Annotated in this window: 43 protein-coding genes and 8 pseudogenes; 32 read left to right on the plus strand and 19 right to left on the minus strand. The window is 69.3% G+C overall.

Features of this window, described 5'->3' with window-relative positions; translation table 11 throughout:
* Window positions 1-146: 146 nt before the first annotated feature.
* The 7 genes and pseudogenes from ABZ478_RS35810 to ABZ478_RS35840 all read left to right on the plus strand — a co-directional run.
* Window positions 147-815, plus strand: a pseudogene (locus ABZ478_RS35810) (IS5 family transposase); the annotation flags it as partial.
* A gap of 169 nt (window positions 816-984) precedes the next feature.
* The gene (locus ABZ478_RS35815; RefSeq protein ID WP_359556468.1) at window positions 985-1,170 is read left to right on the plus strand and encodes a hypothetical protein; all 186 of its coding nucleotides are present in this window, start codon (window positions 985-987) and stop codon (window positions 1,168-1,170) included.
* 462 nt (window positions 1,171-1,632) lie between these two features.
* Window positions 1,633-2,076, plus strand: a complete 444-nt coding sequence (locus ABZ478_RS35820) for a hypothetical protein (RefSeq protein WP_359556376.1) — start codon at window positions 1,633-1,635, stop codon at window positions 2,074-2,076.
* Between the two features lie 278 nt (window positions 2,077-2,354).
* Window positions 2,355-2,558: a hypothetical protein gene (locus ABZ478_RS35825; protein ID WP_359556377.1), complete on the plus strand. Its 204-nt coding sequence runs from the start codon at window positions 2,355-2,357 to the stop codon at window positions 2,556-2,558.
* Between the two features lie 424 nt (window positions 2,559-2,982).
* Complete coding sequence (locus ABZ478_RS35830; RefSeq protein ID WP_359556379.1) at window positions 2,983-3,453, plus strand: SLATT domain-containing protein; 471 nt, start codon at window positions 2,983-2,985, stop codon at window positions 3,451-3,453.
* Window positions 3,454-4,264: 811 nt separating this feature from the next.
* The gene (locus ABZ478_RS35835) at window positions 4,265-6,253 is read left to right on the plus strand and encodes a nitrate- and nitrite sensing domain-containing protein (protein WP_359556381.1); all 1,989 of its coding nucleotides are present in this window, start codon (window positions 4,265-4,267) and stop codon (window positions 6,251-6,253) included.
* A complete protein-coding gene (locus ABZ478_RS35840) occupies window positions 6,250-6,669 on the plus strand; it encodes a roadblock/LC7 domain-containing protein (RefSeq protein WP_359556383.1) in 420 nt (139 codons plus the stop codon). Before ABZ478_RS35835 ends, ABZ478_RS35840 begins: the two co-directional genes overlap by 4 nt.
* 516 nt (window positions 6,670-7,185) lie before the next feature.
* Here ABZ478_RS35840 and ABZ478_RS35845 read toward each other — a convergent pair.
* From ABZ478_RS35845 to ABZ478_RS35860, 4 genes are all read right to left on the minus strand, one after another.
* On the minus strand, window positions 7,186-7,404 hold the full coding sequence (locus ABZ478_RS35845) for a hypothetical protein (RefSeq protein WP_359556386.1): 219 nt from the start codon (window positions 7,402-7,404) through the stop codon (window positions 7,186-7,188).
* Between the two features lie 107 nt (window positions 7,405-7,511).
* Window positions 7,512-7,835, minus strand: coding sequence for a hypothetical protein (locus tag ABZ478_RS35850; protein WP_359556466.1), 324 nt, complete (start codon window positions 7,833-7,835; stop codon window positions 7,512-7,514).
* 134 nt (window positions 7,836-7,969) lie between these two features.
* Window positions 7,970-8,200, minus strand: coding sequence for a hypothetical protein (locus ABZ478_RS35855; RefSeq protein ID WP_359556389.1), 231 nt, complete (start codon window positions 8,198-8,200; stop codon window positions 7,970-7,972).
* Window positions 8,201-9,041: 841 nt separating this feature from the next.
* Window positions 9,042-9,962: an MBL fold metallo-hydrolase gene (locus tag ABZ478_RS35860; protein ID WP_359556391.1), complete on the minus strand. Its 921-nt coding sequence runs from the start codon at window positions 9,960-9,962 to the stop codon at window positions 9,042-9,044.
* Window positions 9,963-10,242: 280 nt separating this feature from the next.
* Here ABZ478_RS35860 and ABZ478_RS35865 point away from each other — a divergent pair.
* A pseudogene (locus ABZ478_RS35865) lies at window positions 10,243-10,981 on the plus strand (chitinase).
* A gap of 76 nt (window positions 10,982-11,057) precedes the next feature.
* A pseudogene (locus ABZ478_RS35870) lies at window positions 11,058-11,168 on the plus strand (aldo/keto reductase); the annotation flags it as partial.
* A gap of 829 nt (window positions 11,169-11,997) precedes the next feature.
* On the opposite strand, the gene ABZ478_RS35875 reads toward ABZ478_RS35870, so the two are convergent.
* Together ABZ478_RS35875 and ABZ478_RS35880 are read right to left on the minus strand one after the other, a co-directional pair.
* The gene (locus ABZ478_RS35875; protein ID WP_359556393.1) at window positions 11,998-13,368 is read right to left on the minus strand and encodes an FAD-linked oxidase C-terminal domain-containing protein; all 1,371 of its coding nucleotides are present in this window, start codon (window positions 13,366-13,368) and stop codon (window positions 11,998-12,000) included.
* Entirely contained in the window at window positions 13,365-14,066 is a 702-nt protein-coding gene (locus ABZ478_RS35880) for a GntR family transcriptional regulator (protein ID WP_359556395.1), read from the minus strand. The genes ABZ478_RS35875 and ABZ478_RS35880 overlap by 4 nt, the downstream gene beginning before the upstream one ends.
* Window positions 14,067-14,177: 111 nt before the next feature.
* Between ABZ478_RS35880 and ABZ478_RS35885 the strand changes: the two genes are divergently transcribed.
* From ABZ478_RS35885 to ABZ478_RS35905, 5 genes are all read left to right on the plus strand, one after another.
* Window positions 14,178-14,792, plus strand: coding sequence for a cysteine hydrolase (locus ABZ478_RS35885; protein WP_359556397.1), 615 nt, complete (start codon window positions 14,178-14,180; stop codon window positions 14,790-14,792).
* 608 nt (window positions 14,793-15,400) lie between these two features.
* Window positions 15,401-15,931 (plus strand): NAD(P)/FAD-dependent oxidoreductase, encoded by a 531-nt coding sequence (locus ABZ478_RS35890; RefSeq protein ID WP_359556399.1) that lies wholly within the window; start codon window positions 15,401-15,403, stop codon window positions 15,929-15,931.
* Window positions 15,928-16,092, plus strand: a complete 165-nt coding sequence (locus ABZ478_RS35895) for a hypothetical protein (protein WP_359556402.1) — start codon at window positions 15,928-15,930, stop codon at window positions 16,090-16,092. The genes ABZ478_RS35890 and ABZ478_RS35895 overlap by 4 nt, the downstream gene beginning before the upstream one ends.
* Window positions 16,093-16,136: 44 nt before the next feature.
* Window positions 16,137-16,418, plus strand: coding sequence for a hypothetical protein (locus ABZ478_RS35900; protein WP_359556405.1), 282 nt, complete (start codon window positions 16,137-16,139; stop codon window positions 16,416-16,418).
* Window positions 16,419-17,603: 1,185 nt separating this feature from the next.
* On the plus strand, window positions 17,604-17,912 hold the full coding sequence (locus ABZ478_RS35905; RefSeq protein ID WP_359556408.1) for a peptidoglycan-binding domain-containing protein: 309 nt from the start codon (window positions 17,604-17,606) through the stop codon (window positions 17,910-17,912).
* Window positions 17,913-18,168: 256 nt separating this feature from the next.
* On the opposite strand, the gene ABZ478_RS35910 is transcribed toward ABZ478_RS35905, so the two are convergent.
* Window positions 18,169-19,953, minus strand: coding sequence for a GAF domain-containing protein (locus ABZ478_RS35910; RefSeq protein ID WP_359556409.1), 1,785 nt, complete (start codon window positions 19,951-19,953; stop codon window positions 18,169-18,171).
* Window positions 19,954-20,135: 182 nt separating this feature from the next.
* Here ABZ478_RS35910 and ABZ478_RS35915 point away from each other — a divergent pair, with 182 nt between their 5' ends.
* The 7 genes from ABZ478_RS35915 to ABZ478_RS35945 all read left to right on the plus strand — a co-directional run bounded on the left by ABZ478_RS35915 (window position 20,136) and on the right by ABZ478_RS35945 (window position 27,300).
* The gene (locus ABZ478_RS35915) at window positions 20,136-21,161 is read left to right on the plus strand and encodes an NAD(P)-dependent alcohol dehydrogenase (RefSeq protein ID WP_359556412.1); all 1,026 of its coding nucleotides are present in this window, start codon (window positions 20,136-20,138) and stop codon (window positions 21,159-21,161) included.
* Between the two features lie 18 nt (window positions 21,162-21,179).
* Entirely contained in the window at window positions 21,180-22,781 is a 1,602-nt protein-coding gene (locus tag ABZ478_RS35920; RefSeq protein ID WP_359556414.1) for an extracellular solute-binding protein, read from the plus strand.
* A gap of 80 nt (window positions 22,782-22,861) precedes the next feature.
* Window positions 22,862-23,740, plus strand: a complete 879-nt coding sequence (locus ABZ478_RS35925; RefSeq protein WP_359556416.1) for a sugar ABC transporter permease — start codon at window positions 22,862-22,864, stop codon at window positions 23,738-23,740.
* A complete protein-coding gene (locus tag ABZ478_RS35930; RefSeq protein ID WP_359556418.1) occupies window positions 23,737-24,582 on the plus strand; it encodes a carbohydrate ABC transporter permease in 846 nt (281 codons plus the stop codon). The genes ABZ478_RS35925 and ABZ478_RS35930 overlap by 4 nt, the downstream gene beginning before the upstream one ends.
* A complete protein-coding gene (locus tag ABZ478_RS35935) occupies window positions 24,579-25,667 on the plus strand; it encodes an ABC transporter ATP-binding protein (RefSeq protein ID WP_359556421.1) in 1,089 nt (362 codons plus the stop codon). Before ABZ478_RS35930 ends, ABZ478_RS35935 begins: the two co-directional genes overlap by 4 nt.
* 1 nt (window position 25,668) lies before the next feature.
* Window positions 25,669-26,748: an ABC transporter ATP-binding protein gene (locus ABZ478_RS35940; protein ID WP_359556423.1), complete on the plus strand. Its 1,080-nt coding sequence runs from the start codon at window positions 25,669-25,671 to the stop codon at window positions 26,746-26,748.
* 219 nt (window positions 26,749-26,967) lie between these two features.
* Window positions 26,968-27,300 carry a putative quinol monooxygenase gene (locus tag ABZ478_RS35945; RefSeq protein WP_359556424.1) on the plus strand — a complete coding sequence of 111 codons (333 nt, stop codon included), beginning with the start codon at window positions 26,968-26,970 and terminating at the stop codon, window positions 27,298-27,300.
* Between the two features lie 255 nt (window positions 27,301-27,555).
* Here the strand turns inward: ABZ478_RS35945 and ABZ478_RS35950 are convergent, their stop codons facing one another.
* Window positions 27,556-27,885, minus strand: a complete 330-nt coding sequence (locus ABZ478_RS35950; RefSeq protein ID WP_359556427.1) for a helix-turn-helix domain-containing protein — start codon at window positions 27,883-27,885, stop codon at window positions 27,556-27,558.
* 927 nt (window positions 27,886-28,812) lie between these two features.
* Window positions 28,813-29,184 (minus strand): annotated as a pseudogene (locus tag ABZ478_RS35955) (FAD-dependent oxidoreductase); the annotation flags it as partial.
* Here ABZ478_RS35955 and ABZ478_RS35960 point away from each other — a divergent pair.
* Window positions 29,177-29,816: pseudogene (locus ABZ478_RS35960) on the plus strand (transposase); the annotation flags it as partial. The pseudogenes ABZ478_RS35955 and ABZ478_RS35960 sit on opposite strands and share 8 nt — an antisense overlap.
* A complete protein-coding gene (locus tag ABZ478_RS35965) occupies window positions 29,813-30,235 on the plus strand; it encodes a hypothetical protein (protein ID WP_359556428.1) in 423 nt (140 codons plus the stop codon). The pseudogene ABZ478_RS35960 and the gene ABZ478_RS35965, both read left to right, overlap by 4 nt.
* Before the next feature lie 191 nt (window positions 30,236-30,426).
* Here the strand turns inward: ABZ478_RS35965 and ABZ478_RS35970 are convergent, their stop codons facing one another.
* From ABZ478_RS35970 to ABZ478_RS35980, 3 genes are all read right to left on the minus strand, one after another.
* Window positions 30,427-34,746 carry a serine protease gene (locus tag ABZ478_RS35970; protein WP_359556430.1) on the minus strand — a complete coding sequence of 1,440 codons (4,320 nt, stop codon included), beginning with the start codon at window positions 34,744-34,746 and terminating at the stop codon, window positions 30,427-30,429.
* Between the two features lie 301 nt (window positions 34,747-35,047).
* Entirely contained in the window at window positions 35,048-39,391 is a 4,344-nt protein-coding gene (locus ABZ478_RS35975) for a trypsin-like peptidase domain-containing protein (protein ID WP_359556433.1), read from the minus strand.
* 29 nt (window positions 39,392-39,420) lie between these two features.
* Window positions 39,421-39,825 (minus strand): CU044_2847 family protein, encoded by a 405-nt coding sequence (locus tag ABZ478_RS35980; RefSeq protein ID WP_359556435.1) that lies wholly within the window; start codon window positions 39,823-39,825, stop codon window positions 39,421-39,423.
* A gap of 905 nt (window positions 39,826-40,730) precedes the next feature.
* Between ABZ478_RS35980 and ABZ478_RS35985 the strand changes: the two are divergent.
* From ABZ478_RS35985 to ABZ478_RS35995, 3 genes and pseudogenes are all read left to right on the plus strand, one after another.
* Window positions 40,731-41,244: pseudogene (locus tag ABZ478_RS35985) on the plus strand (helicase associated domain-containing protein); the annotation flags it as partial.
* A gap of 278 nt (window positions 41,245-41,522) precedes the next feature.
* Window positions 41,523-41,732: a hypothetical protein gene (locus tag ABZ478_RS35990; protein WP_359556436.1), complete on the plus strand. Its 210-nt coding sequence runs from the start codon at window positions 41,523-41,525 to the stop codon at window positions 41,730-41,732.
* A 252-nt stretch (window positions 41,733-41,984) separates the two neighbouring features.
* A complete protein-coding gene (locus ABZ478_RS35995) occupies window positions 41,985-43,175 on the plus strand; it encodes an ROK family transcriptional regulator (protein ID WP_359556438.1) in 1,191 nt (396 codons plus the stop codon).
* Between the two features lie 9 nt (window positions 43,176-43,184).
* Here the strand turns inward: ABZ478_RS35995 and ABZ478_RS36000 are convergent, their stop codons facing one another.
* The 5 genes from ABZ478_RS36000 to ABZ478_RS36020 form a co-directional block, all read right to left on the minus strand.
* Window positions 43,185-43,619, minus strand: coding sequence for a septal ring lytic transglycosylase RlpA family protein (locus ABZ478_RS36000; protein ID WP_359556440.1), 435 nt, complete (start codon window positions 43,617-43,619; stop codon window positions 43,185-43,187).
* Window positions 43,616-44,581 carry a glycoside hydrolase family protein gene (locus ABZ478_RS36005; RefSeq protein ID WP_359556443.1) on the minus strand — a complete coding sequence of 322 codons (966 nt, stop codon included), beginning with the start codon at window positions 44,579-44,581 and terminating at the stop codon, window positions 43,616-43,618. The genes ABZ478_RS36000 and ABZ478_RS36005 overlap by 4 nt, the downstream gene beginning before the upstream one ends.
* 14 nt (window positions 44,582-44,595) lie before the next feature.
* Window positions 44,596-45,315 (minus strand): chitinase, encoded by a 720-nt coding sequence (locus ABZ478_RS36010; protein WP_359556445.1) that lies wholly within the window; start codon window positions 45,313-45,315, stop codon window positions 44,596-44,598.
* Between the two features lie 28 nt (window positions 45,316-45,343).
* Entirely contained in the window at window positions 45,344-46,579 is a 1,236-nt protein-coding gene (locus tag ABZ478_RS36015) for a beta-1,3-glucanase family protein (RefSeq protein WP_359556448.1), read from the minus strand.
* 61 nt (window positions 46,580-46,640) lie between these two features.
* Entirely contained in the window at window positions 46,641-48,056 is a 1,416-nt protein-coding gene (locus tag ABZ478_RS36020) for a sulfatase (RefSeq protein ID WP_359556451.1), read from the minus strand.
* Window positions 48,057-48,376: 320 nt separating this feature from the next.
* On the opposite strand from ABZ478_RS36020, the gene ABZ478_RS36025 reads away from it, so the two are divergent.
* Window positions 48,377-49,096, plus strand: a complete 720-nt coding sequence (locus ABZ478_RS36025; RefSeq protein WP_359556454.1) for a response regulator transcription factor — start codon at window positions 48,377-48,379, stop codon at window positions 49,094-49,096.
* Window positions 49,093-50,604 carry a HAMP domain-containing sensor histidine kinase gene (locus tag ABZ478_RS36030; RefSeq protein ID WP_359556457.1) on the plus strand — a complete coding sequence of 504 codons (1,512 nt, stop codon included), beginning with the start codon at window positions 49,093-49,095 and terminating at the stop codon, window positions 50,602-50,604. The genes ABZ478_RS36025 and ABZ478_RS36030 overlap by 4 nt, the downstream gene beginning before the upstream one ends.
* 153 nt (window positions 50,605-50,757) lie before the next feature.
* Here ABZ478_RS36030 and ABZ478_RS36035 read toward each other — a convergent pair whose 3' ends face one another.
* A complete protein-coding gene (locus ABZ478_RS36035) occupies window positions 50,758-51,474 on the minus strand; it encodes a cytochrome P450 (RefSeq protein ID WP_359556458.1) in 717 nt (238 codons plus the stop codon).
* On the opposite strand from ABZ478_RS36035, the pseudogene ABZ478_RS36040 reads away from it, so the two are divergent.
* Window positions 51,473-51,526, plus strand: a pseudogene (locus ABZ478_RS36040) (hypothetical protein); the annotation flags it as partial. The gene ABZ478_RS36035 and the pseudogene ABZ478_RS36040 sit on opposite strands and share 2 nt — an antisense overlap.
* A gap of 125 nt (window positions 51,527-51,651) precedes the next feature.
* Window positions 51,652-52,043: pseudogene (locus tag ABZ478_RS36045) on the plus strand (hypothetical protein); the annotation flags it as partial.
* A 56-nt stretch (window positions 52,044-52,099) separates the two neighbouring features.
* Here ABZ478_RS36045 and ABZ478_RS36050 read toward each other — a convergent pair.
* The gene (locus ABZ478_RS36050) at window positions 52,100-52,711 is read right to left on the minus strand and encodes a TetR family transcriptional regulator (protein ID WP_359556460.1); all 612 of its coding nucleotides are present in this window, start codon (window positions 52,709-52,711) and stop codon (window positions 52,100-52,102) included.
* A 91-nt stretch (window positions 52,712-52,802) separates the two neighbouring features.
* On the opposite strand from ABZ478_RS36050, the gene ABZ478_RS36055 reads away from it, so the two are divergent.
* Both ABZ478_RS36055 and ABZ478_RS36060 read left to right on the plus strand, forming a co-directional pair.
* Complete coding sequence (locus ABZ478_RS36055) at window positions 52,803-53,471, plus strand: hemerythrin domain-containing protein (RefSeq protein ID WP_359556462.1); 669 nt, start codon at window positions 52,803-52,805, stop codon at window positions 53,469-53,471.
* The gene (locus tag ABZ478_RS36060; protein WP_359556464.1) at window positions 53,468-54,154 is read left to right on the plus strand and encodes an SDR family oxidoreductase; all 687 of its coding nucleotides are present in this window, start codon (window positions 53,468-53,470) and stop codon (window positions 54,152-54,154) included. The genes ABZ478_RS36055 and ABZ478_RS36060 overlap by 4 nt, the downstream gene beginning before the upstream one ends.
* Window positions 54,155-54,375: the final 221 nt, after the last annotated feature.

Below are 54,375 nucleotides of genomic sequence, written 5' to 3' on the forward strand. Positions count from 1 at the left end.
GATCCGAGAACCGACCAACCTCCGACGACTTCACCTGACCCGGCCTTGGCACAACCCATCCAACGACCAGGCCCCAACAAAGTCACCGGTATTGGTACTAGGCCGTGTATCGAAAGTGGATCTTGGGCTGTGAATGATCACGGTTCATGGGGCGGGGAGATCTCACGGACGAGCAGTGGGCGGTGCTGGAGCCGTTGTTGCCGAGGGGTGCCAGGACGGGGCGGCCGCCGGTCTGGCCTCGGCGGCAGCTGATCGACGGCATACGGTTCCGAGTTCGTACCGGTATTCCGTGGCGGGACGTGCCCGTCGAGTACGGACCGTGGGGCCGGGTCTATGACCTGTTCCGCCGGTGGCAGCGGGACGGCACCTGGCACCGCATCCTCACCCGGCTCCAGGCCCTGTCCGACGCGAAAGGCGCGATCACGTGGGACCTGAGCGTCGACTCCACGGTGTGCCGCGCCCATCAGCACGCGGCCGGGGCCCGCAAACAGGGCGACCTGCAGAAGGAGCCACCGGGCGGCGTGTTCACCGAGCCCGGAGATCACGGACTGGGACGCTCGCGCGGCGGGTTCACGACCAAGCTGCACCTGCCTGTCGAGCAAGGTCAGAAGCCCATGTCAGTCGTGGTCACGGCCGAGCAGCGCGGCGACTCGCCGCAGTTCGAGCCCGTCCTGGACAAAGTCCGTGTGCCGCGCATCGGGTTGGGCCGGCCGCGCGTCCGCCCCAACCGGGTCCGCGCGGACAAGGCGTATGCCTCCCGCAAGAACCGCGCCTACCTGCGCCGCCGCGGGATCCGTTGCACCATCCCCGACAAGGCTGACCAAGCGCAGCTGACCTCGCTCACTGCCCACCGATCCGCCTCGCGCACGAAACTGATCTCGCCGGCACTCAAGACCATGGGAACCGGGCCGGACCGAGTCCCCGTTTCCGGGGCTGGACGCGGACCTGCAGGACGGCGCCGCCGGTCTGCAGACGGTGCTGTGGATGGGCTCGCGGTGCGAGCGCGGGCAGGGCACGGCGCACTACACGCTCGGGCTTCCCGGCTCGTACAGCAAGGCACCGGTCCCCGACACCCACTGGGCTCAGATGCTGCGGACCTTCGCGCAGAGGTCCGCGACCCGGCACGGCTGCTCCCTGCCCGCCGAATTGTCGACGGTGGGCGAACCGTGACTCAGCCCGCTCCCGCCGAGGTGCGGAACGGAGGCGAACATCACGATCCACCCCAACAACTTCACCACTCGTTCGGCAGCGCGACGCGCATGCTCAGGTTCACGACGCATCCGGCCCGGGAAGACCAGATTCCCCGCAGACAGATAGGCCATGACCGCCGCGGCCTGGTCCCAGCTCCTTAAAGCGGTGGTCACACGACTCTGCGGCCGACGGAAGTGACGGCAGCGCTGACGGCAACGACGGCGGACGGCAGCGGCGTTCGACAGCCGGGCACGGTGCTGGCAGGGCGCCATCGACCTAGCCCACCAGGGCGTGCCCGCATCTTCCAAGCCCCTGGCTGTTCGCTGCTCAGGCCGCCCCTCACTGTCCTCGGCATCACGCCCCTGTAGGAGCCGAGCGTGAACCTGTGTTATTACCTCGGCTGACCCCGTTCCACCCTCGTAGCGCCACCGAAGGAGCACGATGGCTGACACCGGCATTGACGACCTGTCCAAGTACGAGTCCGGGACCGACTTATTCACCGCGGCCGAGCTGGAGGCGATTGCCCGCTTCCGCGAAAACCTGTCCGGCATCCCCGACATCGCCTTCAAGGGCTTCGATGCCGACGAGATCCGCGGCCTCGCGTCCGAACACGGAGTGGACGAAGCCCGCAAGACGCTGCACACGTTCGCCACCGACCTCCTCAACGGCTGGTGGCTTGCGATCCTCTCGTTGAAGAACGACCTACCGACCGGCACCGACGAGTCCGCCCGGCACAGCGCGGCCGCCGCCCGGTACGTCGCCCACCTCACCGCCCAGCACCTCAACGCCTGCGCGAAGTTCGAGCACGTCGTCACCATGTGGTTCCTGGACCTGGACACGAACCTCTCCTCCCCGCTGTATCTGAACAGAGACGGGGACGAGTGAGCCACACGGGGGCGATGAGGAAGTCATCGACGCGAGCTCCTGTTGGCAGACCGGCTTGACCGTCATCGACCGACCCGCATAGAGCTACGGATGAGATATTCCCCGTGGCACAACCGTGCCAGAACGAGCGGGGAGCCACGGGGAAGGAGGCGCCAGCAGGGCATGTACCTCACGCTGGCCGGAGTGCTCCTTCCGCAGGTCAGTTGCCAACTCGCCCCACCTGGCCCCCAATGCGGGTGTATGCGAGCCAGCCCTTGAAGGCGCCGTGTCATCATCGGATGGTGCTAACCGAGGAGAACGCGCGCCGGCTGGTGCTTGCCGAGATCGACGACGTGCGGCACCACGTCACGTACGACCTTCAGATCCTGCGCGTGGAAGCCTTGCCGTTCGGGTGGATCTTCTACTGGAGGGCAGTCTGGGACGGTCAGAACGGACAGCGCCCTCGGTTGGGGGGGCAACGGTCCTTTCCTGGTGGATCGTGAAAACGAGCGGTTGATCCGATCTGCCACCAGCATCCCCATAGCTCGACAGATCGAGGACTGCGAACGCGACTGCGACGCGAAGCTCACGCCCGGAACACGGCGGCGAAGCAAGCTGCGCAACAGCCATGAGTGTCCAACTGCGTGACAGCGCCCACGAACAACGGCGGACGGACGCGGACGTCTGCGGACCATCAGCGCAGGTGAATGCCACACCAGTCCAGGGCAGAGCCCGGAGCCAAGTTGCTTCGGGACGAAGAGGTCGCGGGTCAAGTCCCGCCACCCTGACTCAGAAGTACAAGGTCAGAGCCACTTAGACCGCCAGATCACCTTCCGTTGTAGCAGCCTCGAGCGGCTACGCTAGGCGCGCGATTGCCAAGGCAGCGTGCTGCAAGGCGGCGACAGAGCTTGGGGGCGTAGCCGGACAGTGGCCTGGGCGTTGGTCTCAGCCCGAGGGAGGCAGCCGCCCTCCTGTTGGACAAGATTCGTCAGGGCAACGGCTACGCCCGCGGCAAGAAGAAGCGCTTCAGTTCGAAGTGCCGCCGTCACCAAGGTAGCGACGCTTGTACTGTCCGCTGCGTCCACGGTCATCCTGGGCCTGCAGAACCTCAACGCGTGGGCTGGTCTGGCCTTGGCGTGTGTGGCGCTGGTGACGTTGCCGGGAGCCGTCGAACCGTTCTTCAACTGGCGCTCCCGGTGGGTTCTGATGGAGGAAGCGCAGTACCGGTTCCAGCGACTTGCCGATGACCTCGAATACCTCGTGGCATCGACGGCCGCCGACGAGCTCACGTTCGATCAGCTGAACGAGATCTTTGGCCAGTATCAGGCGATCTGGGGCGACCTAAGCCGCACATGGCTGGAGCATCGTCGGGAACTCGCGCCGTCGACCAATGCCTAGAGGTGCGCGTATCCACCGGCTGCGGCGCGGTCAAACACACCTGGTGCCCGATCAAGATCACCTACTGCGGCCGGGCGTCCAGAGCTCCTGACGCACCACAAGCGCACCAGATATGGCGGGGAACTACGGTGACAGCGACGGCGCTGACCGAGGCCACGAAGCGGCCGTCCGCCCAGCTCAGGGACCGAATCGACGATGTATCCCCTCAGCTTCCCAAGCTGGGAGCGCGAGTTCGATTCTCGTCACCCGCTCCAGAGCGAAGCCCCAGGTCAGCGGCCTGGGGCTTTTCCCACTCGTTGACCGCGCTGAAGGAGACAGGCGCGATAGCGATCGCTCCCACGGGCGGCAACGGCCGGGCGCGCGCCGGGCGGTTCGGACCGGCAACCGATCTGTGCCTCGCCCCCGGTGTCGGGGAAGCCGAAGCTGCGTCCGCCACGCCACTCCGCCGGGAACGGTCATCGTGGCTTTCGTGTCTGACAGGCACCCGCCTCCGACGCGGATCACCGGCCCTGTCGTCCACCGTCACAGTTTCCTCGCCCGCGGTGTGAGAGTGGCGCAACGGAACTTCCCACGCGGTCTAACGGGTCGGAAACCGGCGGGCACGGCGGTCGGAGTAGCTTCGTGACGCATGAGGGTATGGAAGCCGGTACGGCCACTGCTCGGCAGGCTGGGCGCGATCGGCAAGCTGGGCTCGAACGCGGGAAGCCCAGACACGGGGAGCCCGGATCGGGGCGGTTCGTTACGGCGCCGCGGTGGCCGAACCGCATCCGGCGGTCGCCCGGTGCCTGGCTGGCGCAGCATCAGGGGCCGGGTGGCAGTGGTCATCACGGTCCCGGTCTGCATGCTGCTGGCGGTGACCGGCCTCGCCGTGGACGGCCGCACCGAGGCCCTCGGCGACGCCCGGACGACACGTGCCGAAGTCGACCTCAGTCTCCGGGTCCAGGCCCTGGTGCACCAGATGCAACGCGAACGCGGCCTGACCAACGGCCTGTTGGGCGGCAGGAAGGCGTTTCTGCCGGAGCTGGCCGCTACCCGCGAGCGCGTGGATGCGGCGCTGGCCGGAATGAGGGATGACAACGCCATCGAGGGTGTCATCCGCAGGCAGCTGGGACGCCTGTCCGGTATCCGTGCCTCCGCCGACAGGGGAGACGCCGGCAGAGCCACAACCCTCACCTTCTACACCACCGCCATCAACGCCCTCGACACCGTCGACCCGGTGGCGGAGACTGCAACGCGCGCCGACCACCAACTGAGCAATGGGCTCGCGGGGTTGAGGGAGCTGGCTGCCGCCAAGGAATCCCTCGCCCTCGAACGCGGCTTGCTCAACGGCGTGTTCGCCGAAGGCGCCTTCCAGGGCCGCGAGTACCTCACCTTCACCGACGTGCGAGCCAGGCGCATCACCGCCCTGGACCGCTTCCGGCAGGTCGCCACCTCATCCCAACGCACCACCCTAGAGCACGCCTTCGCGACAGAGTACGCCAGACGCGCCACCGCCTACGAGAATCAGGCGGAGGACGCCGCCGACGGCTCGGCACTCCACGCCGACGCCGGCGCCTGGTGGAACGCGATGACCGTACTCGTCGACGATCTGTACGCAGTCCAGGAGTCGGTCGGTGACGATGTGCGGGACCGGGCCGACCGGCTCAGCCACGACGCCGAGACGGGCCTCGCCGCCTACCTCGTCGCGGGAGCGCTCGTAGCCACCCTCGTCGCGGGTCTCGCCGCCTTCGCCTCCCGCTCTCTCACCCGCCCGCTCGGTGCGCTCGCCGAGGCCGCCCACGACGTGGCACGGCACCGGCTGCCCGCAACCGTCGCCCGCATCCAACAGTCTCCACCCGACCACGGGGAACTACTGCCGGCGGCGGACCCCCCGGACCACCCCGATGCACGGCTGCTGGGCGGCACAGCCGAGATCGCCGAGGTCGCGGCCTCCCTGTACCAGGTGGAACAGACCGCCCTCCACCTGGCCGCCCAGCAGGCCGCCCTGCGCCGCACCACCACCGAATCACTCGCCAACCTCGGCCGCCGCAACCAGAACCTCGTACGTCGTCAGCTCGGTCTCATCACCCGCCTGGAACGGCAGGAACTCGACCCGAATGCCCTCGCCGAGCTCTTCGAGCTCGACCACCTCGCCACCCGCATGCGGCGCAACGCCGAGAACCTGCTGGTCCTGGCCGGGCAGAACCCGCCGCGGCCCACAGCAGCGCCGGCCGGCGGCCTGGAGGTCGTCCAGTCCGCCATCGCCGAGGTGGAGCAGTACCGGAGGGTGCTGATCGCGGCCGTGGAGCCGGTACAGGTGCGGGGGCACGCCGTCGCCGATGTCGCCCACCTTCTCGCCGAACTCATCGAGAACGGGCTGATCTCCTCGCCGCCGACCGAACCCGTCGAGGTGCACGGCTGGTACGACACCGAGGACGGCACGTACTGCTTCGCCGTCGTCGACCACGGCGTGGGCATGTCCGAAGCCGACAAGGAACGCGCCCACGCCCGCTTCTCCGGCTCCGGGGACGAGGCCCTCCTCACCTCTCCCACCCGGTTCCTCGGCCACCTCGTCGTCGGCCGGCTCGCCCACCGCCTTGGTGAAGGCGCCCAGGTCCACCTTTTCGACACTCCCGGCGGCGGCCTGTCCGCCCTCCTCGCCCTCCCCGGGCGCCTGCTCGCCCCCGCACAGGAACCCGCCGCCCCGCTCCCGCCGGCCCCGCCCGCTGTCTCCTGCCTGCTAAACGGTTTCCGAGCAGGTGTCGCCCGCGCCGAAGCCCGTGCCATTGAAGCCCGCACCACTCAGGGAGCGTCATCGTGACCACCGCCGTCCAGAGTTTCGGCTGGCTCATCTCGGAGTTCGTACGCACTACGGACGGCGTCACCGACGCCGTCGCCGTCTCATCCGACGGCCTGCTCATGGCCGCCTCGGACAGTCTCGGCCGGGATCGCGCTGACCACCTCGCCGCCGTCGTCTCCGGCATCACCAGCCTCGCCCAGAACGCGGCGACCGCCCACGGCTTCAAAAGCATGAAACTCGTCATGATCGAAATGCTCGGAGGCTTCCTCATGATCGGCCGCATCCGCGACGGAAGCTGCCTCGGCGTCCTGGCCGCCGAAGGATGCGACGTCGGCCTCGTCGGTTACGAAATGGCCGTCCTCGCCGACCGCACGGGTGAGCTGCTCACCCCGCAGCTGGTCCACGAACTCCACTCCGCGCCTGTCGCCGCACGATAGGCGCAACGCGGCCGTCATCTCTGGGTCTTCAGGGGTCTCGCACTACGCCTGAGGACCGCTCTGCCGTCCGGTGCGACCGTGCTCGGGTTCCCGCCTGAAGCTGACGATCACCCCGCGCGTCGCTGTGCGGCTCACACCGGTCACCCGTCGTCGCCTTGCCGGCCAGGCGGCTCCCGTCGGACGGCGTGCCCATAGCGTGCCCGTAAGACCGGTGAACCACGGTCAACAGCGGTGCGCCCAGCGCCCGCAGGCGCCACGCCGGAGCGTATATGCCCAGTTCAGAGGCTGTCTGTCCCTGCAAGCGCCGTTGCTTCCCAAGCTGATGTCACCCGTCGGCCTGCCGCTTCGTCCGGGCTGCGGCGCTGGGGCGCCGGTCCCGACCGAGCCGCAGGCCAGGTACAACGGGACAGCAAGTAGCCCCGTACGACAGCGCTGGGCGACGATGTCGTACGGGGCCAGACCAGCTGATCGCGGGAGCACGCTCGGACCGCGGCCAACCGGCGTTCGAGGAGCGGTTCAGGCCGCAGGTGCTTCCCGTCGAGCGGTCGCAGGCGTTTCAGCCGTCGTGCCGTGCAGCTCCGCCCGCAGTCCTGCCGCGATCAGCGCCGCCAGCAGTTCGGCCGCTTCAGGACGTACGGTCCCGAGCTGCACCAGTCCGTCACCGACGAGGTTCACGTCCGCCACCATGCCGGGGAAGTCGGAGTCAGGTCCCAGCAGGACGAGCTGATCGGCCAAGGCGCCGGCGCTTTGTCGTGCACGGTTCCAGCCGCGGGACGTAGGGCACACCGGGTACCAAGTCTTCTGCCCGTTTGGCCACCACTCCTCGCCGGTCGGTCATGGTTTCAGATCCTTCCCTTGTGTTCTTCGGCGGTGGTCTGTGCGTGCTCGACACCCTCACTGTCTCGGCGGAGTCCGCTCGCCAGGGCCAGGCGAAGGAGTTCCGCCAGGCGCTCGGCCGTGTCGGGGGACACCCGGCCCAGCTCGACAAGCCCGTGCCCGAAGGCGTTCAAGTCCGCGCGCAGGTACGGGAAGTCCTTCTCCAGGCCGGCGCGCACGAGGGCGTCCCGCACTGCCGTGGTCGCGTTTCGGGCCGCGTACCAGCCCTCGCTGTCGAGAGGCGACCACGCGGCGGCGTCGCGTCCGTCGGTCGGCTCATTCGGCGTCAGTGGTCTGTCTCCTCGGGAAGGGCAGCGACCGCCGCGTACGGGGTCGGGTATCTCTCGTCGAAGCGGTCGATCCTGTCCAGGAGCTCCGCGAACAGGAACGTCTCACGGGCCACCGAGCCGAGGAAGAACCCGACTCACTGCGCCTTGCGGTCGGCGATCGCAGGTCCGACCGGCATTCCGCTGCGCTGGAGGCGGTCGAACATCTCCATCCCGAGGCGCTGTTCCACGCTCAGCACGTCGAAGAAGCGGCCGGTCGGCAGCAGACTCGGCCTCCGCGGGTCGTCCGCCCAGACCTGTCGGCACTCAGCCGGGTTGTGCGCCGCCGCGGACAGCCATTCGATGCCCCGCCTCGTCATCCTCTGCACGTCGTCTCACCCTCGGTCCGAGATACCGTGCGGCCCCGGTGCCGCCGTGAATCCAGACTCACGGTCCAGCCCCTGCCCAGGGCAGATGACGAGAGCTGCAGCATGGACTTCCGTCTCTTTGTGGGAAGGCGCCGGATCGTTGGTGTCCGGGTGCGTCGCACCGTTGGTGATGACCGGGCAAGCCCCGCAAGTCCTGCTGAGGCGCTACGGCGCCCGGCCGAGGTGACCACGGGCTGCGGTCCTGCAAAGCGGCACGAGACCGGGCCCGCTCCCGGCACCGGTGAGGCGTCATGAGTGGGCCGTGGTGGGTGGAGCCGGTTCGCTGCGGGCAGCGAGCCGGCAGTAGGCCAGCCACCGGTGACCGCGCGGACAGGAGCAGAGCGTCCTCTTGGCGAGCCGGTCCCCCACCGCGCCTTCGCGCTCGCCCGGGCCCCGGCCACTGGCGGGGCGGGAGCTGCACGGGAGGTCTCGACCGTGCCGGCGCGGAACGCGGTTGATCCCGGCCTCTCGACACCCCACGCCTCCCCCGGTGAGCCGGCCTGCCTCTGGCCACCTACTACGCCACCAGCGACCCGGCGATCTTCGAGAGCCTCTCCGGAGGCCGCGCCATCATTCGCCCACAGGAGCTCCTGTGCCGGGTCACCAGCAGGCGGCGTCGGAGGGACTTCGGGAGATGCCCTTCTTCTGCTCCCAGCAGGAGGCTGGGCTGTCGATCACCGGCCGCAGCCGGCCTCCGGCAGCCGGCTCGCCGACCCGCGACGCCCCGGCTGGGCCGACGCAGTGGCGCCTCGGTACAGGCAGGTCGTACCTGCCGGCGTCACGCTGCACATGCGGGAACGGTTCACGAGAGGTCGGCGAGAGGAGCGCTCGGTTGCCAGGCAACGGGCAGGACGATGTCGACACCGTCGCGTCGGGCCAGGGGCAGCAGCCGGCTCATCGTGGCGTCGATGTCGTCCAGGAAGTAGCGCATCGGCCTCAGGGGCCGGTGCAGACCGAGGAAGAAGTCGTCCCAGTGCACCAGGACGACCCGGCGGGCCCCGGTCGAGACAACGACCTCGTCCCAGTAGGTGCGCAGGAACTCGGTCGGCTGCTTACCCAGGTTGCCGATGCCCAGATAGATGACGTCGGCGGGCCGACCTCGCAGGGCGCCGGGGCGGAAGTTGGCACTGGCGTGCAGCAGGATGCGGCCCGCAGGATGGGTGACGAGGACACTGAAGGCGGTTCCGGTCTTCCATGCCGCGGCCCGGGCCGGTGGTACAAGGGGCTTGTCGACAGTGCCGGGATAGTGGTCACCGGGGCTGTGCACGGAGTCCAGGAAGGTCAGGTCGAAACGGCCGTAGGAGACGGTCTCCCCGTCCGCGACCACCCGCAAGGACGACTCCGGCACTCTCAGGCCGCGGCCGATGTTCGCGGTGGAGGGCGATCCGACCAACTCCGCGCCGGTCTCCAGGGCCCACACCGGCGCATCGAGGGCGTGATCGTAATGGGAGTGGGCGCAGATCACCGCGGCCAGATTCTTCACCCGCAGTCGATCGATGGCCGCGCGCACGACAGAGCGGTCGGGCGCGATCCTGCCCAGGGCGACGCGCAGCAACCCCGGCCGGGTGACGAACCCGTCGCTGAGCACGGACGTCTCCCCGTCCGACAGGAGAACGGAACTGGTGCCCAGAAAATGCGCGACCAGCCCGTCATCGCTCGTCATGGGGGGCTGCTCGTACGGCAGATACGGACGCAGGCTCGCATGACCGACAGACATTCTCATACCGGCATCCTGACGTGTCGCGGACGGCTGGGCGACGTGGGGCTGCCGCGGTCGCCCGCCGACCACCGCGAGGCCCGCACAGCAGGATGGCGCGTCCAAGGCAGGGCATGACTGGCCTGCGCCCTTGACTGGTACAGACCAAAGCGGTTGAGTGTGCCTCCACACCCCCCACCGCGGCCGCGCCCACGCCGTGGCCGGTCCGACCGGCACGTGCGCACAAGGCCCGGATTCGCGCTGCCCTTGTCCGGGTGCGGCCGTGCTCCGCACAGGAGTTGATCCTGTGTCGAAGCGCCGCATCTCCGCCGTGGTCGCCGCACTCGTCCTCGGAAGCACCGTGCCTGTCCTGCTGCCGGCGGCGGACGCATCCGCCGCCGCGTGTTCGAGCTACCCGAGCCGGGTCGCCGGAAGGCCGTACACGACAGGCGACATCGCGCGTTACACCGACGGCAAGGCCTACATCGCCGAACACGACAACCCGGGCTACGACCCGACCATCAGCACCTGGTACTGGGAGCCCTACGCCTGCGACAGCGGCTCCGGAACCCCTGTCGGCACCTTCGTGGTGAGCGAGGCCCAGTTCAACCAGATGTTCCCGAACCGGAATTCCATCTACACGTACAGCGGCCTCACCGCCGCTCTCGGGGCCTACCCCGCCTTCGCCAACAACCGGCAGCGACACCGTGAAGAAGCAGGAGGCCGCGGCCTTCCTCGCCAACGTCAGCCACGAGACCGGCGGTCTGGTGTACGTCGTCGAGCAGAACACCGCCAACTACCCGCACTACTGCGACTGGAACCAGCCGTACGGCTGCCCGGCCGGCCAGGCGGCCTACTACGGGCGCACCATGACGCCCCACAACGCCATGATCAACGGCGTCGGCTTCGGCCAGACGATCCGCAGCATCAACGGCTCCCTCGAGTGCGATGGCAAGAACCCGGCGCAGGTGAAGAGCCGCGTGGACGCCTACCAGCGGTTCGCGCATATCCTCGGCACGTCACCCGGCGGCAATCTCTACTGCTGACGCCGTACGCGAGTTCGTCAAGTGAGTGCGGCGGCTCACCGGACGTGTGCCGGACTCCGCCGATGACCTCGGCGCGCTCGGCGTGAACCACATCGAGACGGCCGGCTTGGGCTGCTCCTCCCCGCGCTCCGCCAACGAACTCGTCAACAGCTCACTGACCCCGTACGCGGACGACCTGGTGGTCGCTCCCCCGGCGGGGGACCTGGGCGCGACGGCGGCGGTCAGGGCGCGAGCCGCCCAGGCTTCCGCCGGCCGAGGTGGTGCCGGCGGGGCGATGTTTTCTTCGAGGCCGGGTGAGTCGGCGGCCGGCGTAAGGCAATCGGGCGGTGCCGAGCAACCAGTCGTCACGATGGGCGAGTTGGCGCCAGCCCCCTTCTCGACCCCGTGGGCGCCCGGCACGACATCCTCCAGACCGTGGAGCGTTCGCCTCCGGGTCATACCGCCCCCTCGTGCGGCTTCGTGGGGGCTCGGGCTCAATGACGAGCGGGCTCAGCACGCTGCTGGACGCTGCCCGCCCGAAAGTGGGTCAGGCCCGTTCCTTTTCGACAGACCCGATCCTGGGCCTGCTGATCGTCTGCGCGTTGGTCGTCATCGTGTCCGGGCACATGGGACGCCGCCGCGCCAAGAAGCATGGCGTGGAGGGCCGTTGGCTGTCGCCGGCGGCCATCGGGGCTGGCTGTGCATGGTGTGCGCGGTTCTGGTCAACGTCGTGGTCATGGGCCTGGCCACAGGGCTGGCGGTGCTGTTCGACTCGGCGGGCTGACAGGGCACCTCTTCCGCGAGCGCCGCAGCTGCCGACACTGATCGGACCAGGTCCAGTGGTGACCACAGGGCGCGGCCACCGATCATAGGGACCGAACCAGACGAACTGTAACCGGGGTCTATGGCCAGCGGGGAAAGACCCGAAAGCACCGTCTGTACGAGCTCGTTGACATCCTTCAGGCGAGAGTCAACGACCCTCACGACTCTCCGTCACCGCCGAATGTGAGACCGGGCCGTTCGTTTGACAAGGCTCCTCAATACGCGCGTCCCGGGTTGAGGCGGCCCTCGGGGTCGAAGACGGCCTTGATGCCGGCCATCAACGCCCGCTCGGTGGGGCCGAGTTGTGCGTCGAGGTAGCGTGTCTTGAGCGAGCCCACGCCGTGCTCGCCGGTGATCGTGCCGCCGAGCGCGAGCGCCGCTGCCACGATGTCGTCGAAAGCGGCACGGGCACGGTCGGCGGCGTCACGGTCGGCGGCGTCGTAGACCACGGTCGGATGCAGGTTGCCGTCGGCGGCGTGGCCGAAGGTGCCGACCAGCACGTCGTGGTCGGCGGCAGTTCGCTCGATCGCAGCAAGCAAGTGGGGAAGGTCCTGGACCGCGACGCCGACGTCGTCGAGCAGCGTGGTGCCCAGCCTCTCCAGAGCCGGGTACACCATTCGTCTGGCCTGCATGAACATCTCGCCTTCCGCCGGGTCGGCGGTGTGCAGCGTCTCGGTGGCACCACCGGCTTCGGCCAGCCTGGCACAGGTGGCGGCCTCCTGATCGGCGGACGGCCCGTCGCACTGGACGAGTACGAGTGCCCCGGCCGACTCGTCCAACCCCATACGTGTCAGGCGATTGACGGCACGAATGCAGGTGCGGTCCATGAGCTCCACCGCCGCCGGGTCGGCGACCGTCGCGATCCGCAGCACGGTGTCGACTGCCTGCTGGGGTGTCGGGAACGCGGCCACTACGGTCGCGGTGGCCGCCGGGAACGGTCGCAGTCGCACGGTGGCGTTCACGATCACCGCCAGGGTGCCTTCGGAGCCGACGAGCAGCCGGGTGAGGTCGAGCCCGGTGACATTCTTGCGGGTCGGCGGACCGGTACGGATCACGCGACCATCGGCGAGTACGGCCGTCAGCGAGGCGACATGGTCGGCGGTGACCCCGTACTTGGCGCAGCACATGCCGCCTGCGTTGGTCGCCAGGTTGCCGCCCATGGTGGAGATCGCCTTGCTTCCCGGGTCCGGCGGATACCACAGGCCGTGCTCGCGGGCGCGGGCGTCGAGATCGCCGGTGAGCACGCCCGGCTCGACCGTTGCCGTGCGGCCGGGCACGTCCAGGGCGAGGATCCGGTCCATCGCGGCGAGCGAGAGTACGACGCAGCCGTCGATCGCATTGGCCGCGCCGGCCAACCCGGTGCCGGCCCCCCGGGTCACCACCGGCGCGTGATGGTCGCCGGCTGTGCGCAGCGTGGTGATCACGTCATCGGTCGAGCGGGCGTGCACCACCGCCGCCGGGCGCCCCGCGGGAGCCAGCAGGCACTGGTCACGGCGGTAGGCCTCCATCGCGTCCCGGTCGGTGACCACCCGGCCCGGCAGCGCGGCGGCGAGGACGGTGGCGACGTCCGCGAGCATCTCGGTCATGGTGTCTCCGGCTCGTAGAAGCCGCGGACGTGAGCCACGACCAGCTCGGCGGCACGGTCGGTCTCGCCCGCGTCCAGCGCGTCGACGATCGCCTGGTGTTCGGCCAGCAGACGCCCGAGCATCGTGGCCGGATCGGCCACCGCGGCGAGCGCGTCGAGCAGGTAGCCGGCGATGCAGTCGCGCAGCACGCCGATGACGAAACCCAGCGCCTGATTACCGCCGGCGTAGGCGAGTTGCACATGGAAGTCCACGTCAGCGGCGTGGAAGGTGTGAATGTCGGCGTTCTCCACCGCTGCCGCCATGGTCACCAGGCAGGTCCGAGCCGCATCCGGCACGGACGTGGTCTGCCGTATCGCCTCCGCCTCCAGCAGCGTGCGCAGCGCCACCAGGTCTGCCAGCGGGATCGCGCCGACTTGCAAAGCGGTGCTCAGCGCCAGGCCCGCCGCGCCGGCCGTGCGCTCGTGGGTGACGCGCGGACGCGCGGTGGAAACGGTGTCCGCGCCGCTGATCAGACCGTGCGCCTGCAACACCCGCAGCGCCTCGCGGATGGTGGACCGCCCGACGCCGAAGGACTGGGCGAGTTCGGTTTCCGTGGGCAGCTCGGTGTCGGCGGGGAATGTGCCGTCGAGGATGGCCGCCCGTAGGCGCTGAGCCACGTCGAGGCTCAAGGGCACGCGCGATACCGGCGAGATCGTCATGCCGCACACGATAGCTCCTTGTCTGTTTGTCGGACAAGGAGCTATCTTGCTTCTCGCTGTGCTGCAGGACACAAGGCCTATACCTCAAAGACGCGGGAATCAGGTGTCGCCATGACCGAGAAGCTCGAGCTCGACCCGGCCAAGACCGCAATCGTGCTCATCGAGTACCAGAACGAGTTCACCAGCGACGGCGGTGTGCTGAACGGGGCGGTCGCCGACGTGATGAAGCGCACCGGCATGCTTGCCAACACCGTCGCCCTGGTCGACGCCGCCCGGCAGGCCGGAGTGTCGATCATGCACGCGCCGATCACGTTCGCGGAGGGCTACGGTGAACTGACCCGTCACCCGTACGGCATCCTCAAAGGCGTCGTGGACGGGAAGGCGTTCGTCAAGGGCACGTGGGGCGCCGCCATCGTCGACGAGCTGACTCCGGTGAACGGGGACATCGTCATCGAGGGCAAGCGCGGGCTCGACACCTTCGCCAGCACGAACCTCGATTTCATCCTGCGCAGCAAAGGCATCGACACGATCATTCTCGGCGGCTTCCTCACCAACTGCTGCGTGGAGTCGACCATGCGCACCGGTTACGAGCACGGCTTCCGGGTGATCACCCTGACCGACTGCGTCGCCGCCACCTCCCAGGAGGAGCACGACAACGCCATCTCCTACGACTTCCCGATGTTCTCGCTGCCGATGACCTCTGCCGACGTCATCGCCGCCCTGTAGTCCCGCCGTCGCCCCGCCCCGGGGGCTTGGCCGGCCAGAGTGCTCTCCCTCGGCTTCGGTCGCCCCGCCGTCGGTGGTCCTGACGCGAAGGCAGTTGACATCGCCTGGAGCGAACGGTGCGAGACCTACCGGCGCTCGTGCTCCAGGCGATGTCCGACCGTCTTTCCGGGCATGTGGGGCGAGGCGGGCGGTGGAAAGGTCACGGCAGGTGATCAACAGCATTCTGGTACGTCGGCGGTCCGGGTCCCGCGGCGGGATCCGCCCCCAGCGTTCGGGGAGTGGAACACCGTCCGCCGGCAGCACTGCGCAGCCTCGCCGGCCGCTGTGAGGCGGCCGGCGCAGGCCGGCCGACAGCCGATCCGCACAGCCGCCCGCCCCTTGTGCACCTCACTCACGGAGCGCGACATGCCATCTGACCGGACACGGGAGCTGATCAGGCGGGGCGCCGCGGTGGCTGCGCGCTCTCCGGAGGAGTGGCTGCGCGAGATCGAGGACGCCACTTTGTCGGCGTAGTACCTGCAAGCGCTGACCGATGACCCGGAACTCACCTCTCAGATCCGCCGCACCAGCCGAGCCAACGTCCTGCACCGGGCGAGGTGGGCCTGATCGTGCACCCGCAGCACTGGCCCGAGGACCTCGACTACCGCGCCAGGCGGGTCGTGGTGATCGGCAGCGGCGCCGCGGCGGTCACCCTCGTGCCGGCCATGGCGGGCGCGGCCGCCCATGTGACGATGCTGCAGCGCACCCCCACCTACGTCTTGCCCGTCCCTTCCACGGACAAGATCGCCCACCTCCTGCGCAAGGTCCTGGGCCAACGCCGCGGGTATGCGTGGACACGGCGCAAGAACGTCGCCCAGCAAGCCGCGATCCGGCGGTTCTGCCAGCGCTTCCCGCGCAGCGCCCGGCGGCTGATCCGCTGGGTCAACACCCGCCAACTGCCCAAGGACTATCCGGTCGAGGAGCACTTCAACCCACCCTACGACCCGTGGGACCAGCGTATGTGCGTGGTGCCGGACGGCGACCTCTTCGAGGCGCTGCGCAACAGCAGTGCCTCGATCGTCACCGACCGGATCGACACCTTCACCGAACGCGGCACCGCCTGTCCTCCGGGCGCAGGCTGGAAGCCGACATCATCGTGACCGCGACCGGGCTGAACGTGCAGGCACTCGGTGGTGTCCAGCTCACCGTCGACGGAACGAAGGTGCACCTGCCGGACAAGGTCGCGTTCAAGGGCATGATGCTGTCCGGGGTACCCAACTTCTCGTTCGCGGTCGGCTACACCACTCCTCCTGGACACTGAAGGTCGGCCTGCTGTGCGAGCACTTCTGCCGCCTGCTCGATTGCATGCACGCCCACGGCCACACCATCTGCTGCCCGGAGCTGAGCGACCCCGACAGGCCCACCCGCCCGCTACTCGACTTCGAAGCCGGCTACATCAAACGGGCCATCGACCACCTGCCGCGCCAAGGCGCCAAGGAACCGTGGCTGATGTCGATGGAATACCAAGCCGACGTCAAACTACTGCGGGAAGACTCCGTAGAGGACGAAAACCTCCGCTTCTCCTCCCCTGCCACGGCCGCCCGCACGGCGCGCGGCCTGCAGGCGACGGCACACCTGGGACGATGACCGGGTCGACGTCCGCGGCTTGGAGATGCTGTGGGCCGACTCGGCCACCGCTGCTGCCTCACCGGGCCAGGTACGCACCGCAATGGCCATGGCGAGGGCTGTCCGGGCGGCTGGACCACCGCCCAGGCTTTGAATGAGGCGTGGGTTACACACCGCCCGCGGGATGAAGACAAAGCCGCGCGGCCTACGTATGTGCCTCCGACAGAAGAAGAAGGGGAACCCCCCACCGGCGCGCCCTGCGCAGAGGCCCTCGTCACCATCCGGCCCCTGGTACGTGGCCGCCGCTGACGAAAGAAATGGCCGTCAGAAGCAAGACAAGCTGAGGAGGACCCGGTGGGTCGCAACGACGCCAACCCTGAGCGGACCCCCGGCTCGGATCCTGACGTCGCGCAAGAGATCAGGGACTCCTTCCAAGCCGTGCTGGACGCTTTGGATGCCGCACGCGCCGACCTCCTGCGCGACGAGCAGCAGGAACACCAGGAACACGTTGAGGGCGCGTCTCCGCCCCGGAGCCGGCACGGTCACCCGACCTCGGATGCCCGCTTTCCCCAGCCGACCGCGTCCGCGTCCTCGGCCCCGGCTTCCTCCCCCGTCGGCCGGGCACTGCCGGTCAGACGTGTGTCGTCAGGCACGCAATCAGAGCGTCCTGGGCCGCACCGGCCAACTGCCGCTGAATCGCCGCCGACTGGCGGCCTGCGCCACGTCGACGCCCCGCGGGCTGTCGTTGCCGAGTCACCGGGGTTGCCCAGAGGGCTGGAGGCCGTCCCGCCCCCGTCGGTGGGAAGCCCGCCGACGGCCAGTGGACCGGGACCGGAGGCTGTCGCACCAGGTGTGGCAATCCCGACTCCGGCTGCCAGGCAGGAAGACTGGCGGAGCAGGAGACCCGGGCCGGGCACCGCTTGGTCGGACGTCCCCCACCGTCCGGCCGTCCCGTTCGACCAACTCGCCACCGCGGCCTCGCAGGGATCTGCCCCATCCGTCCGCGCACACAGGAGGAAGACCAGTGGCAGACGGCGGCGATCCACCAACCGCAGCAGCTTGCGAGTCGCCGGCATCTCCGGGCTGGGCGCGGCGAGCGGATTGATCCTCGCCTCTTGGCTGCTGACTTATCACAACGCCGCGCCCACGACCCCCTCTTCGCCTCCCGGGCACCTGGAAACCCCACTGCCGGCGAGTCCCGCGCCGATGGACCCCTCTCACCCGGCTCCAGGGCAGACGAACCGCCCGCAGCCCGGCACCCCAGACCCGCCGCTCCCCGAAATCCCGGGCACGGGCCTCTTGCGCCAAGGCGACAGCGGCCATGGGGTATACGAATTGCAGGTACGTCTCCTGCAGATATCGCACATCTACGACGGCGGCGCGATCGACGGCCGCTACGACGCGGACGTGCGAGCGGCCGTGGTCCTGTTTCAGGAGCGGTACGGGGTCCGCGGCGATGAGAGCGGGGTCTACGGCGACAACACGCGTTTTGCCCTCATGCTGCGAACCAAATAGTGCGCCGGGTTCTTCGCACGCGGCCGCCAATCGGCGTGAGCCAGGCTGATGCCGACCGTGTCGGCGACCATCGCCGAGAAGGTCACCGGGTGCGGTGCCACGGCGTGACGGCCGGCACCCGCAGGGCCCCACGATGGATCCGCCCTGCCACCACGCGATCGCGGCCGGCCACCGTCCCTGTCCACGCTGTGGGGTCGGCAGACCGGCGACGTCGAGCAGGCGCCGCACGCCACGGCCTGCGTGCCGGAACGGCCCGTCACGTCAGGCTCGACGGGACGATCCCGTATCGGCGCATCTTGCGGTACATCGTGGCTCGGGAGATCCCGAGGTCCTGCGCGGTCCGCTGGACGTTGGAGTCGCGGTCCATCAACCCACGCAAAATGGCGTCGCGCTCCAACGCCTCGATGGCCGTGAGGACCTTGTTCGACGACACCCGGCATTCCGGCGGCAGGTCCTCCACGTGGATCATCCGGCCCGAAGGCCGCCGCGCCAGGCCCCGGATCACCGACTCCAGCTGCCGGACGTTCTCCGGCCAGGGGCACCGTTGCAGCATGGTCAGCGCATCCGGGGAGAACCTGCTCTCACCGCTCGGCCGGTACTTGCGCAGGAAGAACCGCGCCAGGCGCTCGGTGTCCCCGTAACGATGGCGCAGGGCAGGCACCTCCACCGAGGCTCCGCAGAGCTGGTCGAGATCGTCGTCGGCGCCGACCATCGACGGCTGGCTGGTCATGACCAGTTGCCCGGTCGCGCTGCCGTCCAGCCGCACCAGCAGGTCTGTCAGCCGCTGCCGCAGCTGGTCGCCCAACAGGTGGACGTCGCTCAGGAGGAGCACGTTGGACGGCACGACAAGCAGCTCTCCGATGTCGTGCAGCCAGCGCTCGGTGACGGCCGGTGAGTCCGACAGCGGCGCTTGTGGCATCTCCAGCCGTCGTCCGGCGCCGTGGGCCCGATGCAGGGCCTCGACCAGCGTCCTCTTGCCGACGCCGACTTCACCCAGGAGATGGAGCCATGTCCCGGTTACGAACGCTGTCTCGCTGTCGGCGACCGCACGCAGCCAATGCGGGGTCGAGCCCACCAATCCCAGGGTGGAGCGGACGGGCGCGGCGGAGACAGCGGGTGCGGCCCGGGACCGTCCGATCAGCCGGACCCGGAAGACGGCGCCCGCGTCGCTGTCCTCGCGCCGACAGCGACTGACCCTGAGTTCGGCGACCCGTCCTGAGGGCAGGGCGATGCTGCGGGTCCCCTCCAGCCGGGGATGATCGGCGATCTCACGGGCGTGGTCGAGCAGCGCGTAGTGATCGGGTCCGGTCACGGCGGCACTGAGCTGCTCGTTCATCATGACGACGTCGCGGTTGAGAGCCAGCACGGGTCCCGGGCGCGCCGAGGAGCACGCCTCCATGTAGTCCTGGAAGAGAGCCCGCTCGCGCCGCGAGGTGATCGCCGCGATCTCGCCTTCGATCTGGGCCGCGACCGAGCGGGAGAAGGCCATCAGCATTCCGTCGGAGCCCTGACGGATGGTGGTCAGGTTGAAGGCCCCGAGCAGAGTGCGCCGGGTGGGATGCAGGATCGGCACGGCCGCGCAGTGGAACTCCCGCAGCTCTTCGGCGTAGTGCTCCCTTCCGGCGATGATGACCGGGCGGCCGCTGGCCAGCGCGGTCCCGATGCCGTTGGTGCCCACGTAGCGTTCGGCGAACACATGGCCCGGAGCCAGGCGCACGCGGTTGAGGTGCGTCGTCAGACCCTCGTTGGACACCTTCCGGGACAGCACCACTCCGTTCCGGTCTGTGATCATCGTGGACACCGGGTCGTCGGCGAGCTGCTCGTGCAACCTGTCCAGGATGGGCAGTGCCGCCCTGGCCAGGGGGCTGTCCAGGTTGGGGTTGTCCAGGTAGGGGGCGTCGAGGCTGCCCGACTTCACCTGGTACCCGATCGAGCGTTGCCATGACGCGACCACGAGCGGCCGGGCGCTCGGATCGTTGGTGGCTTCCAGATAGAGCTCTCTGGCTGCTCTCAGCGAGTTCCCGGGCTGGTGTCGGGGCATTTAACACTCCCGTGCGGCGCGCGTCACATTCCTCAGTGCAGTGATTGGAACAGCTCGGCGGCGTCGCGCCTACGGCGTGTATCACATTGAGACATTCGTGGACGGATTCTGAGACACCGACCTGCGATCGGCGGCCTGTGTAATCGGCGCACCACCCACCCGCCGACTCGCAGGGAGCCGCTATGAAAGCCGTGCAGGTCATCGAGTACGACGAGCCGCCCGTGCTCGTGGACGTGCCGGACCCGCAGATCACCGGTCCGCTGGATGTGATCGTGAGAATCGGGGGCGCCGGAGTCTGCCGGACCGATCTGCACATCCTCGAAGGACAGTGGAAAGAGAAGAGCGGGGTCGCCCTTCCGTACACGATCGGTCACGAGAACGCCGGCTGGGTCGCGGAGGTCGGGCAGGCCGTCACCAACGTCAAGATCGGTGACCCGGTCATCCTGCACCCGCTGGTGACCTGCGGTCTGTGCCGCGCCTGCCGGGCCGGTGACGACGTGCACTGCATGAACTCGGCCTTCCCCGGCATCGACGCCGACGGAGGGTACGCGGAGTATCTGAAGACCAGCGCCCGCTCGGTCGTGCCCCTCGCCCCGTCCCTGGAGCCGGCCTCGGTGGCGGCCTTGGCCGACGCCGGGCTCACGGCGTACCACGCCGTCGCCAAGGCGGCCCGGGTGCTGCGGCCCGGCGACAAGGCCGTGGTCATCGGCGCCGGCGGACTCGGACATATCGGAATTCAGGTGCTGCGGGCCCTGTCGCCGGTGGAGATGATCGTCATCGATCGCAGCCCGGAGGCCCTGGCCCTGGCCAAGGAACTGGGCGCCGACCACACCCTCGTCGCGGACGGAAGCGAAGCCGACAACGTACGGGACCTCACCGGTGGTCACGGGGCGGAGGCCGTCCTGGACTTCGTCGGCGAGGGGGGCGCCGTCGAGACGGGCGTGGCCTGCCTGCGCCGCAACGGCAACTACTACGTCATCGGCTACGGCGGCCACCTTCATGTGCCGACGATCGACGTCATCTCCACGGAGATCAACTTCATCGGCAACCTCGTGGGGTCCTACAACGACCTCTCCGAGCTGATGGTCCTGGCGGCCCAGGACAAGGTCACTCTGCACACCCAGCGGTACCCCCTCGCCTCCTTCCGGCAGGCCCTCGACGACCTCGACGCCGGGGCCGTACGCGGCCGAGCGATCTTGATCCCCTGACACTGCAGGAGAAGCCCCATGCGCAGCAGAAAGCTCACGGCCCTGGTCGCCGTCGCCGCCGCCGCGGCCCTGACCGCCACCGCGTGCACCGCCCAGAACCAGGCACAGCAAAAGCCCAAGGACAAGGCCGCGCTCTTCAAGCCCGGCTCGGAGATCAGCTACAAGAAGTACGGCAAGGACTACCCGGCGACGAAGGTCAAGGACGTCCCCGGACCCTGCAGCTACGAGTCGATCAGCCGCAAGGACTACTCCGGGCAGACACTGAAGATCATCAGCCACGCCGTTCCCGTCATCGGCGAGCCGACCCAGCTGCACGCCAAGCAGTTCGAGGAGATCACCGGCGGGAAGGTCGAGGTGGTCAACGTCCCCTTCGGCGAGCTGCACCAGAAGATCCTCACGCCCCTCCAGGCAGGCCAGCCGGCGTACGACGTCATGTTCTACCCGTCCCTGTGGATCGGCGACATGGCCCCATATCTGGCCCCGGTGCCGAAGACGTACCTGAACAGCCCCGGCATGAAGGACGTCACCAAGGCCTACATGGACGTGGCGACGTGGGACGGGAAGGTCGTGCAGTACCCGGTGGACGGTGACCGGCACTACCTGAAGGTCCGCACCGATGTCCTGAAGGACCCCAAGCGGCAGGCGGAGTACAAGAAGGCCACGGGCAAGGTCCTTCAGGTCCCCAGGACGTGGGCCGAGTACCAGGAGACAGCCAAGTTCTTCAGCGGCAAGGACCTCGACGGCGACGGCAAGGCCAACTACGGCAGCGCCGAGGTGACCAAGCGCGACGACCTGACCTTCTCCGCGTTCATCAGCCGTGCGGCGCCATACGTGAAGAACCCGGACGTCAAGGGCGGTGTCTTCTTCGACGTCAAGACCATGAAGCCGCTGATCAACACGCCGGGCTTCGTCCGTGCCCTGGACGACATGGTGAAGGCCAAGTCGACCTGGGCACCCGGCGGCGCCAACTTCGGCCTGGGAGACGAGATCTTCTCCTTCGGAGGCGGCCAGACGCTGATGTCCTACTCCTGGGACGACGCCTTCATCCAGGCCCAGCAGCCGGACAGCAGGATCCGCAACAAGGTCCAGGCTGCGCCGCTGCCGGGCTCGACCGAGGTCTACAACCGCACCACGAAGTCGTGGGACAAGAAGGCGAACCAGGCGCCCTACTTCACATGGGGATGGACCTCAGCGGTGGCCAAGGCCTCGCGCCACCAGCGGATGGCCTTCGACTACCTCTGCTTCTTCAGCAACGAGGCCAACACCGCCCTCGACCTGACCATCGGCCGATTCGGTGTCAACCCCTACCGCAACGCCCACTTCGACCCGGCGTTCTGGGAGAAGCAGGGCTGGGACAAGGACGTCGCCGAGTCGTACGTGCACACGCTCGCCGGCATGGAGAAGAGCACCAACCGCGTCTTCGACCTGCGCGTTCCCGGTGTCAACCAGTACATGTCCGCGCTGGCCAACGGTGTCGCCGCTGCTCTGGCCGGACAGAGCTCCCCCCAACAGGCGCTGGACGGCGTGGCCAGGGAATGGGTCAAGATCACCGATCAGATCGGCAAGGACAAGGTCCAAAGCGCCTATCGCAACGTGGTCGCGCTCGAGGACAACTCCTGATCCGACCGCAGGACGCCCCGGGTGGCCGGACCGGACCGGCCGGCCACCCGGGGGCTCCCGCCCCTTCCGCAAGGAGAACCATGGACGGCCTGCGCCGGCACAAGAGCATGTTCCTGCTGCCAGGACTGCTCACGCTCTTTCTGATCATCATCTTCCCGCTTCTGTTCACCATCCGCGTCAGCTTGTCCGGCTGGAACGTCAGCAACCCTCGGATGGACTTCATCGGAGGCGCCAACTACGCCGCGATGCTGCACGACAGCCGCTTCTGGGCCTCCATCACCCGGCTGATCCTGCTGGCGGGCGGCACGGTCCTGATCCAGTACGTCATCGGGTTCGGTATGGCCCTGCTGGTCTGGCGCGAGGCACGCGGCCGCAGATTCTGGCGGGTGCTCTTTCTCGTCCCCATGATGACCACGCCCGTGGTGATGGCCGCCATCTGGCAGACGATCTTCCATGAGTCACTGGGTCCGGCGAACGATCTGCTGGGGATGCTGGGCCTGACGAAAATTCCCTGGCTCACCGAGTCCGGTCCGGCGCTGCTCGCGCTGATGACCGTCGAGGTCTGGCAGTGGACCCCCTTCATGTTCCTGTTGTTGCTGGCCGGCCTGCTCAGCCTTCCCAAGGAACCGTTCATGGCCGCCGCGATCGACGGCGCCAGCACCTGGCGGACCTTCTGGAAGGTGACCTTCCCGCTGATGGCACCGGTCTCGGTCGCGGCGATCATCATCCGGCTGATCGAGGCGTCCAAGCTCTCCGACAGCGTCTACGTACTGACGTCCGGCGGGCCGGGGTCCTCCACGGAGACCCCCGGTTACTACCTCTACATCCAGGGGCTGCGCGATCAGCAGACCGGCTACGGCGGGGCGATGTCCCTGACCTACCTCGTCCTGATGATCGTCACGCTCACGGTCGTCGCCGCCCTGCTCACCAGGGCCTTCAAGCTGAAGGGGGACTCATGAGGTCGCGCCTTTACCCCGTATTCAAGTACACCGTGATCGCCCTGTGGGCCTGCTTCGTCGCGGGACCGTTCTTCTGGGCGATGACGACCAGCTTCAAGAACGCCAACGCCGTCCAGGGCGGTCCCACCTACATCCCCTGGGTGCAGTACAAGCCCACCCTCACCGGCTGGCGCAACATCTTCGGCGGAGCCGGCGGTATCGATGTGATCGATCCCTTCATCAACAGCGCGATCGTCACCATCGCCGCGTCCGCCATCAGCCTGGCCCTGGGGTCCCTGGCCGCCTACGCGCTGTCCCGGTACCGGTTCAAGCTGGGCTTCATCAAGAACAGCGACATCGTCTTCTTCTTCGTCTCCCAACGGATCATGCCGCCCGTCGTCCTGGTGATCCCCTTCTTCTACCTCCTGCAGTGGGGTGGCCTCCTGGACAGCATCCCGGGCCTGGTCATCGTGACGGTCGCGCTGCTGCTGCCGATCGCGGTGTGGGTGATGGTGGACTTCTTCAACGGCATCCCCCGGGAGATCGACGAGATGGCGATGCTGGACGGCTGCCCCCCGTTCCAGACCTTCGTACGGGCGATCCTGCCGAACTCCCTGCCCGGGCTGACCGTGGCAGCGATGTTCTGCGCCGTGTTCGGCTGGAACGACTTCTTCTTCGCCTTCCGGCTGACTTTCACAGAGGTCCAGACCTTGCCCCAGGCGGTCGTCGCCCTCAACTCCTCCATTCCACCGTGGTGGACACTGTCCGCCGCCGCGCTCTTCGGCGTGGCACCGCTGATCCTGCTCGCCCTCTGGGTGGAGCGCCTGCTGTCCAAGGGCAACCTGTCGGGAGCCGTCCGATGAACCTGAGTGTCACTGATCTGTGCCTGACCGTCGACGGCGTCGACCACCTCAAGAACGTGACCGCCACCTTCCGGCCCGGACGGCTCCACACCGTCATCGGCCGGACGATGGCCGGGAAGACGACGCTGCTACGCGCCCTGGCCGGCCTGCAGAAAGTGGACTCCGGCTCGCTGACCCGGGCGGGAGCCGACTTCCTGAAGACGCCGGTGTGGCGGCGCAACACCGCCATGGTCTACCAGCAGTTCATCAACTACCCGCATCTCAATGTGTTCGGCAACGTGGCCTTCCCGCTGAAGCGGGCCGGGCTCTCACGGGACGAGATCCAGCGGCGGGTCCGGCAGAGCCTGGCGAGCGTGGGGCTCGCGGACTTCGAGAAGCGCAAGCCCTCGCAGCTCTCCGGCGGCCAGCAACAGCGCGTCGCGATGGCTCGCGCCCTGGCCCGCGGTACCGGCATCCTCCTGCTCGACGAGCCACTGGCCAACCTGGACTACAAGTTGCGCGAACAACTGCGCGACGAGTTCAAGGCCCTCTTCTCGGACCAGGGCGACACGATCGTCATCTACACGACCACCGAACCCGCCGAGGCGATGATGCTCGGGGACGTGGTCCTGGTCATGCACGAGGGGCGGATCCTGCAGACCGGCACCCCGCAGGAGGTCTTCGAACGCCCGGCGACCACCACGGTGGCGTCCATCATCAACGACCCGCCCATGAACATCTTCGCGGGCCGGCTCGAGGGCGGCCAGGTCACGGTGGCCGGCTTCCAGGCCACACACGTCTCCGCGCACCTGGCCGACCAGCCCGACGGTGCCTACCAGTTCGGCCTGCGCGCCACCGACCTCAGCCTGGCTTCCAGCGGGGTCGAGGGCGAGGTCACCTTCGTCGAGATCTCAGGCTCCGAGACCTTCGTCCATGTGGTCGTCGGCGAGACCCCCTTCGTCGTACAGATCGAGGGCATCCACGACGTCGCCCTCGGCGACCTGGTCAAGCTTCGGCTCCGTCCCGACCGGCTGTTCGCCTTCGACGAGCAGGGGACGCTCGTGCGAACACCTTCATACGATCTCGCTTCAGTGGAAGGGCGTTGATATGGCGCAGTTGGACATCGTCGACGTCGGGCACGCGTACGCGCCGGGTGCCGAAGAGGAGCGGTGGGCTCTCAAGCCGCTGAACCTGACCTTCGAGTCCGGCAAGACCTATGCGCTGGTCGGACCCTCGGGCTGCGGCAAGACAACGCTGCTGAACATCCTGTCCGGCCTGGTCAGACCATCCCAGGGACGGGTGCTGTTCGACGGCGCCGACGTCACCGCCCTGCCCACGAAGGCGCGCAACATCGCCCAGGTCTTCCAGTTCCCCGTCATCTACAAGTCGATGACGGTCTACGAGAACCTCGCCTTCCCACTGCAGTGCCGGCGCTGGGACAAGGCGAGGATCGACGCCAAGGTCCGGCAGGTCGCCGAGGCCCTGGACCTGCACGACCGGCTGAGGCAGCCCGCTCGAGGGCTCACCGCCGACGACAAGCAGCTGATCTCACTCGGCCGCGGCCTGGTTCGTGACGACGTGGCGGCCGTCCTGATGGACGAGCCGCTCACCGTGATCGACCCGCAGCTGAAGCACTCGCTACGGCGCAAGATCCGCGAGATCACCGAGCAGTTCCGGCCCACGGTGATCTACGTGACGCACGACCAGTACGAGGCAATGAGCTTCGCGCAGGAACTGCTCGTCATGAAGGACGGCCGCGCCGTGCAGCAAGGCACCCCTGAGCAGCTGTTCGAGGCACCCGCCTCCACCTACGTCGGCTACTTCATCGGCTCACCGGCGATGAACTTCCTGACCGTGGACCGGAACGCCGGGCCCTTCGCGCTGGGCGGCCAGCCGCTGTCCGTCGCCTGGGACATCCCCCAGAGCACGACCGAGGTCCAGGTCGGCGTCCGGCCCGAATACGTCAAGATCGTCACGGACCCCGGCCCCAACACCTTCCCCGGCCGGCTGCGGGGCGTCAGCGACCACGGCGCGCAGCGCGTGCTCGAGGTGGAGGTCGCCGGGCAACCCGTCAGGGCCAAGACGCCGCGGGAGGAGGGAGTTCCGGTCAGCGAGGGGGTTCTCGTGCACCTGCCGCGCGCCAAGGCCCTTCCGTACGCGGACGGAAAGCTGGTCCTCCGGTCGTAACGATCCGTCCGCCATTGCCGCGACGCGTTCGGTGTCGTGGAGCTTGCCGGCCGGCACCGGCAAGCCCAGCTCGTACGATCGTGTCGCTATGAGTCCTGATGGCGCGGCCGGAGCGCAAGCGAAGCGCGCCTGCCCTTGGATCGGCTCGTCGTCCTGCCGGTGCCGTATACACAACTCTGTTTCGATGCAGGGCGCGCAGGCGTCAGCGAAAGGAATCCCATGATCTTCATCACCGCCAAGTTCCGAGTCCGTCCCGAGCACGCCGACCGTTGGCCCGAGATCACCGCTGACTTCACCCGGGAAACGCGCGCCGAGCCCGGCTGTCTGTGGTTCGACTGGTCGCGCAGCGTGGACGAGCCGACGGAGTACGTCCTGGTCGAGGCCTTCCGCGACGACGAGGCCGGGGCCACGCATGTGCAGTCCGCGCACTTCAGGGCTGCGCAGCAGACGCTGCCGCCGCATCTGGTCGAGACGCCGCGCATCGTGAACGCGAGCGTTCCGCAGGATGACTGGTCGTTCCTCGGGGAGATGGCGGTCCCCGGACAGCAGTAGCTCCCTGTCCAAGCGTCAGCGAGCGGTGCGCTCACGTACGACCGCCGTGGCTCCACCGCTTCCGTCCGCCGCAGTCACGGGGGGGCACGGCAGTGCGAGTGCGGACATCACGAAGGTGAGGCCGAGCAGATTGCCGAGGTGGCGGTCGGGTGGTCACCGGAGGAGACACAACTGCTCGTATCGGAGCGCTGAAGAGGCACGTGGCCGTCGGCCAGGTGTCCGGGGGGATAGCCGTGTTCGCGGCCCCCATCATCTTCACTCGCGGCACAGGACCTTCGACCCGTGCCGGCGGCAGATCGTGAGAGCGAAGTGGAGGTCGAAGGCGTTGGCGTCGAGGTCAAGGTGGCAGTGGTCGACGGCGCGCTGGACGCGGTAGTGGACGGTGTTGCGGTGCACCATCGACTGGTCTGCGGTGGCGGCGTAACCGCGATTGGTGGCGAGGAAGACGCGGAGCGTCTCGCGGAGGAGTTCGCGGCGGCGGTCGTCCACGGCGAACTCGCCAAGGGTGTCGAAGACGAAGTCGGCCAGCTCGCGGGGCTCCTCGACCAGGAGAGCGACGGGGGCGACGCGGGTGAAGGCCGCCACTGCGGGGGTGCCGGCCGCCGCCGAGAGGGCGAGGACCTAGGCGCGGGCAGCGGCGCGGGTGCTGCGGCGGAAACCGTCGAGGCCCGGGCGGACGATGCCGAGGGCGACACGCATTGGCAGCGCGGCGTCGGCCAGTTCGGCGGCGATTGTCGGGGTCCACCGGGCAGTCGGGCCTGACGGCAAGCCAGATTCGGGCGTCGGCCTCGTCGGTGTGGACCAGCAGGGGGCGGCCCTGGGCATGCAGGACGGTGGACAACAGCGAAGCCAGCCGGTCGAAGACGGCGGTGGTGCCGGTGGTCCCCGTGGTGCCGTGGAGCCAGCCTTCGACGGCCATGTGGTTGCCGGACAACCGGTAGTCGAGGGCGGCCTCGGCCTGCAACAGATCGACGCGGGGGTTGTCGAGGAGCTGGTTGACCCAGTACTGGCGCAGCATGCCGCGGGTGCCCACCCAGCGTTCACGCTCCTCCTCGTAGACACAGACGATCTGGTCGCAGACCCGGTCCACATAGGCGGAGCTGGGGCCGACCAGGGTGATGACGGTGCCGGCCGGGTTCGGCAGCCCCAGTCGGACTGTCTCGGCGAGGACCAAGTCCAGGCTCTGCGCATGGCCGAGCCGGTAGGCGCGCAGCAAGGCCGAGAGCGGAACATCGCGCTGGGCGAGCCTGCGGGCGTAGGAGACGGCTGAGGCCGGCGCGTCCACGGTCCGCGGGTCGATGCGGTTGATGATGACGTGCAGGGCGGTGACGATGTTCTCGGTGATGCCGGCTTCCAGGAGCCCGTGCAGCGGCTCGTCGTGTTCCAGTTGGGCGATCTCCGCCTCGGTGGTGGCGACCAGCCTGGCGATGACGTCGTCCCGGTTGGCCTGTATCACCTGGGCCGCGAGAACGACCGGATCCGGTGCCCCCTCCGGCCGCTGCACGGGACCGCTCACCGGTCCAGGTACCGCAGTGCGGAGCGGGCGGCGTTCGCCCCGCACATGCCGTGCACACCGGCGCCGGGTGGGGTGGCCGCCGAGCACAGGTAGACGCTGGGGATGCCGGTGCTGTAAGGGTCGAGGGCCGCCCGGGGGCGCAGCGCGACCTGCCGTGCGGTGTTGGCACCGGCGACGATGTCGCCACCGACGAAGTTCGCGTTGTAGCCGGTCAGTTCGGTGGCCGAGCGCGCCGAGAGTCCCACGATCCGCTCCCGGGCCCCCGGCGCGAACCGCTCGATCTGGCGCAGCACCGCCTCGGTGGCGTCGCCCGGGTGGCCGTGCGGGACGTGGGCGTACGCCCAGATGGGGTGGATGTCGCCGCGGGAGGTGCCGCCGCGCGGTGCGGTGATGTACTACTTCACCAAGTGGCGCGATGACGGCACCGAGCAGACCATTCACGACCCGCTGCGCTGGCAGGTGCGGGAGAAGGCGCGGCGGAAGGCGGCCCCGAATCTGGTGGTGCTCGACACCCAGAGCGTGCACGCGGCGGCCGGGGTGCCCAGTCGACGGGGCGTGATGCGGCAAAAAAGTACCGGGCCGCAAGCGCGGCCTGGCCGTTGACGTCCTGGGGCTGGTGATCGCGGTGGTCGTGGTGGCCGCGTCGGTGCACGAGAACGCCGTCGGCATCGCGCTCCTGGACAAGGTCGCCGCCGACACCGACACCGTCGAGAAGGCCCTGGTCGACCAAGGCTTCAAGAATGCCGTCGTCGCGCACGGCAAACAGGTGGGCATCGAGGTGGAGATCGTGGAGCGCAATCCGGCGCAGACCGGGTTCGTTCCCCAGGCCAAGCGGTGGATCGTGGAGCGCGCCTACGGGATCTTGATGCTGCACCGCAGGCTGGTGCGCGACTACGAGCACCAGCCCCGCACCTCCGAGTCGCGGGTGTACTGGGCGATGACCGCGGTGATACTGCGCCGGCTGACCGGTGCCACCGCTGCGGCCTGGCGCACCGCATGACCGGCGGGGAGCTGACGCTCGGGGCGGTACTGGCCAGGCTGGAGGAGCGCGAGCGGGAACTCGCCGCGCAGGCCGAGGCGGCCAAGGAGCGGATCGCGGAACTCTCCGCGCAACTGGAGGAGCTTCACCAAACCGCCGAGGAGGTCCGGATCACCCGCAAAACGCTGCTGGAGCTGCCCGAGCCGATCCCGCCTGCGCCGCCACCGCCGAAGCTGCCGGACCATCCGGCCTACCAGCAGATCATGGCGGTGTTCACCGCAGCCGACGGCCCGCTGCAGGCCCGGCAGGTGTGCGAGACGATGGACCTGCCGATCGCACCCAACACCGTCAACGACGCCCGCCTGAAGCTCAAGCGGCTCGCCGAGCCCGGGATAGTGGTCGAGACCGAGCAGGGCTTGTTCACCCAGCCACGGCCGTAACCGCCAGGCGACGTCACGGCCGGCACTGGATTCCGTCTGGCTTAGCAATGGGGCGGAAGATTGCCATCAGTGCGGACCCTCCAGGCATCCCAGGTTGCGCGCTGGCGGCAAATACGGCAAAGCGGGTCGAAACGCCCATCGCGAACCAACATTAAACGCCCACTCAGAGGTCAGAGTGAGTCTGACGTCGCTCAGCCATCCCGGGTACAGGGTTTCCGGGACTTCGGATCTGCAGGGAGCAGATCCACCTCGCCGCGGGTGAGTTCCCGGTCGCCGATGATGTCGCACAGCTCGCGGTACCACCGACCTGGCGCCAGTTGGAGAGGTCCGCCGGTGCCGTCGGGGCCGACGTGGAGCACGGTGCTGCCGTCCGCCGAGGCGGCCAGGAACGAGTGCTGCCCGTCGAGTGCGCTGTCGCGCGGGCCGGTGAACGAGTAGAACGACTCGTAGCCGGGCTCGCCGATCCGGTAGACGCGTACGGTGTTGTTCGCGGCGACGAGGTAGCGGCCCTCGCCCTCCAGGAATTCGACGGCGAACGGCGTGCCCGCCGACTCGGCGAGGCTGCGCAGGGGGCCGATCTCCTTGTGCGGCGGATCGCCACGCCGCCACAGTTCCAACACCGAGCCCCTGCGCAGGATCGCGAAGTACTCGCCCTTGGCGTCGAACTGGGCGGCGAGGATGTCGTCGCCGGTCTTCATCGTCTCGGTGATGCGCCCGGTGGTGATGTCGACGACATGGATGCCGGGCCGGTCCAGGACGATGACGGCGACCCGGTTCGCCACCGGGTAGGGGCCGATCATCACCTCCGCGTCCTTGGCTCCTCCGGCTCGGGAGCGGACCGTCGCGGCGTCGAAGCGCGCGAGTCGCCGGCCGGTGCGCGGATCCCATTGCTCGACGATGTTTCCCGAAGCCGTGATCAGTTTCCCGCCGCGGTCGAAGAAGTAGCCGAAATCGTAGTTCGGGTGCTTGCTGCTGCCCTTGTCGTCGTCGATCTCGATGTCCCCGATCGACGGGGTGGAGTCATCGAGTCGGGGAGGTTCGGCGGTGGTGACGGTGGTGGTGCGGCGCAGCGTGGCGGTGTCGCGAACGGTGACGATGTTCGCGCCCTCGCGGTCGGCGACGAGCCGTCCGGTGCGGTCGAGGGCGAGGGGCTCGGAGGCTTCGGGTACCCAGTAGGGCTTGCGGCGCGGTACGTCGGCGAGCACGCGGGCGCTGTCCTCGCGTGCGTGGTGCCGTTGCATGCGCGAGCCGTCCGCCAGGACGGTGATCGAGTACTTGCCGTCGTGCGTGAGGAGTTCCTGGGCGACCTCGACGAACCAGTTTCCGGGGCGCAGTTGGACGAAACCGATCATCGACTCGTTGTGGCGGACGTAGTAGAGCCTGCCGCCGGACTCCGCGAGCCATGGGCTGCTCTTGGCGAGCGAGGAGGTCGAGTCGGGCAGGCTGTTGCGGGAGAGGACCTTGCCGTCGCGCATGTCGACGACGGTGAGGCCCTTGGGGGAGCTGAGAGCGACACGAAGGCCGGAGCTGTCGAGGGACTGCACGGAGCAGATGGTGGATGCGAAGTCCTTGTTCTTCTCCCTGTAGGCGTAGCCCTCTCGCGAGCCGTCGCGGACCCGGTGGACGGTGACCTCGGTGGTCTTGCCCCGCACGTGGCACAGGACGACTCGGGTCCGGTCGCCGGAGATGCGGATCTGGTCGGCGTCGGCGCGTACCACGAGCCGGCTCCTGCCGGTCTTGAGGTCGAGGGCGAGCAGGCTGCCCTTCTCGCCCTGCCCGAAGTCGCGGAACCGCTTGTAGACGGGGACCAGCAACGTCCGGTCGTCAGGGGCCGGCCACATCTTGAACTCGAGGCCCTTGGGCGCCGGAAGGTTCCCGGCGAGGATGCCGTGCGGGCCGTTGTCCAGGTTCCACCAGATGATGCGTTTGCGCACGTGGGCGACCATGATCGTGCCGTCGAGGGACATCGCGGGGGTTACGGTGTCGCTCCAGTTCGTGCCGATGCCGGGGGCGTCGGGGAGCCGGTGCAGCGGCCCGACGGGCTGCTTCGCGTCGGGGTGCACCTCGAACCACACGGCCTTGCCGTCGTACTGAACGTAGGCGGCGCGTCTCCCGTCGGCGGACACCATGACGTACTGGACCTTGTCGGTGGATGGCACCCGCACGGTGCGCAGCGGTCCGGTCAGGGCGTGCACGAACAGGGTGGCGCCGGAGCGCTTGGCCGCCCCGAGGACCACGTCGCCGTCACGGCTCTTGTCGAAGACGGTGTCGCCGAGCTCGCCGGAGAGTACCCGGTCGTAGTCCTTGTACTGAAGGTACTGGCGCAGCAGTTCGTTCTTGGCCTCCTGTGTGGGGGACATGTCGTAGGCGGCGAGGGAGAGCAACGCGGCGCGGGCCGGGTCGGTGACAGTCGACTCCGGCGCGGCCTGGGCGAGGGCACGGGAGGCACCGAGGGCGGCGCGTTCCTGGCTGCTGCGGCGTTCGACGACATAGAGCATGCCGAGCACCAGAGCGAACGCCAGGGCCGTGGCCAGACCGGAGAACAGGGCTCGCCGCCGGCGGGCGCGGGCACGGCGGTGGGTCCGGCCGGCCCTCAGGTAGTCCCGCTCCGCCTCGCTCAGGACCGCGGCACGCTCCGGGAGCCACTGTTCGGCGCCGGCTACCGCCGCGGAGGTCGGCAGGTGTTCGGGGGCACGGTCCGCCTCCTGCCAGCGCTCCATTTCGTGCTGCACGGTCTCCCGCCAGCCGAGGAAGGACCTGTCCTCGGCCACCCACGCGGCGAGCTTGTCCCACTCGCCGATCAGCGCCTCGTGCGTGAGCTCCACGGTCTCGGTGCCTTCGGCGCTGCGGTCGGTGACGAGCAGCCGGGTGTGGGCGGCGATGCGCTGGGCGATGCGCCACTGGTCCTCGCCGAGGTCGCCGCGCCGAGCGAGGCGCCGGGTGGCCGCAGCGGCACCGAGCGGCAACCGGACGAGCTGGGTGAACAGCCGGCGGGCGGTTGCCTCGTCGTCCGGCCGCACGTGTTCGGCCCAGACCCGGTCGGCGTGGTTGCCGAGCGCGCCGGTGACACCGCCGAGTTCATCGTACGCGCGGTGGGTGAGTACGCCGTCCTCCTGCCCCTGCCAGAGCAGTTCGAGGGTGAGGGCGAGGAGCGGCAGCGCGCCTGGTTCGGTGCCAGTGTCGGCGAGGATGCGCTCGGCGAGATGGGGCTCGTAGGAGACGCCGGGGAGGCGTTCGACGGGGGTGGTGACAATGTCGCGCAGTCCGTCCTCGCCGATCGGCCCGAGGGCGTGCAGGTGCCGACCGGTGACGGGTCCGAGGTGTGTGTGACCGAGGACGGGTTCGAGGAAGTCGGCGCGCAGGGTGGCGAGTACGCGGACGGCGGCCGGCAGGGCTTCTTCGGCGAACAGCACGTCGGCCAGTTCGCGCACGGCGTCCGGGGGCTGCGACAGCAGCTCTTCCAACTGGTCGACGATCACGAGCAGTCGACTGCCACCCTGGACTTCGAGCAGGCGGTCGATCGTGTCCGCGAGCCCGTGGTGGCGCAGTTGGCCGGACAGTTCGGGCAGGCGTGCCAGTCGTCGGGTCTCGGGCAGGTCGGGTTCCAGCAGCGGCAGCAGTGCGGAGGCGAGGGCCGCGAGGGGGCTGCTCCCGGACGCGGGCCGCAGGACGACGACGCAGGCGTCACGCGCTCGCAGCCGTGGCGCCACACCGGCGAGCGCCAGCGACGACTTGCCGGAACCCGACGGGCCCACGACGGTGACCCATTGCCGGTCGTCGAGCGCCCGGGCGATCCCGTCGCTCTCGTGCCGCCTGCCGTGGAAGACCGCCGCGTCGGCCTCCTCGAAGGCGGCGAGTCCGCGGAACGGCCCGGGCGGCCGCACGAGTGGGCCCAGTTCGGGCCAGGCGGCCACCAGACCCCTGGTGGGAATCAGGTAACTGACGGGCGGCTGACCGGACTCCGCCACCGCGACCATGCCGACCACACCCGACAGACCGTCGTCCCACACCGGCCCACCGCTGAAGCCCTGCGACACCGGGTAACCGTCACCGGCGAGATCGGCCTGCATCCAGCCGTCGGCCTGCCGCCCCCTCAGCACACCCGCGTGCCACACCCCGCCGGGGCGCCCGGCCGGCAGTCCGAAGGCCCGCACCCTGTGCCCCCAAAGCCCGTCCACGGCATCGTCGGAGGAGGCGTCGGCCGACTCGTCCGCGTCGACCAACCGCACGGGTCCCGCACCGGGCAACGGAGCCGCGAACCGCAGCACGGCGACATCGGCGGTACCGGAAGCCGCACCGCCCGGCCCCCTCGGCGGCACCCACAGTACGACGGTCGCGTCCCCATGCGGCACGGTGGGCACGAGAGGCAGGTCGACCGACAGGCGCGCGCCGGGTTCCGGTGGTGCGTCGGCCGACGTGCCGAGGGCGGCGGAGACCACGTGCGCGCAGGTCAGGGCGACCGTGTCGGACACCAGGAAGCCCACGCCGACGGGTTGCCGCCGTGCGTTCAAGATGCGTAGCAGCGCTCTGTCCAGGACCTTCGGGCCCATGGCCGCCGACTGCCGTTCCGGTCCCCGCGCCGACTTCATCGCGCCGCCCGGTCCGACGGACGACTCCAGGTCAGGGGCAGAGTGAAGCCGGCCTGCGCGGTGGTCCGGGAGATCCCCAGGTCCGCGCCGGCGGCGAGGGCCGGGCCGCGCGGTGCGACATCCCCGGCGCCACCGGGCGCGCACACGGGTGGTTCGACCGGATACGCCATGCGTCCCCCTCGCTCGGACCTCGTCGTCCATGCTCGCCGGGCAACATCCGGCGCTACGGGCACAGTTGCCATGTCTTCGCCTCCGCCGGGAGGTTGTCGCGTTCGTCCGCCGTGAACGCGCGGTCTCCGACGATGCGGCACAACTCCCGCTTCCACAGCTCCGGGTCGAGGACGAGGGCGCTGGCGGTCTTGTCAAAGGCGGCGTGGAGCACGGTCCTGCCGTCCTCGGACACGTCCGGGAACGAGTAGTCCCCCGTCCTGAGGGTCGAATCGGCGAACAGGTACGCGTCGCCGTAGCTCCGCTCGCCGATCCGGTAGGTGCGTACGGCGTTGTCCGCGGCGATCAGGAAGCGGCCGTCGTCGAGGAAGACGGCGCGGTACGCGTCGGCGCTGCTCTCGCCGACGGTGCTCAGCGGGCCGATCACCTTGCGTCCGGGGTCGCCGCGCTGCCACACCTCGAGTCCCGTCTCACGGCGCATGACCGCGAAGTACCGTCCGTCGGGACTGAATTCGGCGGAGAGGACATCCCCCTCGGTGGGCACGCGGGCTGTGACGCGTCCGTCCGTGATGTCGACGACGCGGATGCCGCGCTGCCCCCGCACGATCACGGAGACCTGGTTCCGGTCCGGATACGGGGCGATCGTCACGAGCGCGTCCGGGTCATCGCCGGGGCGCAGCGCGCCGGCGTCGAAGCGGGCGGTCTGCCGGCCCGTTCGCGGATCCCACTGCTGGACGACGGTGCCGGAGACCGTCAGCAGGCGGCCGGTGTGGTCGAAGAAGTAGCGGAACTCGTACTGCTGGAAGTGCCAGCTGAGCGCCCCACTGACGTCCAGGTCCCGGACCCAATGGGTGCCGGGCCGGGTCTTCGGCGGCCGGACGGCGGTAACGGTGGCCACCTTCCGCAGCGTCGACGCGTCCCGGACGACCACCGTGTCGGCGGACTCGCGGTCGGCGACGAGCCTGCCGCTGCCGTCGAAGACGGGCAGGTCGGGCTGGTCGGGCACCCAGTACGGCTTCGCCCGGGACGCCTCCGCGAGGACCTGTCCTCTCCGCCCCGGGTCGGCCGGGCGCAGTTCCATGCGGGAGCCGTCCTCCAGGACGGTGATCGTCCGCTTCCCGTCGGCGGTGAGCCGCTGCTGAGCGACCTCGGGCAGTCGTCTGCCCGGTGTCAGTCCCAGGAAGGTGATCATCGACTCCTGTTGGCTCACGTAGTAGAGCCTGCCGTGCGACTCCGCAAGGAGGTCCGCGGGCATGGACTGTGCGCCGGATCGCGGCAGCGGCGACCAGGAGATCGTCTCGCTCCTGTTCAGGTCCACGACGCGCAGTCCTTCACCCCAGGGGAGCGAGACGCGCCGCCCGGTCGCGTCGACGGCGTCCACCGTACATATGTCAGTGGCATACGCCTTGTCCTGCTCTCGGTAGGGGCGGCCGATCCCGGCGCCGTCGGAGGTCCGGTGACGGCTGACGACGGTGTGCTTGCCCTCCGCTCGGCACACGACCGCGGTGCGGCGGTCACCGGACACGAGGATCTCCACGGCCTCGGAGAGGAGTTGCGTGACGCGGCCGGTGCCCATGTCCACGGACTTCAGCGCCTGCGCGCCCGACGCCGTGTAGACCTTCGTCAGCATCGTCCGCCCGTCCGGGCCGAGCCACAGGGCGGTGTTCATGTCGTGGGGTGCGGGCACCTCACCGGCGAGGGTGCCACGGTCCAGGTTCCACCACACCAGGCGGCCCCGGACGCGCGCAGCGAGGACACGGCCGTCCGCCGACATCGCGGGGCGCACCGAGGATTCCCAGCTGACGTCGCTGCCGCCCGGCGCGTCGGGCAGCCGGTGCATCGGGCCGAGCAGGCCTGCGGCGCCGGTGTCCACCTCGAACCATACGGCCCTGCCGTCCGCCTGGACGTAGGCGCCGCGCCTGCCGTCCGCGGACACCGCGACTCCCTGGACCTGCCCGGTTGAGGGCACCTGGGCGCTGAGCACCGGACCGGAGGTGGCGCCGACGTACAGGACGGCCCGGCCCAGCTTCGAGGTGGCCAGCACGACGTCGCCGGTCGCACTGGTGGTGACCTCCCGGACCGTGCCCAGCACACCGGAAAGTACCCGGTCGTAGTCCTTGAAGCGCAGGTACTGCCGCAGGAGCGCGTTGCGGGCCTCCGGCGTCGGCGCCGTGCGGTAGGCGGCAAGTGCCTTCAGCACGCTGAGGGCGGGTTCCGTGCGTACGTCGTCCTCCGCAGCCACCGCGAGAGCGCGGGAGGCGGCTTCCGCCGCGCGTCCCCGGCTCTCCTCCCGCGTGGCGTAGAGCGACGACAGTGCCACCAGGACCAGTGCCACGACGAGACCGACGGCCGAGAGCACCGTCCGCCGCCGACGGGCCCTCGCGCGGCGGTGGGCGCGGCCGGCGTCCAGGTAGCGTCGTTCGGTATCCGTCAGTTCTTCGCCGCGTTCGCTCAGCCACTGTTCGGACCGGGCGAGCTGCAGGGGCGTCGGAAGCAACTGCGAGGGACGCTCGGCGTGCTCCCAGCGGTCCATGTCCTGCTGCAGAGCGGCCCGCCACTCCAGGAAGGCACGGTCCCCGGTGGTCCAGTCGGCCAGTTTGCCCCAGTCGCTGATCAGCGCCTCGTGCGCGAGTTCCACGGTCTCGGTGCCCTCGACGTCGCGGCCGGTCACCAACAGCCTCGTCCCCGCGAGCCGTTGCGCGACCCTCCACTCCTCGGCGCGCAGTTCGGTGCGCAACGCCATCCGCCGGATGGGCGCGGGCGTGCCGACCGGGACCCGGACGAGCCGGGTGAACAGCCGCCTGGCCGCTTCTTCGTCCCCGGGCGGCACGCACGCTTCCCAGACCCGGTCGGCGTGTTCGCCCAACGCGCCGGTCACACCGCCAAGCTCCTCGTACGCCCGGTGCGTCAGCAGGCCGCCCTGCTGCCGCTGCCACAGCAGGTCGAGAGTGAGGCCGAGGAGCGGCAGCCGACCCGGCCCCGGGTCGGTGTCGGCGAGGATGCGCTCGGCGAGATGGGGTTCGTAGAACACACCTGGGACGGCCTCCACGGGCACGGTCACGATCTCGCGCAGGCATTCCGGGGCCGGCGGGGCGAGCGCGTGCAGGTGTCCGCCGATCTCCGGGCCGAACCGCGGATGGGCCAGCACCTGCTCCAGGAAGTCGGCGCGCAACGTGATCAGTACGCGGACAGTGCCGGGCAGCGTGTCGCCCGTGAGCAGGTCGGCCAGCTCGTCGACAGCGTCCGGTTCCAGGCCGAGGACCTCCTCGAATTGGTCGACCACGAGGAGCAGTCGGCTGCCGCGCCTCAGCTGGAGCAGCCGGGCCACGAGGTCCGCCGGGCCGTGGCGGCGCAGCACTTCGACGAGTTCCGTGATCCGCTGGGGGCGCTCGGCCTCGGGCAAGCCGGGCTCCAGCAGCGGCAGCACGGCCGCCGCGAAGGCAGTGAGCGGGCTACTGCCGGGAGTCGGCCTCACCACCGCCACCTGGGCGCCTTCCGCGCGCAGCCGGGGCACCACGCCGGCCAGGGCCAGCGACGATTTGCCGGATCCCGACGGCCCCACGACGGTGACCAGGCGCTCGGCGGCCAGTGCCCGCGCCACGTCGTCGCTTTCGGCCCGCCTGCCGTGGAAGATCGCCGCGTCCGTTTCCTGGAATGCCGAGAGAGCCCGGAACGGCGACGGCGGCAGCGTGACCTCGCGCAGCTCGGGCCGGGCGGCCAACAGTCCGCCGGTGGGTATCAGGTAACTGACGGGCGGTTGTCCGGACTCGGCCACCGCGACCATGCCGACGACACCTGACAGCCGGTCGTCCCATACGGGGCCGCCGCTGAAGCCCCGGGACACCGGATACCCGTTGCCGGCGAGATCGGCCTGCACCCAGCCGTCGGCCTGCCGACCCCGCAACACCCCCGCGTGCCAGACCCCGCCGGGACGGCCGACGGGCAGCCCGAACGCCCGCATCGGGTGCCCCCACAACTCGTCCGCGTGCACCAAACGCACCGGTGCCGCTCCCGGAAGCGGCGTCTGCAGCCGAAGCACGGCCACGTCGGCGGGCTCGACGACATCGTCGCGCGTGGCGGGCATAGAGGGTTCGGCGCGCGCGGAGGGCACCGAGGATCCCCCGTTGGGTGTCCGCGGCGGCACCCAGTGCTCGACACCGGCCGTCGTCGCAGGCGTGCCGCCGTCGGGCTGCGGGGCGGGCACGAGGGGAAGGTCGACCTGGATCCGGGCGGAAGCGGGAGGCGCCGCGTCCCCCGTCGTGCCCAGGGCCGCATGAACCACGTGCGCGCAGGTCAGGGCGAGCGTGTCGGAGACCAGGAAGGCGACGCCGACGGGCTGCCCACGGCCGTCGAGGACACGCAGTACGGCCGCGTCCAGGGACTGCGGGCCCGTACCCACCGTACGTTCGGGCGGTAACGCGGGCACTGTCATCCCGCGGCGTCCGCTGCCGGTTCGCCGGACGACTCATTGCGCCAGGTCAGGGTGACCTTGAAGTTGGCCTGTCCGGTCGTCCGGGAGATCACCACGTCCGCCTCGGCCGACAGGGACAGGCCGAACTCGACGCCGATCTCGTCGGGTTGCCGTGCCATATCGCGGAATCCGTCGACGAAGTTCTCCGCGACCGGCCGGATCCCGGCGAGCATGTCGTTCAGCGACCGGGTCGCCCGCGCCACGACCTGCCCGGGACGGGCGACCTGCACCAGCCCGTCCGCGACCTCGTCGATCTGGACCTTGATGATGCCGGTCGCATCCGACGGAGCGGATCCCGCCCCCTCGCCACCCGCTCCCGCGCCGCCCGCCCCGGAAACGGGCAACTCGACCAGGTACGCCATGCTTCCCCCTTCGCGACACCTGCCACGCCGGCTCCGTACACTACCGATTCGACGGCCTGCCGGGACCGGATCGTCTCCAGGCGCTGCGAATTTGACGGCACGTCAGTAGGAACTGAAATCTCACTCCCGGCAATCCGGATGAGCGCAGAACCTCACCCCGCAGGACCAGAGACCAGCTCGTCGGACAGGTCGGTCTTGCAGGACTTGCGCTCGCTCACAGCAACCAGCCCAGCACGCCCGAGTCCGCCGACCGGCCGGGATACCGCACTGCCACACATTCAGCTGACGCCAAATCACCTATGCACTTACATACCGCCCTCTAAGTTTGATCGGTGTGATCGACTTCCGCCAGTTCGTGCTCACCAATTGCATGGAGCCGTACGCTGGCCCCTGTTCGAAGCGTGGCTGATGGCGTCCCTCGGAGGCTGGTTCGCGTCATACAGCCGCTGGGCGGGTGTGCTTCCTGGGGCACCGACTACCACGCTGTCGTTGGGATCCCCGGGAGCCTGGAATCCGTCAACCGTTTCGAACGCAGGTGGCCCTGTCCCCTCTGTTCGTGCAGGACGGAGAAGATTGCTCCGGGACCGTTCTCGATACGCCTACCAGCGGTCATAGCCTGTGCGGTCCTCCTCCCGCACCGGCAGCTGCACGGGGGCGTCGCGTACGGGGAGAGTGACCGTCTCCCCCGGAGCGGGCCCTTGTCGTAGTGGAACGGCGGTCCCTTCGAAGATCCCGAACAGTTCGGGATCTTCGTAGCGGCCCGCCAAGGCGACGCGCCCGGGGCGTCGCGCCGCAGTCACCCGCACGGGCTACCGCGTAGAGCGCGCCGACGCCGGTCACCAGGGTGGCGAGCAGGAGACGCAGAACGGTTTCGGGTAGATGGGGCTGGAGGTGTGCGCCGATACTGGCAACGCGCCTTCCATCTCACCCGACAACACCTCGAAGCCGGCGGGACCCTGCCCACGGCGCCGGGCGACGTCTTGCACCAGAGCGAGGACCTCGGACGTCGGACGGTGGGTACGCTCGGTCCGGCTCGGCTGGGACAAGCTCACCACCGCCCAGTAGTGGCTGTGCGAGCAGATCCTCGGGATCGCCTCCGCCGACGACGAGAAGCCGAAGCCGCGGCACAGCCAGGCGGACACGTGAGCGCTGAACTACGCGGCCGCCCGCCAGTACTACCTGCGCGAAGGACACCTACGGGTACCGAGGAAACACATCGAGACGATCACCGTCGGCGAGGGCGAGGGCGAGGAGATGCTGGAACTCAGGCTCGGAGCATGCATCAGCAACCAACGCAGCCGTGCCGCCACGCTGTCGCCGAAGAGGGTAGAGCAGCTCCTGCACTGCCCTGCAGGACGATGTGGAATCCGCTGGCGGTCAGAGGCGGACACCGCCACTCCCACGGCCCCCGCTCCTTGATCGAGCATGCCTCGATACGTCCGATCCGGACACTGCCGATCACCTCGCTGAGCACATCCACCCGGCGGAGCCCAGCGCCGGGCGACGCGGGCCCTCGTACGCACGCGTAGGCATCGGGCCTCTGGAGCGCGGGCCGACGCGGCGGAGGCCGAGGGGATCGATACCGGTGGCTCCGATCGTGTCGCCACCATGGTGAGCTGGGCCGTTGCCGTGGGCGCTCCGTTCTTCGCCCCCGTGGCACGGGCCATCGACCGCATGGACGAGCCTGAGGTGGGCTTGTGGCTACGCTGGCCGAATACCTGGAGCGGGCGGAACTCGTCAAGCGCGCGCTGAGCGATGCCGGACGCGTGGAGGTGCACTCGGAGAGCGTAGAGGTCGAGTTCGCCGTCCCCCGCGCCGAGACTTTCCTGGACGAGTTCGATCCGGTCCTCCGCATCTCTACCCCAGTACCGCACCGCGATCTCCCAGAACGGCAATCGCCTCCGTGAGCTCCTGGCCGAGGAAGTGCGACTGACCACGGAGACGGGAGTACCTCCGGTGCGGGGCAACACCGCCCACGCCCGAATACGTTCCCTCTGAGTGGTGGGCGGTCGCATCACCCATGTCGTACCCGACCCGCCGCCGCATCGCAGGCCCACAGAATTCCCACAAAGACACCCCCTAACTTCTCGCGGCACAGGTGGCGGGTCAACTCCGCCCTGTCACGTGACAGCTGCACTGAAAGAGGGGGAGCCTTCGCCATGCCGACCGAGCCGACACCGGCCTCCACCGCGCACAAGGCCCTGATACTGCGCCTGCTGCGCGAGCACGGCCCGCTGACCCGAGGAGAATTAGGGCCCCTGAGCGGCCTGTCCCGCACCACGCTCTACGACGCCGTCGGAGCGCTCATGGACAACGGCACCGTCCTCGCCTCGGTACCGGAGGTGGCCCGGCGCAGGCGCGGCAGGCCGGCGGAGGTGCTGACCCTGAACCCCGGGGCAGGCCGGCTGCTCGGTATCGAGTTCGCGCGCCGGGCGGTGCGGGTGGCCGCGATGGACGCGACGCACGCGACGCACGCGATAGTCGGCACGACCGGCGAACCGCACGGTCCCGACACCCCGTGGCAGACCCGCATCGACCTCGCGTGGCGGCTGGCGGACCGGCTGACGGGCGGAACGCTGCGGCCGGGCGCCCTGAACGGCATCGGCATCGGCGTGACCGGGTCGGTCGGACCGTCTGGGCACGGGCCGCTGTGGTCTCCTCGGCATGACGTCGTGGCGGCGCGCGTGCGCGAACGCTTCGGCGCACCGGCGCTGATCGACGACAACACCCGGCTGGCCACCCTGGCCGAGACGATCTGGGGAGCCGCCGCGGGCGAACGGAACGTGCTGTATCTGCGGTTGTCGCACGGCGTCGGCGGCGGACTGGTGATGGCCGGCGCCCTGCACCGCGGCGCCGACGGCCGCTCCGGAATGTTCGGCCACATCAGCGTGGACCCCGACGGCGCGCCCTGCGAGTGCGGCGCGGTCGGATGCCTGGAGACCGTGGCATCGGTCGGGGCGGTACTCGACGCCTGCCGAACCGCGGGATGTGCGGTGGCGGACGTGCCGGAGCTGGTGACCGCGCTGGAGTCCGGCGACGAGATCGCGCATGCGGTGTTGTCGCAGGTGGGCGCGCAGGTCGGGAGGGTGTTGGCCGATGTGAGCCATGCCGTCGGACCGGACGTGATCGTCATCGGCGGTGAGTTGGTCGACGCCGGTCGGGCCCTGATGGCGCCGATCGAGCGCGTGCTCGACACCCGTATCGCCCGCGGCTCGTACGGGGTGCCTCGCGTGATTCCGGCCGGACTCGGCGACCCCGGCACCGCCCTCGGCGCCATCGCCCTGCTCCGGCGGCACACGGATCGTGAAACGCCCGGGCTGCGGGGGACAGCCCGGGCGCTCATGCCGTGAACCGGGTGGCTAGTGCAGGACCTTCTGCCGGACGACGATGTGACCGGCGTCGGGGTCGAGGCTCCCGCCGAGCCTGCGGAAGGCGCCGTCGGTCAGGTCCAGGCACTTGGGTTCCTGCTTCGTGTGCTTGAACGTGCCACGGTCGTTGATGCGTACGACCAGGGACTTGCCGTTCGCCACGTTGGTGACCTTCACCCTGGTGCCGAAGGGCACTTGGTGCTTGCGGGTCAGCGAAGTCGCCGCGGTGTTCTTGCTGTTGTCGAAGATGTCGCCGTTCGACGTGGTGCTGCCGGGAGGTACCGGGCCGTAGTGCGTCGCCCAGCACTTCGGCCTGTGGGCCTGTGCGGAGTCGGTCGCGGCGGAACTCGCCGGAGCGAGGGCGACGACCACGGTCAGTGCGGCTGTTCCGGCCGCGAGGCAGGCGTGCAGGATCCGCTTGCTCATGTCGTGAGCCTCGTTTCTCTTCTCTTGTCGTTGGATCGAACGTCGGTGGGTCGAAAGGGCGGCAGAGGGTCCTTCAAGCCCGCCGCCCGATAGGCGGCGCCCACCCGGTTGGCCTTCGCACCGTGGTACAGGCCGGTGCCGTCGCCGCGGTTCGTGGAGAGGGTGAACCACGCGTAGCGCCGGACGTAGGACAGGTGCTGGAGCATGGCCGTCGACTTCTTCACGAAGGCGGCCTGTTGCGCCTTGGTCGGATAGCGCGGGATGCCGGACGAGAAGTCGGTCAGGGCGTATTCGGTGAGCCAGATCGGCTTCTTGTAGCGCTTGTGCACTGCCTCGACGTAGCCGCGCAACTGCGCCGTCGCGCGTTGGGAGTTGAAGTCGGCGCCGTACCAGTGCAGGGGAATGAAGTCGACCCGGTAGTGGCGGGCGGCGGCGCCCTTCATGAACCGGTCCAGCCAGCCGCCGGCGACATCGCCGCCGGTGGCCACGGCGGGAGCGCCGAGGCGCAGACCGGTCGACTGGAGCCGGGGCCACAGGTCGAGTGCCTGGTCGACAGTCATGTCCGCCTGGTCCGGCCTGTCGGGTTCGTTGAAGCCGAGCAGCGTGCTGCCCTGCTTCTTCGCCTGGCCGAGCTCCTGCTTGGTCACTGAGCCCTTGTCATGGATCATGGGAACGAACTCGACGCCCCGCGGCGGCTTGATGCCGCGCTTTCCCGAGGACCAGGTGTAGAACCACCCGACGTTCGCGTTCGCGAGCGTCTTGGTGACGCCGTCGAACTTCCAGGCGCTGATGCCCTTCTTCTTCGCCGCGGAGGCGGCGGAGGCCGCGGAGGCCGCGGAGGCCGCGGGGAGGGTGGCGGAATGGCCGCCCGCCACGAACGCGGTGGGCGTTGTGCCCTGGCTGCCGGCCACGAGTACGGCCGAGAGCAGTAACGGCAGGGCGAGGACGCGTATGTGCGGCATGACGTCCCCCGCCGTCAGCAGCTGAGGTGCCGGCCGGTGCCGGCGTGGAGCATCTTGGTGAACTTCTTGTACTTCGCGATCCGTTCCCGCATCTCGGCCGTGTTGGTGCCGTTGCATTCGAGGCTGCCGTTGATGCTGCGGATGGTCTCGCCGAAGCCGCCGCTCCCTACCATCGCGTGGTGGGGCGTCATGGTGCCGGGGCCGGACTGGGTCATCCAGTACCAGAGCGCGAGCTTCCAGGTCACGACGGAGTTCTTCGCCGCGAGGTTCGGGTGGTGCAGCAGGTCGACGTGGAACTTGTCGCCGGCGGCCTTGTAGTTGTAGTTCCAGCTGATCTGGAGGGGGCCGCGGCCGTGGTAGGCGGACTGGCCGGCGGGACAGCCGTACGGCTCCGGCCGGCAGTACGTCGGCCAGTTGGCCTTGTTCTGCTCGTTGATGTAGATCAGCCCGCTGGTCTCGTGGCTGACGTTCGCGAGGAACGCGGCGGCCTCACGCTTCCTGGTCCCGGCGTCGCCCGTGTGCGCGAAGGCCGGGAACGCCTTCATCGCCTTGACCAGGCCCTTGTAGGTGTAGAGCTTCTTGTGGTGCGGGAACATCTTGTTGTACTGCGCCTTGCTGACGACGAATCCACCCCGCTGTTCTGCGGCGGACGCCGTGTTGACGCTGAGACCGATCGCGGAGCTCGTGATCAGTACGGCCGTGAGAACGGCCTGGACGGTGCGTGGCTTGCGCATGCGGCAACTCCTTGCGGTGGCGGTCGGTTCAGAACTGGGTCAGCGTCAGGTGCATGTGCTGGGGCCTCGGGTCCTCGATGTAGGAGGCCCAGTCGGCCACGTCGTCGAAGGCGAAGCCGTAGGCCTTGCCGTTGGTGGTCGCGGCGTGGATGGCCTTGGCGTAGTGGTTGGTGACGGCGGTGCCGTAGAAGGCCGAGGCGTGGGTGGTGGGCTGCTTGTGGTGGCTCAGCAGCGTCGAGCGGTTGAATCCGGCGCCGAGGGCGGCGGCGACGGGGCCGGTGGTCCCGTCGTTGGGGGCGGCGAGCGCCCCGTCGCAGAAGAGCACGTCACGGGTGGAGGGCTTGGCGAAGGACACCTGCGCCGGGCCGGAGAAGGTGAGCCGGTGGTCGCTGACCCGGCCGGTGAAGGTGCCCGCGTTCGTCCTGACGACGAGGTTCTTGTCGCGGTAGGTCTGCCAGACCTTGTCGATGTAGTGGTCGAAGTAGTGCTGGGGGAACAGACCGGCGTCGAGGCCGTGGCTCGGGGCGATGATGCGCCGGTTCCCGATGACGAGCCGCGAGAAGTCCGGGTGGTTCCGCAGGGCGTGGAAGACCTGTGCGCGGCCGCCGGCGCGCAGCCGGCCGGTGCTGTGGTTCTTCGCTCCGTTCAGACCGATCATCATCGGAACGCTGAACATGTCCACCATCGTGGTGTTGCAGTGCATGCCGGCCGCGTCGTGGGTGAACTCCACGAAGTCGTGCAGCACCGGGTAGTTGGGGTCGGACTCCACCCAGCCGGCCGGCTGCTGCAGGCCGATCCTGCCGTCGGCGCCCCGGACGGCCTTGAACTTCAGCTTGTGGCCCAGCGCCACGTAGATGCGTCCGGACATGCGCGGCAGCCGCAGCCTGGTCGCGCCGCGGGCGGCCAGCGGGATGGCGTAGTCGGTGAAACCGCCCGCGTGGTTGTCGGAAAGTTTGACGGGGGCCAGGGTGCCGCGCCGGGTGACCCGCACCTGCCGGTCTCCCTTGCTGCCCACGATGTACAGGTGAATCGCCTGGTTGGCGACCTTGCCGCTGCTGTTGACGACCGTGAGCGGCAGCCCGCCGCGCGCCGCCTCGGCGGCCGGCTCGGCGCCGCCGGAGTCGGCGAAGGCGCGCGGGCCGCCGGACACGAGCGCGGATCCGGCGACGGCGGCCCCTGCGATCGAGGCCAGCGCCACTCGGCGGCTGGGCGGTTGGGCATCGGACGAGAACATGTGGAAGAACCTCTTTTCGGTGCTGTGCATGACGGAAAAACGGGCCGGAGGGAGTGAATAGGCCTGAGTACGGGACCTGTTGGCTTGCGAGCTAGGGGTGTCCGGCGCTCCAGCAGCCGTCGCCCTGGCAGTTCTTCAGCCGGGTCAGCGCGGTGTGCAGCTCCGCGAGGCGGGCCCGGCTCAGCCGTCCGGCGATGTTGTGCAGTTCGTCGGGGTCGGTGCGCAGGTTGTAGTACTCCTTGACGCCGCTGTCGTACTCGACATAGGTGTAGGAGTTCGTGCGCATGGCGTGGTAGTCGGGCGGGCTGATGCTCTCGGTGCCGTGGTTGTCGGGGTCGTCAGGCGCCTGCTGGGCGTGGCGGTGCTCGATCAGGTTGGCCGTGCGCCAGCCCGCGGCCGATCCGCCGTCCAGGAGCGGGAGCATGCTGTGCCCGTCCACCCGGGACGACACGGCGGCGCCGCCGATCTTCTCGAAGGTGGGCGCGAAGTCGATGTTCGACACCTGAGCGTGGCTCGTCCGGCCGGCCGCGACACCGGGGCCGGCGATCACCAGCGGCACGCGCACGTCGGTGTCGAAGGCCGTCTGCTTCCCGGCCTTGAGACGGTACTCACCCAGGTGGAAGCCGTTGTCGGAGCTGAACACGACATAGGTCTTGTCGGCGACGTGTGCCCTGGTCAGGGTCTGGCGGAGCTTGCCGAGCAACTTGTCCACGGCCTGGAGCGACTGTGCACGCTTGCGGAACTTCTTGTCGATCGTGTTCTTCTCGCTCCGGGTCAACGGATTCTGCCGGGCCAGCCACGGCGGCGCGTCGGTCGGGGGCTTGTCGAAGGCGGGCCCCTGCGGCGCCTTCAGCCCCGGGAAATCCTTCTTGTCCCGGCGGGCCGGCCTGGAGGGGCCGTGTGGCGTGAAGAGGGCGACCTCCAGCATGAACGGCTTGTTCGCCGCCGCGGACTTCTTGATGAACGACTGCCCCTTCTTGCTGAGGACGTCGGTCAGGTAGTCCTTGTTCTTCTTCCCGTGCGGTTCCATCGTGTGGTTGTGGGCGAGCCGGTAGTTGTACTCCGGGTAGCCGTTGCCGACGACGTCCCACTGGCTCCAGCCCTGCGGCACGTACGGCTGCTGGCCGTCGACGGTGGCTTTGGGGTCGTAACCGTTGAGGTACTTGCCCATCATCGCGGTGCGGTAGCCCTTGGCCTTCAGCGCCGCGGCGAAGGTGTCCTTCTCCAGGCCATTGTCGTGGAAGGCGTTGAAGCCGCCGTTGGGTCCCTCGTTGCTGAGGACGCCGGTGTTGTGCGGGTACTCACCGGTGAAGATGGACGAGCGGGAAGGGCAGCAGAGCGAGTTGCTGACCACGAAATCGCTGAACGACGTGCCCTGCGACTGGAGCTTCTGCACCTGGGGCATGTACGGCAGCAGATTCGAGGACATGTCGTCGGTGAGGACGAAGACGATGTTCGGTTTGGCCGCGGCCGCCGCAGTGGATGCGGATGCGGCCGGATGCGTCACGGGTCGGGTGGTGGCGGCTGTCGCCGCCCCGCTCACTCCGCTCTGGACGGAGAAAGCCATTGCCACCAACCCGACCGCCATAGTCAGTAATTGACGAGTACGAATCATGCTTGGAGCGTTTCAGCGCGATTCCGTGGGGTCAATATTTGTTCGCCTCTCGTCGAATTATTCCGAATCGGGGTCAATTAATCCGCGACGAGGCCAATTAATCCGCGAAGGCGGCAACTCATGGGCACCATTCCGTCCGAGGCTGTCGCATCATGTGATTTGATCGGTCTTCTTCCGGCAGATTCGATCGACACGGTGAAACCGAGGTGTGCATGGCAGGCAGGACCGGGCGGGTACTGGTGATCGACGACGACGCGGCGATACGGCGGTCGCTCGCACGGGGTCTACGGCTGAGCGGATTCACCGTGGACGTCGCGGACGGCGGTCGTACCGGTCTCGCGGAGGCCCGCGCCGGCCACCCCGACATCATCGTCCTGGACATCTCCATGCCCGACCTCAGCGGCATCGACGTGTGCCAGGCCCTGCGCGACGACGGCGACGACGTACCGGTGCTGATGCTCTCCGCACTGGACGAGACGGCCGACCGGGTGGCGGGTCTGCAGGTGGGCGGGGACGACTACCTCGTCAAGCCGTTCGCGCTCCAGGAGTTGGTCCTGCGGCTGCACGCCCTGCTGCGGCGCCGCCCGCCGGCCGCCGCCACCGCCCCCGTCCGCGTCGGCGGCCTCCTCCTTGACCCCGCCTCTCACCAGGCCGTTCTGGACGACCGGCCGCTGCAGCTGACCCGGCGCGAGTTCGCGCTGCTGGAGGTCCTGGCCCGCAACGCCGGCATCGTCCTCACCCGCGAGCAACTGCTGGACCTCGTATGGGGATACGACTTCCAGGTCCGCAGCGACGCCGTCGACACCTTCGTGAGCTATCTGCGCCGCAAACTGGAGGCGGGCGACCGGCCCAGGATCCTGCACACCGTGCGCGGGATCGGCTTCGTCCTGCGCACGGACCGCCGGCCGCCGCACAGCGAGGGCACGCCGTGAAACTGTCCACCCGGATCGCGCTCGCGGTCGGCGTGAGCGTGCCCGTGCTGGTCCTCGCCTCCGGCTGGCTGCTGCTGCACCTGGTCGGCAACGACCTGCGCACCCACCAGGACGACCAACTGCGCGCCCGCGCAACGATCGTGGCCAAGAACGCCAAGGCGTATCTGGACGTGGCCGGCGCCGACCACCCGTTCCTGGAGCGGGTCCGCCGAGGCCGGCTGGTCAACTCCGCGCGGGACGTGGGCATCCGGCTGACCGGGCCACAGGGCACGATCTCGGCGGGCCCGCAGCCCGATCCCTACCCCACACTGCCCCGCAACGCCCCGGACCCCGTCAGCGTGACCTCCGGCGGCAAGGACTGGCTCGTCCTGTCGCTGCGCGTCGGTGCCGCGAAAGAGGGCACCACGCCGAACCTGTGGCTGCTGTCACCTGACACCGCCGAGGACGAACTGGCTCTGGTGCGCGGGCGGTTGCTGACCGGAGCACTGCTGGCCGCGGCACTCGCCGGAGCCGCCGCCTGGGCCGTCGCCGCCAGAGCGGTGCTTCCGCTACGACGGCTGCAGCGGCGGACCAGCGGTCTCGACCCGCGGACCAGCAGCGTACGTCTGGAACACACGCCGACCCGGATCGCCGAGGTGGACGACCTCGCGCACACGGTACAGACCGTGCTGGCCCGCTACGACGAGCAGGTGGCGCGCACCGGGGAGGCGCTGGCCACCTCCCGTGCGTTCGCCGCGACCGCCTCCCACGAACTGCGCACCCCGTTGATGAGCATGCGGACCAACCTCGACATCCTCACCGACCACCCCGGACTCGACCCCGAGGACCGGACGGAGGTCCTTGGGGAACTGGGTCGCGAGCACGCCCGGCTGCTGGGTCTGCTGGTGATGCTGAAGGCGCTCGCGCAGGGCGACCTGATCGAGGCGGACGCGTTCACGTCGCTGGACCTCACGGAGCTCGTGGAGGCGTCGGTCGCCGACCTGCGGCGCACCCGTCCCGACGCCGAAGTGTCCGTACGCGCGACCGCCGGAGTGCGCGTCCACGGCTGGGAGCAGGGACTGCGCTCGGCGGTGGACAACCTGCTGGCCAACGCCTGGACCCACGGCCGCGCCGCCGACGGCGTTGCCCGTATCGAGGTGACCCTGCGTCCGCCGGGCGGTGGGCATCGGACGACTGCCGTACTCGCCGTGGACGACCATGGCCCCGGCATCGCCCCGCAGTGCCGCGAGGACGTCTTCGAGCGCTTCCGCAAGGGCCCGGACAGCCCGGGCTCCGGCCTGGGCCTGACTCTTGTCGCCCAGCAGGTCGCCCTGCACCAGGGCCGGATCACCGTGTCGGACCGCCCTGACGGACGGCCCGGCACCCGCTTCGAGGTCAGCCTGCCGGCCACGGGCGTCCAGGACGTGGAGCACACCTTGCCGCTGCTGCCCCGCGACTGGCTTACGGGCACGCCCGAGACCCTTTGGATCGGCCCGCATCCAGGTCCGTCGGGCGGCGTGTCAGGATAATTCCGCGAGGGTGGACATCCGCTCCTTGCAACTGTCTCCGGTGTCCCCGGCATCGTCCCGCACGAGACTCAGTGCTCTGTCCACCACCAGGCGACGGCGGGATCGGCGGTGCGCTCGACCGACCGTCGGAAGGAGTCGTCGCCCACGGTGACATCACCGGCTCGGCCGCTCTGCCGTCGTGGTATCGGGGCACCCGTACGCTCCATTCCAGGTTGCCCCGGACAGATGGTCCAGTTGGCTCAGGTGGCGGCGCACCGCCGCGGTCGCGGTCGGCTCGATCTCCTCGCGCACCCCTCCTGGGCGAACAGGCCGAGTCCGGCGAGCTAGTCGATACTGCGGCCCGATCTCCACCGCGTCGGGTTGCATGGCCGAAGGCAGCGGGCAGTACAGCGGCGGAACGGTGAGTCGAGTCGGCGCGGTCACCGTGCCGCCCTCCCCGAGGCGTCGGAGGGCGTGCGGGGAGTCATGACGATCCGGTCCGGGTGGATCGTCACCCCGGGGCATCATGCGCGGGACGACTCCGGATTCGGAGACCAGCGTCCAGCGTTTGGTGATCTCGGCCAGGATGACGGTCATCTCGCTCCACGCGAAGTTCTCCCCGATGCACTGCCGCGCCCCGCCACCGAGTGGCTGGTAGGCGTGTCGTAGGATCGAGGCCCGCTGCTCCGTCGACCAGCGATAGGGATCGAAGCGGGCCGGTTCCGGGTAGACCACCGGGTCGCGGTGGATGACGAAGGGGCTGAACACCACCGTCGAGCCCTGCGGCATGGCGAAACCGCCCAGGTCGGCGGACTCGTTGACGGTGCGTGTCAGCAGCCAGGCCGGCCCTCCAGGGCTCCGCCGGGACCAGGTGGCGGCGCTGGCCAACATGTCTACGGCGTACTACGAGAGCCTCGAACAGGCAGGTGGCCCGCAGCCGTCGGCCTCGGTACTCGCGAGCCTCGTGACCGCCCTGCGCCTGTCACCCGTCGAACGGCACCACGTGTACCTGCTGGCTGGGCAGGCGCCGCCTACGCCCGCCGAGGCCCCGGACTACGTCGACCCGGTCTGTCGTACACACTGGACGCGCTCGCCGCCACGACACCCGCGCTCATCTGCGACGACCTCTCCAACGTCGTGGCGCAGAACCCTTGGAACATCGCCCTGTTCGGCACCTTCACCGACCGGCCCGGTCACGAGCGGAACCTGACCTGGCACTGGTTCACCTCCGCGCACTGGCGTTCCGCGCTGCGCTCGGCGTCGCCGCCGCGAGACCGGTGGCCGATCTGCGCGCGGCGGGTGCGGAGTTCGCCGGCATGTGGGACCGGCATCGGGTGTCGACGCTGCACTGCTCGACGAAGTCCGTGTTCAACCGGCAGGTGGGACGCCTCGATCTGGACTGTGTGGTCCTCGCCGGCCCACTGTCCCGGCAGCGGCTGCTCCTTCTGCAGCCCGTGCCGGGCACGCCGACGCTGCACGGACCGTGTGAACCGCCTTCGGCGGTTGATCGAGGAGGTCAGCCGAAGAGGACGCCCCGCAGTATCCGCGTGAGGTGTTCGGTGAGCTGGTCGGACGGCATCGAAGCGAGAGGCTCGGTCCGTGCGATGTACCGGCTGAACGCCACCCCGATCATCTGCGCCCCCACGAGCGCCACGCGGGTGTCCAGGTCGTCGCCGGGGGCGGCGGTCTCACCGGGTGACAGGACGGACCGGTAGACGGCGGTGCTGTGCTCCTGCATCGCGGACAGGAGGTCCGACGCGGCACGCTGGTCGGACGCGGCGCTGCGCAGCAGGGCGATCAGCGGATCGTTGACGGCGTCGGTCTCCAGCCGCCGTACGAAGGCACGGGCGATCCGGTCGGGCAGCGTGGCGGGGTCACCGGCCGCGACGTCCTCCAGGTCGCGATTGCCCGGCATCGCCGCGAGGAACAGCTTTTCCTTGGAGGCGAAGTGACGGGTGATCAGGCCGTGTGTGACACCTGCCCGGCCGGCGATCTCACGGAGGGTCGTACGGACGTACCCGCGCTCGGCGAAGGCTTGGCGGGCCGCCTCGATGATGGCCGCCCGGTGTCCCTCGGGATCCCTCCGGCGCCTGCGTGGCTGCCCGGAGACCGGCTCTGCGTCGTTCACGGCACCTCCTTTATGTGATCACTCTACGGCGGCGCGACACCTCGCCCGTCGCCACTGCTACGTTAGTATCCACTTGGATATCAACTAGGAGATGGATCCCACAGTGAATGTTGAGACACCCGAAGGCGGCACGGCGGTCGCCGAGACCCGCCTGCTGCACAAGATGCACAGGGCCGCGACGTCCCTGCTGGCGGAGGCGGCACAGCGGGACACCGCCCCCGCCACGGCCCTGGCGGAGTTGCGTGACTTTCTCGTCGCGGCGCTGCGGCACCACCACGAGAGCGAGGACGACGTGCTCTGGCCGCTATTGACCGCCGCGGACCCCGCGGCGGCGGCCGGGCCGGCGGACCTGGCGGCCGAACACGACGCGCTGGACGCGGCACTGGACGCGCTGGTGGCCGCTCCCGTGCGGGATGCCGACGAGCGGACGGCGCTCGCCGACGCGGCGGTGGCGGTACGCGACCTGGTACACGCCCACCTGGAGCACGAGGAGCTGGTGCTGTTCCCTGCGCTGACGGCACACATGTCCGACGAGGCCTGGGCGGAGTTCTCCCGCACGGTCATCGCCTCCGCCCCGCCCGTGGGTGCCCACCTCAACATCGCCTTCTTCGAGCAGGTCGGTACTCCCGGCGAACTCGCGGTCGTCACCGCCAACCTGCCGGAAGCCGCCCTGCACCTCGTCCCGGCCATGCGCGAGCAGGCCGAAGCCACCCTCAGCAGCCTCCAGGCCGCCGAATCCGGAAGGACCTTCACAGCATGACCAGCACACTCATCGTCGGCGGCAGCGGCGGACTGGGCGGCGTCATCGCGCAGCACTTCGCCGGCCGCGGCGACGACGTCATCGTCACCGCCAGGGACAAGGCGCGGGCCGAGGCCGTCGCGGCGCGCATCGGCGGCGGCACCCGCGGGCTAGCCCTCGACCTCGGCCGCCCCGAGACCGTCGACGCCGCACTCGCGGATGTCACCCAGATCGACCATCTGGTGATCACCGCCGTGGGCCAAGCGGCAAACACACTCGCGGAGTTCAACATCACGGACGCGGTCTCCGCCGTGACCATGAAACTCGTCGGCTACGCGGAGACCGTCCGCGTGCTGCGCGACCGGTTCACCCCGCAGGCGTCGGTCGTGCTCTTCGGGGGGCTGGCCAAGGAACGCCCGTACCCTGGCTCGACGATCGTCAGCACCTTCAACGCCGGGATCACCGGCCTGGTCAGGACGCTCGCGGTGGAGATCGCGCCGCACCGCGTCAACGCCCTGCACCCCGGTCTGATTGGCGACAGCCCCAAGTGGCGCGACGTCCCCAACCCACCGCACTCCGCCCAGACGCCGATCGGACGGCTGGTGACCATGGCCGAGATCGCCGACGCCACCGACTTCCTGCTCCGCAACACCGGTGTCAACGCCCACGACCTGCACATGGACGGCGGCCTGCTCGCCACCTGACGGCCCGGTGCCCACCGAGTGCCACATCCGCCGGTCCAGCACCGACACCCTGACGGCAGCGACACGAACATACGGACGGATGCGCGACACCCAGCAGCCCCTCATCCCAGCAGCCGCACCTAGGCACAATACCGGTGACTTTGTTGGGGCCTGGTCGTTGGATGGGTTGTGCCAAGGCCGGGTCAGGTGAAGTCGTCGGAGGTTGGTCGGTTCTCGGATCG

The sequence above is a fragment of the Streptomyces sp. NPDC005706 genome (assembly GCF_040631045.1).
Lineage (GTDB): Bacteria > Actinomycetota > Actinomycetes > Streptomycetales > Streptomycetaceae > Streptomyces.

Coding starts and splice junctions, on each gene's coding strand:
- ABZ478_RS35815 (WP_359556468.1), top strand. CDS start 985: ATGGGCTCGCGGTGCGAGCGCGGGCAGGGCACGGCGCACTACACGCTC.
- ABZ478_RS35820 (WP_359556376.1), top strand. CDS start 1,633: ATGGCTGACACCGGCATTGACGACCTGTCCAAGTACGAGTCCGGGACC.
- ABZ478_RS35825 (WP_359556377.1), top strand. CDS start 2,355: ATGGTGCTAACCGAGGAGAACGCGCGCCGGCTGGTGCTTGCCGAGATC.
- ABZ478_RS35860 (WP_359556391.1), bottom strand. CDS start 9,962: ATGAGAATGTCTGTCGGTCATGCGAGCCTGCGTCCGTATCTGCCGTAC.
- ABZ478_RS35875 (WP_359556393.1), bottom strand. CDS start 13,368: ATGACCGAGATGCTCGCGGACGTCGCCACCGTCCTCGCCGCCGCGCTG.
- ABZ478_RS35880 (WP_359556395.1), bottom strand. CDS start 14,066: ATGACGATCTCGCCGGTATCGCGCGTGCCCTTGAGCCTCGACGTGGCT.
- ABZ478_RS35885 (WP_359556397.1), top strand. CDS start 14,178: ATGACCGAGAAGCTCGAGCTCGACCCGGCCAAGACCGCAATCGTGCTC.
- ABZ478_RS35900 (WP_359556405.1), top strand. CDS start 16,137: ATGCACGCCCACGGCCACACCATCTGCTGCCCGGAGCTGAGCGACCCC.
- ABZ478_RS35905 (WP_359556408.1), top strand. CDS start 17,604: ATGGACCCCTCTCACCCGGCTCCAGGGCAGACGAACCGCCCGCAGCCC.
- ABZ478_RS35910 (WP_359556409.1), bottom strand. CDS start 19,953: ATGCCCCGACACCAGCCCGGGAACTCGCTGAGAGCAGCCAGAGAGCTC.
- ABZ478_RS35915 (WP_359556412.1), top strand. CDS start 20,136: ATGAAAGCCGTGCAGGTCATCGAGTACGACGAGCCGCCCGTGCTCGTG.
- ABZ478_RS35920 (WP_359556414.1), top strand. CDS start 21,180: ATGCGCAGCAGAAAGCTCACGGCCCTGGTCGCCGTCGCCGCCGCCGCG.
- ABZ478_RS35925 (WP_359556416.1), top strand. CDS start 22,862: ATGGACGGCCTGCGCCGGCACAAGAGCATGTTCCTGCTGCCAGGACTG.
- ABZ478_RS35930 (WP_359556418.1), top strand. CDS start 23,737: ATGAGGTCGCGCCTTTACCCCGTATTCAAGTACACCGTGATCGCCCTG.
- ABZ478_RS35935 (WP_359556421.1), top strand. CDS start 24,579: ATGAACCTGAGTGTCACTGATCTGTGCCTGACCGTCGACGGCGTCGAC.
- ABZ478_RS35940 (WP_359556423.1), top strand. CDS start 25,669: ATGGCGCAGTTGGACATCGTCGACGTCGGGCACGCGTACGCGCCGGGT.
- ABZ478_RS35945 (WP_359556424.1), top strand. CDS start 26,968: ATGATCTTCATCACCGCCAAGTTCCGAGTCCGTCCCGAGCACGCCGAC.
- ABZ478_RS35965 (WP_359556428.1), top strand. CDS start 29,813: ATGACCGGCGGGGAGCTGACGCTCGGGGCGGTACTGGCCAGGCTGGAG.
- ABZ478_RS35980 (WP_359556435.1), bottom strand. CDS start 39,825: ATGGCGTACCTGGTCGAGTTGCCCGTTTCCGGGGCGGGCGGCGCGGGA.
- ABZ478_RS35995 (WP_359556438.1), top strand. CDS start 41,985: ATGCCGACCGAGCCGACACCGGCCTCCACCGCGCACAAGGCCCTGATA.
- ABZ478_RS36000 (WP_359556440.1), bottom strand. CDS start 43,619: ATGAGCAAGCGGATCCTGCACGCCTGCCTCGCGGCCGGAACAGCCGCA.
- ABZ478_RS36005 (WP_359556443.1), bottom strand. CDS start 44,581: ATGCCGCACATACGCGTCCTCGCCCTGCCGTTACTGCTCTCGGCCGTA.
- ABZ478_RS36010 (WP_359556445.1), bottom strand. CDS start 45,315: ATGCGCAAGCCACGCACCGTCCAGGCCGTTCTCACGGCCGTACTGATC.
- ABZ478_RS36015 (WP_359556448.1), bottom strand. CDS start 46,579: ATGCACAGCACCGAAAAGAGGTTCTTCCACATGTTCTCGTCCGATGCC.
- ABZ478_RS36025 (WP_359556454.1), top strand. CDS start 48,377: ATGGCAGGCAGGACCGGGCGGGTACTGGTGATCGACGACGACGCGGCG.
- ABZ478_RS36035 (WP_359556458.1), bottom strand. CDS start 51,474: ATGTTGGCCAGCGCCGCCACCTGGTCCCGGCGGAGCCCTGGAGGGCCG.
- ABZ478_RS36055 (WP_359556462.1), top strand. CDS start 52,803: ATGGATCCCACAGTGAATGTTGAGACACCCGAAGGCGGCACGGCGGTC.
- ABZ478_RS36060 (WP_359556464.1), top strand. CDS start 53,468: ATGACCAGCACACTCATCGTCGGCGGCAGCGGCGGACTGGGCGGCGTC.